The following is a 50475-nucleotide window of genomic DNA, read 5'->3' as shown; positions in this document are numbered from 1 at the left end:
ATGGCGCGTTACGGTGGACCATCGAGGACCTCCTGGTAATCGGCGTTGATCTCGCAATCCACACCGAACCCGGAGGTCCTCACCCATATCAAGATCATCCTCAGCGTGTCAGCCCATCACCAACGTCCCCGAACAGCACACCTAGGGCTTTCCCGGTTCTCAGCTTCGCGGGGGTTGAATGGGGCACGACCTCCGCGAGGCAAGAACCCGTCATCGAGCGTGGCGTCTTCGCCCGGACGAAAGCGACGCACTGCCCAGGGACTACGAGTCCATCCAGGCGATGACCCTGGGCCAGGAAGCGTTTCCCACCGCGTTCACCCCGTCGATGCTCGTCGTGTTCTACCGCGGCGACAACGCTCCGCTCACCGCGGCGGACACCCAGAAGACCGGCGAAGTGCTGGCCGGCCTGACCGCGAAACGCCTGCCGGACGTCGAGCTGATCTCGCCGCCGACGCCGGCGCCCAACAATGTCGTGTAGATCTCCGCGGTGAAGATGCCGCAGCTGTCGTCCGGCAACGCCGAGCAGCTGACCGCGTCGGCCAAGCAGTTCCGCACCGAGCTGCAGGCGTTGCTCGGCGGCGGCGACCTGAAGGCCGCCACCACCGGCACCGTCGCGCAGCAGCTCGACGTGCAGGAGGCGTCGGGCAGCGCGGACGCCGTGGTCGGCATCGCGACCGTGCTGCTGATCCTCGTGCTGCTGCTGGTGATCTTCCGCAGCCCGGTGATCGCGTTGCTGCCGATCGTGCTGATCGGCATCGTGTCGCAGATCGCGAACGGCCTCATCTCCTGGGTGGTGAAGCTGTTCGGGATTGCAGACCGACGCGTCGATCTCGTCGATCCTGATCGTGGTGCTGTTCGGCGTCGGCACCGACTACATCCTGTTCCTGATGTTCCGGTTCCGCGAACGGCTGCGCGCCGGGGACGAACCGAAACAGGCGATGGTCACCGCGGTGAGCCGCGTCGGCGAGGCGATCACATCCGCGGCGGCCGTCGTGATCATCGCGTTCCTGTCGATGGCCCTGTCGTTGTTCGGGTTCTTCCGCTCGATGGGCCCGTCGCTGGCGATCGCGGTCGCGGTGACGCTGCTGGCCGGGCTGACCCTGGTGCCCGCCGTGGTGTCCCTGCTGGGCGCCAAGGTGTTCTGGCCGTCGAAGTCGTGGCGCGCCGAGCCGAAGGGCGCGCGGTTCGCCGCGATCGGCCGGGGTCTCGGGCGCAAGCCGGCGATCTTCGCGGCCGTGTCCGGCGTGGTGATGGCCGCGCTGGCCGCCGGGCTGGTCAACTTCAACCCGACCTACGACCTGGCGTCCGGGTCGATGCCGCACACCGCCGAATCGCAGGTCGGGCTGCGGCAGCTGGAGCGCGGCCTGCCGCCGGGCACGACCTCGCCGACGAACGTCTACCTGCACAGCGACAGCGGGGCGCTGGACGTCCCGGCGCTGCCGTCGTTCGGCGAGCGGCTGCGGGCCGTGCCGGGTGTCGGGCAGGTCGGGCAGCCGCAGGTCAGCGCCGACGGCGCGACGGCCAACTTCGCGGTCACCCTGACCGACGACCCGAGTTCGGACGCCGCGATCGACACGGTGTCGGGCCCGCTCCGGACCGCCGCGCACGACGGCGCCCCGCCGGGCGCGCTGGTCGGCGGCGAGACGGCGGTGTACGTCGACATCCAGGACACGATGAACCGCGACTACCGGGTGGTGTTCCCGGTGGCGGCGGTGCTGATCATGCTGGTGCTGGCGTTGCTGCTGCGCAACGTGGTGTCGCCGTGGTACGTGATGGCGTCCGTTGGCCTCGGCTTCGCGGCGACGCTGGGCGCGACGACGCTGCTGTTCCAGAACGCGATCGGCGAAACCGGGTTGATCTTCATGATCCCGCTGATCATCTACATGTTCGTGGTCGCGCTGGGGACGGACTACAACATCCTGATGATGGCCCGGCTGCGGGAAGAGGCGAAGAACGGTCATTCCCCGCGTGAGGCGGCGGCGCTCGCGGTGCGTCACACGGGCCCGACCATCGCCGCGGCGGGCGTCATCCTGGCGGGTTCGCTGGGCGCGCTGATGCTGGCCGGCAACGCGCTGCTGGCCGAGATGGGGTTCGCGTTGTCGTTCGGGATCCTCGTCGCGGCGTTCGTCATGGCGATGTTCTTCGTGCCCAGCCTCACGGCGCTCATCGGCCGCGCCGCGTGGTGGCCGGGCCACGGCGACCGCGCGAAGCCGGAACCCGAGCCGGAGCGCGTGCGGCAGGGCTGAGGGCGCCACCCCGGGGTGGCCCCCACCACCTCGGGGCGGATCGTCCCAGCGCACCCCATATCCTGGGGTGGTGAACTGGACCGTGGACGTGCCCGTCGACACCCTTCCCGAGCTGCCGCCCCTGCCGCCGGAACTGCGTGCCCGGCTGGACGACGCCCTGTCCCGCCCCGCCGCCCAGCAGCCGGAGTGGCCCGACGCGGACGCGGTCGGCCGGGTCCGCCACCTGCTCGAGGCCGTGCCGCCCATCACCGTGCCCGCCGAGATCGACCGGCTCCAGGACCGCCTCGCCATGGTCGCCCGCGGCGAGGCCTTCCTGCTCCAGGGCGGCGACTGCGCCGAGACGTTCGAGTCCAACACCGAGCCGCACATCCGCGCCAACCTGCGCACGCTCCTGCAGATGGCCGTCGTCCTCACCTACGGCGCCAGCCTGCCCGTCGTGAAGGTCGGGCGCATCGCGGGCCAGTACGCCAAGCCGCGCTCCAACAGCACCGACGCGCTCGGCCTGCCCGTCTACCGCGGCGACATCGTCAACTCGCTCGTCGCCAAGCCCGAGCTGCGCGTCCCCGACCCGGGCCGCATGATCCGCGCCTACGCCAACTCCGGCGCGGCGATGAACCTGGTCCGAGCCCTCACCGGCGCCGGCATGGCCGACCTCGCCCAGGTGCACGACTGGAACAAGGACTTCGTCCGCACCTCGCCCGCGGGCGAGCGCTACGAGGCGCTGGCCGGCGAAATCGACCGCGGCCTGCGGTTCATGTCCGCCTGCGGCGTCAGCGACACCTCGCTGCACTCCACCGAGATCTTCGCCAGCCACGAGGCCCTGCTGCTCGACTACGAGCGCGCCATGCTGCGGATGGACAACGCCAACGCGGCCAACCCGAAGCTGTACAACCTCTCGTCCCACTTCCTGTGGATCGGCGAGCGCACCCGCCAGCTCGACGGCGCCCACATCGCCCTCGCCGAACTGCTGGCCAACCCCATCGGCGTCAAGATCGGCCCGACCACCACGCCCGAGCAGGCCGTGGAGTACGTCGAGCGCCTCGACCCGCGCAACCAGCCCGGCCGCGTCACCCTCATCTCCCGCATGGGCAACGGCAAGGTCCGCGACGTCCTGCCCGCCATCGTGGAGAAGGTCGAGGCCACCGGCCACAAGGTGATCTGGCAGTGCGACCCGATGCACGGCAACACGCACGAGTCGTCCAGCGGCTACAAGACCCGCCACTTCGACCGCATCATCGACGAGGTCCAGGGCTTCTTCGAGGTGCACCACAAGCTCGGCAGCTACCCCGGCGGCATCCACATCGAGCTCACCGGCGAGGACGTCACCGAGTGCCTCGGCGGGGCGCAGGAGATCTCCGACTCCGATCTGGCCGGGCGGTACGAGACCGCTTGTGATCCGCGGCTGAACACGCAGCAGTCGCTGGAGTTGGCGTTCCTGGTGGCGGAGATGCTGCGGGGTTGATTTCCGGCCCTCCCGAACCCGATCTTTCAGTGTTCGGTTGCCGAGGATCGGGTTGCGGGAGGGGGTTGGCTCGGGGGGTTGGTGCGTGTCGTTGCCGGGTGGCGGTTGTGAGCCGCGTTTATCAGCTCGCGAAGTAGTCTTCGGCGGCTTCCCGGGGGCGCTGTAGCGGCGCCGGCAGCTCGAAGGCCGCCACCGTGCGCCACGGGCCGTGTTCGTCCTCGCCCGCCACCAGGTGCACGCGGTCGATCCACGCCCGCACCGGGAGCGCCGCGGCCAGTTCTGCCGCCGCGCGTCGCCGGGTGTGGGCGTCGCCCGTTCGGTGGTCCACCACGGTCAGGTGGGGGACCGTGTCCGGGTGCTCGCCGCCGTAGGGTGGGTGCGCCGGGAAGCGTTCGCACACCGCCTGCGTCAGCGCCCGGAAGTGCTCGTCCGGCTCCGGCGCCAGCCACACCACCTCCGAGCCGAACCACCCCACCTGCGAAAACTCGCACTCGAACGCCTCGATGCCGACCAGCGCGGCCTCCAGATCGGCCACCGTCCCGGCGTCGATGTCCCGCGGCGCCACGAACGGGTACAGCACGGTCACGTGCGCCGGCACGGTCCGCCGGTGCCGGGTGACCAGGTGGTCCGTCTCGGGGACGGGGACGACGATGGCACTCTTCGTGGCACGGCGAAGCCACTGCGCGTCGGGGACCGGCATGGCTTCATCATGACTGAAGCCGCGCCGGATGTTTAGATCGACCGCTCGTACAGAGCAGCGGCGGACTTCAGCACGGCGTCCCGCAGCGAACCGGTGTCGGACACCGCGTCGCCGTTCATCTGCAGTCCGATGTGGACGTGGTCGGCGTACGTGGCCGCCGCGATGCCCACCGCGTGCCGCGGCGCCAGCGGCACGAACGGGTAGATCTCGCACAACCGCGCGCCGTCCAGGGTCAGGTCCAGCTTCGGCAACGGCACGTTCGTGATCACCGTGTCGAACAGCGCCCCCGCGGCCTTCCCGGCCACCTTCGTCGCCAGCCGGTGCAGCCCCGGCGGCAACCGGTCGGCCAGCACCGGCAGCGCACCCGCCCCGCGCTGCGGCCCCGCCGCCTTGTTCCGGTTCATCGACCAGCGGATCTCCCGCAACCGCCGCACCGGATCGTCCAGGTGCACCGGCAGATCGCACAGGTAACCGGACAGCTGATTGGCGCCCCAGCCGCCCTCACGCGCCCGCATGCTCACCGGGATCAGCGCCCGCAGCGTGCGGGCGTCCGGCCGCTGACCGCGGTTGATCATCCACTCCCGCAGCGCGCCGGCCAGGACGGCCAGCACGACGTCGTTGGGCGTGCCGCCGTGCGTGCCGCGGATGGTGCGGATGTCGGCGAGCGGCAACCGGACGAACCCGAGCCGCCTGCTGGCCGAATCCGGCGCCCCCAACGGGGAGAACGGGTACGGCCGCGCGGCACGCAGCACCGCCGACGCGATCGCCGCGTTCTCCCCGGCCTGGCTGAACGCCTCCGCGACCCCGTCCCGCAGCGCCTCCAGCGGCGAACGCGGATCGGCCGGCCGGTCGGCCGCGTCGATGAGCATGCGCGTGATCGGCAGCTCGTCCAGCAGCCCGGCGGCCACCGCGAACGCGCCAGCGCCGTCGGTGAACGCGTGGTGCAGCTTGAGCAGCAGCGCGAACCGGCCGTCCGCCAGGCCGGTCACCACGTGCAGGTCCCACAGCGGCCGGTCCATCGGCAGCGGCTGCTCCATCCACTCGGCCGCGTGCGTGGCGAGCGGGTCGTCGGCGTAGAACCCGGCGAGCCGGTGCACGTGGATGTGCCGGCGCGGATCGAATTGCGGGTCCTCCACCCAGGTCGCTCCGCCTGGCGGGAACAACGACGAACGGAACCGCTGGCGCAGGCGCGGGATCCGTCTCGCGCGCCGGGCGAGCAGATCGGCCAGCCGGTGCGGATCAACGGAGTCATCCGGTTGGAAGATCACCGCCGCCCCCATGTGCATGGGGGTGGATTCCCCTTCCAGGCAAAGGAAAGCCACGTCCAGCCCACTGAGCTGACGGCCAGCCATAGACGACCCCTCTACGGTCGGTGACACGGGATTGCCTGCTACTTGAGCAAACGGACGTGACGAAACGGTAGTCCATTTGTTTCCGCAGCGCTAACGGCTCCCGATTCTCACTCGAATGGGGTATCGGTCCTTTGTGGACGTGAAAATCGCGCGGATCTCCTTGTCGATCAAGGAAATACTTGCAATTTCACCTTCTTGCCGCGTTCGACCTGCTCGCCGGGCTCGGGATCCTGCCCGACGACGATGGAGAAGTTCCGCGTGCGGCCCTGCACGTCGGCCTGCAGCCCGGCGTCGGTGAGCAGCTGGATCGCGTCCTGCACCGGCCGTCCGAGCACGGACGGGACCTGGACCGCGGTGGAGGTGAACACGCCGACCCGCTTGTCGCCATGGCCGTCGATGGTGGTCCCTGCTGCCGGCGTGGTGCGGGTGACGCTGCCGCTCGGCACGTTCTCGGAGAACTCGGTGCCGGCATCGTAGGGCTCGAATCCGGCCTCCCTCAACCGCTGGAAGGCCTCATTCCGGCTCAACCCGACGACGCTGGGCACCGGTGACGGCGGCGGGCCCTGTGACAGGCCGATCCGCACCGGCGAGCCGATGGTGAGCTGCGTGCCGGGCTTCGGGTCGACCACGAGCACCTTCCCGGCAGGCACCGTGCTGCTGTAGGTGTCGATGCTCTCGTCCCGCCGCGGCGTGAGCCCGGCCGCCTTGACGGCCGCCTCCGCCTGCGCCAGCTCGGTGCCCGGGCTGATGTCGGGCACCGTCGGGCGGCCCGAGGACAGCACCAGGGTGACCGAGCTGCTCTTCTGCACCGACGTCCCGGCCTGCGGATCGCTGCCGATCGCCTTGCCGGCCGCGACGGTGTCGCTGAACTGGCGGGTCACGGTCACCGACAGGCCGGCGTCGTGCAGCGTCTTCTCCGCCGTGGCCTGGTCCAGGCCGGCCACCGGCGGGATCGAGATCGAGTCCGCGGCGTCCTCGCCGACGCTGAACCACCACACGCCGGTGCCGACCAGGGCCACCACGAGCGTGGCGATGACGGCCCACAGCACCACCGGGCGGCGCTGCACGAACGTCTTCAGGTCCTCCCGCGGCGGCGCGGGCGGGGGCGGCGGCACGGGCGCGGCCTGCGGGCGGACCATCGCGCGGGTGCCCCGCGGGCCCGCGATCGGGTCCGTGGTCGCGACCGGCGCGAACGCGGGCACGGTCTTCTCCGGGTCCACGGGCGGGGCGGGCGCGGCGGGCACCTCCTTCGGCGGCAGCACCGGGATCGGCGCGGGCGCGATGCCCAGCGCCGCCCGCACGCGGCGCAGCTCCTGCAGGAACGCGGCGGCGTCCGCGGGCCGCGCTTCCGGGTCGCGCCGCGTGGCGCGCAGCACCAGGTCGTCCAGCACCGCGGGCAGGCCGGGCTCGACCGTGCTGGGCGCCGGGACGTCGTCGTTCACGTGCCGGTAGGCGACCGAGATGGCGGTGTCGCCGGTGTAGGGCACCTGGCCGGTGAGCATCTCGTAGAGCACGATGCCGGCCGAGTAGACGTCGCCGCGCTCGCCCGCCATGCCGGTGGTGACCTGCTCGGGCGCCAGGTAGGACACGGTGCCCAGGATGATGCTCGAACTGGTCGTGCCCGCGCTCGCGACGGCACGCACGAGGCCGAAGTCGGCGACTTTCACCACCCCGGTCGGCGGGTGGCCGGTGGCGCCGATCAGCACGTTCTCCGGCTTCACGTCGCGGTGCACCAGGCCGGCCTGGTGCGCGGCCGACAACGCGGCGAGCATCTGCTCGGCCACGCTCAGCGCCAGCGGCACGTCGAGCTTGCCCCGCTGCTCCAGCAGGTCGCGCAGCGTGCCGCCGTCGACCAGCTCCATCACGAGGAACACGTGCGAGCGGTCGCCTGCCACGTCGACGCCCTGGTCGTGCACCGTGACCACGTTCGGGTGGTGCAGCTTCGCGGCCAGCCGCGCCTCGCGCTCGAAGCGCTCGACGAACGACCGGTCGTCGGCGAAGCGCGGGTCCATGACCTTGATGGCGACCGGACGGTCCAGCCTCGTGTCCGACCCCCGGTAGACGGCCGACATGCCGCCCCGCGCGAGGAGGCCGTCGACCCGGTAACGCCGCTCCAGTAGCGTCCCGGCCAGGCTGGTTTCCGTGCTCGTCACGCGCCCGATCGTACGGACTTTGCCGGAGTCCGTGGAGCCGCCCCGGGACTGCCGTGGTGGAGCTTTCGTTACGCCGTTCGCGCGACATTGCGGACAACCAGGCCTGATGTGGCACCCTGTCTTGCGTGAGTGCGATCCCAGTCGCTGATGACATCCTCGACGCCGACGTGGCCGTGCTGTCGCTGGCGCAAGTGGCGGAGCAGATCGGCCTTTCGGTGAACAAGGTCCGGCAACTGCTGCGGGACGGTCAGCTGCTCGCCGTGCGGCGCGACGGCGACCTGATGGTCCCGGCGGACTTCTTCGTCGGCGGTCAGCCGGTGAAGGGGCTGACCGGACTGCTGACGGTGCTCGCCGACGCCGGGTTCAGCCGCACGGAGATGCTGCGCTGGCTCTACGAGGCGGACGAAACGCTGCCCGGCAGCACCCCGATCAACGCCCTGCGCACCAACCACGGCACGGAGGTGAAGCGCCGCGCCCAGGCCATGGCGTTCTAGCGAAGAGGCGGGTGCGGAGTCGCACCCGCCTACGCCCGGCAGGTGTCAGCCGTTCTGCGCGTCGCGCCAGGAGATCCACTTCTTCAGCAGGCCCAGGTCGTAGTCGGGGCCGCCGACGCCGACGGTGAACAGGCTCACGCCCAGCCCCCGCAGCTTCGGGCCCAGCTCGTCCGGCTCGCCCTGCACGCCGGTGGAGATCTCGATCTCGCCTGCGTCGCGGCCGACGTCCGCGCAGTGCTGCTTCAGGATCCCGACCTTGCGCTCGACGGTCTCCGGGTCGCCGAAGCCGTGCCAGATGTCGGCGTGCTTAGCGACCAGCTTCAGCGTCTTCTTCTCGCCGCCGCCGCCGATCAGCACCGGGATCTTGCGGGTGGGCGCCGGGTTGAGCTTGCCCAGCCGCGACTCGATGCGCGGCAGCGCCTCGGCCAGGTCGTCCAGGCGGCCGCCCGCGGTGCCGAACTCGTAGCCGTACTCGTCGTAGTCCTTCTCGAACCAGCCGGAGCCGATGCCGAGGATCAGGCGGCCGTCGCTGATGTGGTCGACCGTGCGCGCCATGTCGGCGAGCAGCTCGGGGTTGCGGTAGCTGTTGCAGGTGACCAGCGCGCCGATCTCGACCCGCGACGTCGACTCCGCCCAGGCGCCGAGCATGGTCCAGCACTCGAAGTGCTTGCCGTCGGGGTCGCCGTAGAGCGGGTAGAAGTGGTCCCAGTTGAAGATGATGTCGACGCCGAGGTCTTCGGCGGCGGAGGCGGTTTCGCGGATGGTCCGGTAGTCGGCGTGCTGCGGCTGGAGCTGCAGCCCGATCCGGATCGGCCTGGTGGTGTCGGTCATACCGCCAGCCTAGCCACACTCAGGACACCCGCGCAGGGCGACGGAAGTGCTTGCCCCGCATGGACTTCCACCTGGATCGCACTCCAGGTGGAAGTCCACTGTGTACGACTCAGAAGGTGCGCTGGGTGGCGAGCTCGGCCAGCTCGGCGAGCCGGGTCGCCGCGGGTTCGGCCAGGCGGGCGCGCTCCAGCGCGGCCAGCGCGGTGCCGGTGAGCGCGGTGATCCGCTGCTCGACCGCGTCCACGGCGCCGACCTCGGTCAGCGTCCGGCGCACCGTGTCCACCTCGTCGTCGGCGAGGTCGGCGCCGATCGCGTCGGCGATGAGCTTGTGCTGCTCCGGGTCCTCGGCCAGCTGCAGGCCCAGCGCGACCAGCAGCGTGCGCTTGCCCTCGCGCAGGTCGTCGCCCGCCGGCTTGCCGGTGACCGACGGGTCGCCGAACACGCCGAGCAGGTCGTCCCGCAGCTGGAACGCCACGCCGAGGTCGTCGCCGAACTCGCGCAGCGTCGCGATGCGCTGCTCGTCCGCGCCGGCCAGCGCGGCGCCCAGGTGCAGCGGGCGCTGCACGGTGTAGGCGGCGGTCTTGAGGCGCGACACCCGCAGCGCGGCCTCCGGCGAGGTGTCGCCGGTGGCCTGCGTGCGCACGTCCAGGTACTGGCCGGCGAGCACCTCGGTGCGCATCGCGCGCCACGCCGGGCGCGCGGCGTCGAGTGTCGCGGCGGGCAGCGGGGCGCTGTTGAACATGTCGTCCGCCCAGGCCAGCGCCAGGTCGCCGATCAGCACGGACGCGGCCAGGCCGAACGTCTCGGGGGCGCCGAGCCAGCCGTTCGCCCGGTGCTCGCGGGCGTAGGAGACGTGCACGGTGGGGCGGCCGCGGCGCGAGTCGGAGGAGTCGATGAGGTCGTCGTGGATCAACGCGCACGCCTGCACCAGTTCGAGGCTGGCGACGGCCTGCAGCACGCCCTCGGCGTCGGGGCCGTCCGGGTCGCCGCCCGCGCCGCGCCAGGCCCACCACGCGAACGTCGGCCGCAGCCGCTTGCCGCCGCCGAGCACGAAGCCGGTGAGCGTGTCGACGCCGGAGCCGAACACGGGCTGGGCGGCCCGGACGGCCGCGCCCGCCTCGGTGAGGAACGCGGCCAGGTGGCGTTCCAGGTGCTGGGGCAGGTCGGCGTCGAAGTCCATGCGCCTATCGTCGACGACATGCGCCGGGCGCGCTTGGCGGGGTGGCCGCGATGTGATCGGCGCCCGTAGGCTCGGCTCGTGGCGACCTTGGTGACGTTTCACGCCCATCCCGACGACGAGTGCATCGCCTGCGGCGGGATCATGCGCAAGGCCTTCGAGGAGGGGCACCGGGTGGTGCTCGTCGTCGCGACCCGCGGCGAGCACGGCGAGGTGCCGCCCGGCTTCCTCGGCGATGACGAGCCGCTGTGGCAGCGCCGGGTCGAGGAGACCAGGGCGGCGGCCGAGATCCTCGGCGCGAAACGGCTGGAGTTCCTCGGCTACACCGACTCCGGGATGATGGGCACGCCGGAGAACGACCTGCCCGGCTCGTTCTGGCGGGCGCCGGTGGAGGAGGCGGCGGCGAAGCTCGCGGCGATCCTGCGCGAGGAGCAGGCGGACGTGCTGACCGTCTACGACGACCACGGCACCTACGGCCACCCGGACCACATCCAGGTGCACCGCGTCGGGATGCGCGCGGCCGAGCTGGCCGGCACGCCGCGGGTGTACCAGAGCACGGTCAACACCGACCACATGCGGGCCGGGCTGGCGGAGTACGCCGCACGGGCCGCCGAGTCCGGCATCACGATCCCCGGTGTCGACGGCCTCGGCGAGCTGGGCAAGCCGGCCGCGGAGATCACCGCCGCGGTGGACGTGCGGCCGTGGCTGGAGGCCAAGCGCGCGGCGATGCGCGCGCACGCCAGCCAGATCAGCGAGCAGTCCCTGTTCCTGGCGATGCCCGACGACGCGTTCACCCACGCCTTCGGCACCGAGTGGTTCATCCGCGCGGGCCAGGGGCCGGGCATCACCGAGACCGACCTGATGGCGGGGCTCTAGACGAGTAATGCGGAAGTCTGGGTGGTGTCTGGAGACGGACGAAGGGTGTTCAAGATCCGTTTGTGATCGACGAGCGGCAGGTACTCATGGCGATCTGCGACCACGAACCCCACCTGCTTACCGAACGCCCCGGACTGCTGATCATCGCCGACAAGGGCTACGTCTCCCGCGAACTCGACCACTACCTCACCCAGCGCGGCGTCCGGCTGATCCGGTCGTCCTACCGCAACCGCAAGCCCCATCCCGGTGAGCCGCTGCTCAAGTCCATCCGCCAGCTCATCGAATCGGTCAACGACACCCTCACAGGCCAACTGAACCTGGAACAGCACGGCGGACGCACCATCGAAGGCGTCGGCATCCGCATCGCCCAACGACTCCTGGCCCTCACCGCCGCCATCTGGCACCACCGCGCCACCGGCCAACCCGTCACCCGATCCCTGACCGCCTACGACCACTGACCGAGTTACGCATTACTCGTCTAGGCGTCGATGAGACCGATCCGCACCGTGCCGTCGGGGTCCACGGCCCAGCCCGAGTTGTGCGCGATCTCCCAGATGAGGCCGATCGGGTCGCGGAAGTGGCCGTGGTAGCCGCCGAACGCGGCCCGCTGGCCGGGTTTCAGGATCTCCGCACCGGCCCGCTCCGCGGCCTCCAGGCAGCGGTCCACCGCGTCCGGGCCGGGCAGGTTGTGGGACAGGGTCAGCCCGGCCGGGCCGGTGACGTCGGTGGTGTTCAGGTCCTCGGCGAACTTCACGGCGTCGAACAGGCCGAGCGCGACCCCGTGGGCGACCTGGAAGAACAGGATCTCGCCGGGCACGTCCAGCAGGGGCTTCCAGCCGAGCCCGTCCACGTAGAACGCCCTCGCGGCGTCGAGGTCCCGGGTGGACACCGTGATGATCTGCAGGCTTTGTTCCATACTCGGAGCATGGCAGCCGAGCCCGGGGAGGGCTTGAACGAAACGGACACCTACCGCGAACGGGTGGGTTCCGGTGTCGTGCGCTGCTGGTGGGCGCAGCGGGTGCCGGGCGAGTTCGTGCAGCGGGTGGTGCCGGACGCGGCGGCGGACGTGATCGTCGCGTCGACCGGCGCGGCCTACCTGGTGGGGCCCACGCTGGCGCCCGCGCTGCACCTGCTGCCGCCCGGCGCGGAGCTGCGCGGGCTGCGGCTGCGCACCGAGGCGACCGCGGCGGTGCTGGGCCTGCCGGGCGACGAGGTGCGGGACGCGGTGGTGCCGTTGAGCGCGGTGCTGCCGGACGCGGCCGCCCGCACGGTTGCGGAATCGGTGTGGCGCGGTGTTTTCCCGTCGGAGCTGCGGCCCCGGCCGGGTGATTCGCGGGTGCGGCACGCGGTGAGCCGGATCTGGCGGGGCGCGCCGCTGGACGCGGTGGCGGACGAGGTTTCGCTGACGGGCCGCCAGTTGCGCCGGCTGTTCACCGAGCAGGTCGGCCTCGGGCCCAAGGCGCTGCAGCGGATCGTGCGGTTCCAGCGTTTCCTGCGCAGCGCGGACGCTGCGCGCCCGTCTTCGCTGGCCGACTCCGCGGTGGCCGCCGGGTACGCCGACCAGGCCCACCTGACGCGCGAGACGCGTGACCTGGCCGGGGTCACGCCCGCGGTGCTGGTCCGGGAACGACACGGCCTGGCGGCGCCGGACGCCGCGGGCGCGGTGGCCGTCTTCTAACGCGCCGGGAGGAGCCGCGGGTCGGTGGCGCCGTCCAGCCAGGCCCGCAGAACGTCGTTGAACAGGACGGGGTCCTCGACGTTCCAGACGTGGTGCATGCCGGGCGCGAGCCGGACCTGGGCCTGTGGCGCGATCCGCGCCAGCGTCGCCAAGGAGCGCCGCACCACCGGGTCTTCCTTCTCGCCCGCGACGGCCAGCAGCGGTCCCGTGTAGTGGCCGAGTTCCACCGGCACGCCGCCCGCGTACACGTCGGCGAACATCGCGGACGCGGTCTCGCGGCGCACCGACAACCCGTGCGCCACATAGCGTTCCCGGGCGTCGGCAGGCAGCCCGAAGCTCGTGGCCAGCGCCCGCCAGAACCACGGCGCCCGCCAGAACACCAGTTGCAGCCGGGCGATCAGGCGCACCGCGGCGCCGGGCCGCGCGAGCGGCGCCCCGGTCAGGAACGCCGAGCGGACGCGGCCGGGATGCCGGGCCAGCACCCGCACCGCCGTCACCGCGCCCAGCGAGAGCCCGACCAGGTCGAAGGGGCCGTCCACGCCGCACGCGCGCACCCGGTGCACCACGTCGTCGGCCACCGCGTCCAGCCCCGGCCAGTCCTCGTAGACCCGCTCGCCGAAACCGGGCAGATCCGGCGTGAGCACGGTCCGGTCGGTCAGGGCGGGCACCTGCGGCTCCCACATCCAGTTCGCCGCGTTGCCGCCGTGCAGCATCACCAGCGGCGGGTGCGCCGCGGCCGTCCGCGCGTGGTGCACTTCGGGGAAGCCGGTCACGCGAACTCCTCCTCGACCTCGTCCAGCCAGGCGAGTTCGGCGCGCAGGTGCGCGAGGCCGTTGTCCAGCGTGGCCAGGCGGAGCCGGGCGGCGCGGTCGGGCGCGGCGGCCTCGGACCGCATGCCCTCGAACCGCTCCAGCCGCGCCTGCACCTCTTCCCGGCGCCGGGCGAGCAGCGACCGGAGGCCGTCGTCGTCGAGGCCGTCGCCGAAGAACACGCGCGCCAGGAACGGATCCCGCTCGACGTGGCGCTCCGGCTCGCCGGCGAGCCATTCGGCGAGAGCCGCCCGGCCCGCCGCGGTGATGCGGTGCTCCTGCCGGTCCGGCGCCCGTTCCCCGGGCACCTTCTCGACCTCGGCGTGGCCGTCGGCGACGAGCCGGGCCAGCGTCCGGTAGATCTGCGCCCGGTCGGCCGACCAGAAGTGCCCGACGGTCGAGTCGAAGTGGCGTTTGAGGTCGTAACCGGTCATGGGCGCGATGGCGAGCAGGCCCAGGATGATGCGGGAGAGAACCACTCGCCTAGTAGACAACTCACCTATTCGACTTGTCAACTAGGGCGTGTCTGGCGGTCGTTCTCCGACGCCCGGGCGATGGTGGAGGGAATCATTTACCGCTACCGGTCGGCCGGAGACTCGCCGATGTTCGAACCGCTCATGGCCCGCACCGCAAACGCCGCGGTTCTCGCGGCTGACGCCCACCCACCTTCAGCGCCCACGACTACCGCGGCCGCAACGTCATCGAACGCTTCGACGAACTCGCCACCCGCTACCGCGCCGCCTAGGTGTGCTCGGAGATCAGCACCGCGCGGGTGCCCGGCTCCAGGGCCTGGAAGATGTGCTCCACGTCGCCCGGGTACGCGATGTAGTCGCCGGGGGCGAGTTCCACCGGCTCGTCGGTCAGGCCCACCAAGGCGCGGCCCGCGCTGAGCACCACATGCTCCACCACGCCGGGCATGTGCGGGTCCGAGCGGCGCGGCGGGCCCGGCTCGGCGGAGATGCGGAAGATGTCGCGGCGCGCGTTCGGCGGACAGGACGCCACGAGCGTCGCCACGTAGTCCGAGCGCTCCGAGTAGAACGTCGGCCCCTCGTCGGCGCGGATGACCTGCACCTGCGGCCGCACCGGTTCGACCAGTCGCGCGAAGGGCACGTCCAGCACCACGCTGAGCGCCCACAACGTTTCCACGCTCGGGTTGCCGCTACCGGATTCCAGCTGGGACAACGTCGACTTGGCGATACCCGCCCGCTTGGCGACCTCGCTGAGGGACAGCCCGGTGCGGGCGCGTTCCCGTCGCAGGGAAGCCGCGATGACGTCCAGTGGTGCGCCGCGCTCAGCCATGCGTGTTCGCTCCAGAAGTCCGGTTGTTCGCCTTGACGAACGCTTTGTCGGTGTTCAGTATGGAAGGTGATGCGTACGATATACCGAACACTCGACCGTCGCCTGCTGCGCGACGTCGCCCTGGTGGCGCTCGCCGACGGGGTCGTCGGCGTCTCCTACGGCGCCATCAGCACCGGGTCTGGCTTCGGCGCCTGGCTGCCGGTGGTGATGTCGTTGCTGGTGTTCGCCGGCGCGGCCCAGTTCCTGTTCGTCGGGCTGGTGGCCGCGGGCGGCAGCCCGTTCGCGGCGGCGGTCGCCGGGCTGCTGGTCAACAGCAGGCACCTGCCGTTCGGCATGGCGGTCAGCGACGTGCTCGGCCGCCGCGGGCGCATCCTGGGCAGCCACCTGATGACGGACGAAAACGTGGCGTTCGCGCTGGCGCAGGAGGACGCCGCGCGCCGTCGCACCGCCTACTGGGCCTGCGGGGTCGCCATCTTCGTGGCCTGGAACCTTGGCGTGGTCGCGGGCGCCTTCGCGGGCACGGTCATCGGCGACACCGACGCGTTCGGGCTGGACGCCGCTTTCCCGGCCGTGCTGCTCGCGCTGGTGCTGCCGTCGCTGAAGGACCGCGGCACCCGGCACGCGGCGCTGGCCGGCGCGGTGGTCGCGCTCGCGGCCACCCCGTTCCTGCCCGCGGGCCTGCCGGTGCTGCTCGCGCTGGCCGGGGTGCTGGTCCTGGTGGTGCGGCGATGACCCTGCTGATCGCGATCGCGGTGCTCGCCGCGGGCACTTTCGCGTTCCGGTTCGCCGGGCCGTTGCTGCAGTCGAGGATCCAGCTCTCGCCCAGGGTGCAGAACCTGATGGCGGTCTCGGCGACGGTCCTGCTGGTCGCCGTGGTGGCGACGAGCGCGCTCGCGGAGGGCCACGGTTTCGCCGGGTTCGCCCGCCCGATCGGGGTTGCCGTCGGCGGCGTGCTCGCCTGGCGGAAGGCGCCGTTCCTGGTGGTGGTCGTCGCCGCCGCGGCGGTCACCGCGCTGCTGCGGCTGGCCGGCGTGCCCTAGCCCTGCCAGGGGCGCACGGAACCCCAGCCCCACACCGGCATCGGCTCATCGACGGCGGGGCGCGCGCCGGGACGCGAGAAGAACACCGCCAGCCGCGTGCCCCACTCCAGGTAGGCGACGAACGCCGAGCGGAACTCCGGGTCCGACGGCAGGCCCACCTCGTCCGCGGTCTCCAGCAGGAGGTCGACCCAGCGGCGGCGCTGCGCTTCGGTGATCGCCTTGCCGAGGTGCTTCGACACCATGTGGCGGTGACCGCCGCGGCGCGTGCTGTAGTCCTTCGGACCGCCGAACACCTCGCCGACCCACTGCGCGACGTGCTGCGCGTGCTCGGCGTCCATGCCGGCGAACAGCGGCGCGAGCAGGTCGTCCGCGGGCACTTTCTGGTAGAAGGCGGTGAACAGCTTCTCGAACGCCTCGGCGCCGCCCGCCCACTCGTACAGGCTCGGCAGCGGACTGCCGATGTCGACGGGTTCGTAGTGGCGCATTTCCTCGATGGCGTCGACGAAACCGCGGACCTCGGCGAAGAAGGGCGGGAAGTGCGGGCCATTCCGGAAGCCGGTCAGGTGCGCGTCGGCGGAGGTCCAGGTCAGCCGGACGACGTAGCACTGCGGTTCGTCCACGCAGCGGGTCATCTCGAAGTCGTGGCACTCGGGAGCGGCGGCCAGGTGCGCGGACGCGCGCCGGTAGGCGTCCTCGAATTCCGCGCCCTGCCCGGCGGGAATCCGGTACCGGATGTATTCGGTGAGCATCGGTCAAGTCGAGCACCTGTGCGCTGGCCCGGCAAGTACGTACTTTGTGGTGCGTGGACACGACTCGCACGCGCTACCACTGCCCGGTCGAACTCGCCGTCGACGTCATCGGCGGCAAGTGGGCCGTGGTGGTGCTGGCGTACCTGAAGGAGCGCGACCACCGGTACGGCGAGCTGCGCAGGCGGATGCCGGGGATCAGCGAGAAGGTGCTGACTACGCGGTTGCGGGAACTGGAAGCGGCCGGGCTGGTGGAGAGGTCCGTGCACGACGGCGCGGTCCGTTCGGTCACCTACCGGCTGTCCGTGGAGGGCGCGGAGCTGGCCCCGGCGCTGCAGATCCTGCACGACTGGGGACAGCGCCGGGCCGAACGGGAGGGGGTGCGCATCGAACCGGCCGGGTAGCGGCGGTTCCGGTCAACCGTGCAGCCGGTTGGCCTCCGCGCGGATCGCTTCCGACAGCGCCGCCGTGGGGCCGCGTGGGGTGGTCGAGCGGGTGGTCAGCAGGAACTGCACCTCGCCCGGGTCGGGCAGTCCGTGGCCGGCCGGCAGCTCCACCAGCCCGGCCGGGATCAGGCTCCGCGCGAACACCACGACACCGAGACCGGCGAGCGCCGCGGCGCGGAGGCCGTTCAGGCTGCCGCTCGTGCAGACGATTCGCCACGGCTTTCCGTTGTCCTGCAACGACTCCAGCGCTCTGGCGCGGGTGATGCTCGGCGGCGGGTACGCGATCAGCGGCACCGGCGCGCCGGGCTCCAGCTCGAACCCCTCGCGCCCCACCCACACCAGCGGATCCGTCCACAACGGACTTCCGGCCTCGTCGCCCGCGCGGCGCTTGCCCAGCACCAGGTCCAGCTCGCCCGCGCGCAGCTTTTCGTAGAGCACACCGGACAGATCCACCGTCAGTTCGAGGTCGACCAGCGGGTGCAGCCGCCGGAACTCCCGCAGGATCTCCGGCAGCGGCCCGACCACGAAGTCCTCCGAGGCGCCGAACCGCACCCGCCCGCGCAACTCCGGCCCGGCGAAGTAGGCCAGCGCCCGCTCGATGTCCTCCAGGATCGTCCCGGCGAACCCGATCATCGCCTCACCGTCCGGCGTCAGCGACACCGAATGGGTGTCGCGCAGCAGGAGTTGCTGCGAGGTCGCCTCTTCGAGCTTGCGCACGTGCTGGCTCACCGTCGACTGCCGCAGCCCGAGCCGCTGCCCGGCGCGCGTGAAGCTGCGCGTCTCGGCCACCGTCAGGAACGTCCGCAGCCACACGGGATCGAGCACACCGGCCTCCATCGCGAATCGCGATAGCAGTTATGCCCTTCATCATACTTCACAATCGGCCCAGTCCGGCGGACCATCGGGAGCGTGAAAAGCCCCGCCGCGCTCCTCGCCAAGCTCCGCATCGACCCGTTCATCATCGGCATCCTCGCCGCGGTCGGAGTCGCCTGCCTGGTGCCGGCGCGCGGCCAGGGCGCGGAGATCGCCTCCTGGGTCACCTCGATCGGCGTCGGCGCGCTGTTCTTCCTCTACGGCGCGCGCCTGTCCACCGCCGAGGCCGTGGCCGGCTTCAAGCACTGGCGGCTGCACCTGGTGATCCTGGCCACGACGTTCGTGCTGTTCCCGCTGCTCGGCCTGACCACCAAGCTGCTCGTGCCGTCCGTGCTGACCCCCGCGCTGGCCGCCGGCGTGATCTTCCTGTGCACGCTGCCCTCGACGGTCAACTCCTCGATCGCGTTCACCTCGATCGCCAAGGGCAACGTGGCCGCCGCCATCTGCGCCGCGTCGTTCTCCAGCCTGCTGGGCATCGTCATCACCCCGCTGCTGGTCGGCCTGCTGCTGCACAGCACCGGCAACGGCTTCTCGCTCGACGCGGTCACCTCGATCGTGCTGCAGCTGCTCGTGCCGTTCGTCGCCGGGCAGATCGCGCGGCGCTGGATCGGCGGGTTCATCACGCGCCACAAGAAGGTCCTCGGCCGCGCCGACCGCACCGTCATCCTGATGGTCGTCTACGCGGCGTTCAGCGAGGGCGTCGTGGCCGGGATCTGGCACCAGCTGACGCCGCTCGCGCTCGGCGGGCTGGTGGTCGTCAACCTCGCGTTGTTCTACATCGTGTTCTGGACCCTCAAGCTGGTCACGCCGAAGCTGGGCTTCGGCCGCGCGGACCGCGTGGCGATCATCTTCGCCGGGTCGAAGAAGAGCCTCGCCAGCGGACTGCCGATGGCCGCGGTCCTGTTCCCCGCGCAGACGGTCGGCCTGATCGTGCTGCCGCTGATGCTGTTCCACCAGGCCCAGCTCATGATCTGCGCGGCGCTCGCCAGGCGGTGGGGCGCCAAGGCGGGCGCGGACCAACCCGCTGCGGCCGCGGTGCGTTAGCCCTTCCCAGGTGGCGGACCTCATTTCCCACCTTTCGGACACCGGTTACCATTGCCCGCATGACGTCGGTGATCGAGCGCCTGCGAGGGGAGTCCCCGGCGTTCTCCATTGAGTTCTTCCCGCCGCGCGACGCGGCCGACGAAGCCGTGCTGTGGCGGTCGATCCGCGAGCTGGAGCCGCTGGACCCCGCCTACATGTCGATCACCTACGGCGCGGGCGGGTCGAGCCGGGACGGCACCATCCGCAGCATCGCGCGGGTGGCGACCGAGACCACGCTGGTGCCGATGGCGCACCTGACCGCGGTGGACCACTCCGTCGCCGAGCTGCGCAACGTCATCGGCTGGTACGCCGCAGTCGGCGTGCGCAACATCCTCGCGCTGCGCGGCGACCCGCCGGGCGACCCGTACGGCGAGTGGGTGCCGCACCCGCAGGGCCTGAGCTACGCCGAGGAGCTGGTCGCGCTCGTCCGCTCGCTCGGCGACTTCTGCGTCGGCGTCTCCGCGTTCCCCTACGGCCACCCGCGCTCGCTCGACCTGGACACCGACACGAAGTACCTGGTGCGCAAGTTCCGCGCAGGCGCCGACTTCGGCATCGCCCAGCTGTTCTTCGAGGCCGAGGACTTCCTGCGGCTGCGCGACCGGGTCGCCGCCGCGGGCTGCGACGCGCTGGTCATCCCCGGCGTGATGCCGCTGACCACGCCGCGCACCCTGCACACCACGATCCGGCTGTCCGGCGCGCCCGCGCCGCAGCGGCTGCTGGACCGGCTCGAACCGCTGGCCGGCGACCCGAAGGCGTTCCGCGCCGAGGGCCTGGACGTGGTCACCGAGCTGTGCGAGCGGCTCATCGCCGAAGGCGTGCCGGACCTGCACTTCTACACCTTCAACCGGTCCAAGGCGACCCGCGAGGTGGTCCACCGGCTCGGCCTGGTGCCCGCTCGCGCGTAAACCCGGTTGCCGCGCCAGGTAGGTTGCATCCATGGGCGTGCACCAGATCTGTGACCAGTTCGTCGAGGACTTCGCCGCCGCGCACCCCGTCGCGGCGACCGAGATGGGCATCCCGGGCTACGACGACCAGCTCACCGACTACTCGCCGGAGGGCTACGCCGCCCGCGCCGCGCTGGAGCGGCGGGCGCTGGAGGCCGTCACCGCCGCCGAGCCCGCCGACGCGGGGGAGCGTGCGGCCAAGGCCGTGTTCACCGAGCGGATCGGGCTGGACCTGGAGATCCACGACGCCGGCCTGGACGTCGCGTCGCTGAACGTCATCGCGAGCCCGGTGCAGGACCTGCGCATGGTGTTCGACCTCATGCCCACCGACACGCCCGAGCAGTGGGCGACCATCGCCAAGCGCCTGGCGAAGGTCCCGGACGCGGTCGACGGCATCCGCGCGTCCCTGCTCGCCGCCGCCGAAGCCGGCAACGCGCCCGCGCTGCGCCAGGTCACCAAGGTCGCCGAGCAGGCCGAGACGTGGGCCGGGCTGTCCGGGGAGACCGGCTTCTTCCAGAACATGATCGCCGGCGCGCCCGACGGTGCGCCGCGCGCGGACCTCGACCGCGGTGCCCGCGCCGCCCAGGAGGCCTACGCCGAGCTCGCCGGGTTCCTGCGGGCCGAACTGGCGCCGAAGGCCCGCGCGAAGGACGCCGTCGGCGAGGACGCCTACCGGCTCTGGTCGCGGTACTTCATCGGCGCGAAGCTCGACCCGCGCGAGTCCTACGAGTGGGGCTGGGCCGAGTTCCTGCGGCTGGAAGCCGAGATGAAGGCCGTCGCCGAGCGCATCGCGCCGGGCGGCACGCTCGCCGACGCCGCCGCGGCGCTGGACGCGAACCCGCGCTACCAGGTGCGGGGCCGGGACGCGTTCCAGCGGTGGATGCAGGAACTGTCCGACACCGCGCTGGCCGACCTGCGCGGCAAGCACTTCGACATCCCGGACCCGCTGATGGCCCTGGACTGCCGCATCGCCCCGCCCGGCGGCGGCGCCGGCGCGTACTACACGGGCCCGAACGAGGACTTCACCCGTCCCGGCACCATGTGGTGGTCGCTGCCGCCGGGCCGCGACGAGTTCACCACCTGGCGCGAGGTCAGCACCGTCTACCACGAGGGCGTGCCGGGTCACCACCTGCAGATCGCCACCGCCGTGCACGAGCAGTCGCTCAACCGGTTCCAGCGGCTGCTGGCGTTCACGTCCGGGCACGGCGAGGGCTGGGCGCTCTACGCCGAGCGGCTGATGCAGGACCTCGGCTACCTCGCCGACGACGGCGACCTGCTCGGCATGCTGTCCGAGCAGCTGTTCCGCGCCGCGCGGGTGATCGTCGACTTCGGCATGCACCTGGAGCTGGAGATCCCGTCCGGCACCGGCTTCCACGAGGGCGAGCGGTGGACGCCCGACCTCGGCCTGGAGTTCATGCTGACCCGCACGATCACCGACGAGCCGCTGGTGCGCGACGAGATCAACCGCTACCTCGGCTGGCCCGGCCAGGCCCCGGCGTACAAGCTGGGGGAGCGCCTGTGGATCGAGGCGCGTGAGGACGCGCGCAAGCGCCAGGGCGACGCGTTCGACCTCAAGGACTTCCACACGAAGGCCCTCCGCCTGGGCGGCATGGGCCTCGACACCCTCCGCGAACAGCTCGCCGAACTCGACTAGGGGAGTTTCAACCATGGCTTGCGTGGCGGTGCGGGTAGCGGCCCCTCCCGCCAGCCCACCACCACCCTCAACGGACGCGCTCCGCGCGACTGGCTCGATTCCAGGCGGCCCCTGGCTGTGGGATCGCCTCCTCATGAATGCCGATTCACCACGTCGGCGCTGTCCTCGCCAGGAACCACCTCAGAACCCGCGGCGGTGCCGGCTGACGGCCCCACCGCAAGCGGCTCCGCCGCTTAGGAACAACGACTGAAGGATGTGCTGATGCACCGGGTCTTCCTCGTCACCCCGCCGCCCCCGGCCTAGCGGGGCGGTCGCTTCTCGCCGCACTTCTGCGGCGCCACAAGGCATCACGGGTTTCGTGATGTCGCATCGCCCCGCGTCCACGGCATTGTCCACATCAGACGCAGGAGCGAATTTCCCATGTCCGTTTCCGTCGAGGCGCCCGCGCGCGCCCGATCGTCGTTGACCCTGCTCGTCGCCGGGGTGCTGTGGGGCACCGGCGGCCTGTCCGGGTCGCTGCTCGCCACCCGCGGTGGTCTTTCCGCGATTTCCGTTGCCACGTACCGGTTGCTGCTCGGCGGCGCCGCGCTCGTGGTCTTCCTGTGGCTCTCCCGCGGCCTCCGCGGGATGGTCTGGACCAAGCCGGTGGTTCGCCGGATCGCGCTGGCCGGCGGGCTACTCGGCTCGTTCCAGGCGGCGTACTTCGCGGCGGTCACGCTGACCTCGGTCGGCACCGCGACGATGGTCACCATCGGCAGCGTGCCGGTCTTCGTCACCGCCGCCACGGCCGTCCGCGCCCGCCGCCTGCCCGGCCCGCTGACCCTGGTCTCGGTCGCGCTCGGGCTGGCCGGGCTCGCGCTGCTGTCCGCCACCCCCGGCCAGGGCGGCTGGCGGCTGCTCGGCGGCGTGGCGTTCGCACTGGCCGCCGGCGCCGGCTTCAGCGTGCTGACGCTGGCGCTGCGCCGTCCCGTCGAAGGCCTGGACTACCAGCGCACCACCGCGTTCGGGCTGCTCACCGGCGGGCTCCTGCTGCTGCCAGCCGGGCTGGTCCTCGGCATGGCGCTGCCGCTGCGGCTGGACGTCCTCGCGGTCGCGCTGTACTTCGGCGTCGTGCCGACCGGCCTGGGGTACGTGCTGTACTTCCGCGTCCTCGGCGCCGCGCGGCCCGTCGTGGCGGCGCTCGCGACCCTGCTGGAACCCCTCACCGCGGCGATCCTGTCCGCCGTCGTCCTGCACGAGGACCTCGGCGTCCAGGGCTGGTGCGGCGCCGCACTGCTCGGCGCCGGACTGCTGGTGGGCTACCTGCGGTCCTGAGGCTCCAGCGGCAGGGTGCGGCCGAGGATGGCGAACGGGCGTGGATCACCGGCGAAGTGGTAGTCGCGCAGCGCGTCGACGAAACCCAGGCGCCGGTACAGCTTCCACGCCCGGCTCGGCCCCTCCGGCGTGGACAGCAGGACGTGCCGGTTGGGCACGCCGTCGAGCAGGCGGCGCAGCAGGTCCTCGCCGATCCCGCGGGCCTGGCTCGCCGGGCGGACGTGGATCTCGGTCAGTTCGAAGTAGTCGGCCAGCCACTGCTGGGCTAGCTGCTCGCCGCCCGCGGAGGTCAGCCCGCGCCGCACCTGCTCGTGCCACCACTGGCCGGGCGCGCCCCGGTAGCCGTAGGCGATGCCGAGCATCGTGCCCTCGGCGTCGAACGCGGCGATGCAGCGCCAGCCCTCGCGCAGGGCGTGGGTGAGCCACATCGGGGCGCGCTGCTCGGCCGTGCCCGGCGGGTAGCGCATCGCCTCGACGTAGATGGCGAGCGCTTCCCGCAGCCGGGTGCGGAAGTCGTCGGCGGACAGCTGGGTGTAGTGCAGGGACGTGGTCATGACGCGACGTCCGCGGGCTGTCCGCCGGTGACGGCGACGAGGTCGGCGAAGGTGGTCGGGAAGACCGACTTGGCGTGCCCGGCCGCCGCCCACACCGTGTCGTAGGCCTGCAGCGCGGTGTCGACGAGAGTGAGCACCGGGGCCGGGTGCCCGACCGGGGCGACGCCGCCGATGGCCTGCCCGGTGTGCTCGCGCACGAACGCCGGGTCGGCCTTCTCCACCGACTCGGCGCCGACCAGCGCGGCGAGGGTGTCCGTGTTGGCCCGGTGGGCGCCCGAGGTCAGCGACAGCAGCGGGACGGTGCGGTCGGCGAACACCGCGCGGAAGACGAGGCTGTTGGCGATCGCGCCGGTCTCGACCCCGAGGGCCTCGGCGGCCTGCGCGGCCGTGCGCACCTCGGCCGGCAGGATGCGGATGCCGGCAGCGGCGTCGTGCTTGCCCGCCTCGGCGAGCGCGGCAGCGACCTTGGCCACCGCCGGATGGTCCAGGCTGCTCATACCGATATGAGATCACGGGCCGCGGCCGGTGGCGACGCGTATCCCCGCCCAGTCGTCCGGAGCGGCCCGGGAGTTCCCGGCCGTGGGACTTTTCACGCCCGCCCGTCGGGCGTGTTTTTCCTTGTCCGCCAACGATATCGTGAGCCGATCCGTGCGAAAGGTGGCCCCGCATGTTCTCCTCCCCGGCATGGCTCGGCTGGTCGCTGGCCGGCCTGTTCACGGTGCTCGCGGTCTTCTCCCTGATCCAGGTCCTCGCCCCGGCGGCCCGGTCGTGGGCGGCGTGCTGCGACGGGGTGACCGGCGACCGCGAGTCCGCGCTCGCGCACTCGGTGATGGCCGTGGCGATGGCGCTGATGTTCGTGCCGTGGGGCAACTCCGTCCCGGCGATCGCCTGGAACGTCGTGTTCGTGGCGATGGCCGCCTGGTTCGCGGCCACGCTGTTCCGCGCCGCGCCCGGCCTGCCGCGGTGGCGCTCCGCGGCGACGCACCACCTGCTGGGCGCGGTGGCGATGCTCGCGATGGTCAGCGCCATGGGCGGCGCGCCCGCGGCGAGCGGTGACCACGGCGGCCACTCCAGCGCGTCCGCCGGGTTCCTGCTGCCCGCCGTGATGGCCGGTCTGGTCGTGTACTTCGCCGCCGACACCGCCCTGTCCGGGTGGCGCGCGGTGCGGGGCGGGCCCGGCGGCCGTGGCACGGGCGCCGCGCGGGCCGTGATGGGCGCCGGCATGGCCGCGATGCTCGTGCCGATGCTCTAAACGGGTTGAGTCTCCCCTAGCTGGAGGCTTTAGCGTCGCGCCCATGACGATCACGGTTCTGGACACCTACCCCGCCATGCGGCGGATCCTGCGCGCCCCGCTGGAGGAGCGGGCCGCGCTGCTCGAAGCGATGCTACGGCCCGCCGCAGGCATGTACCGCTACTTCCCCGGCGAGGTGGACCTCGTCGCGATGCACCGCATGGGCTCGGGTTTCCCGCTCGACCGCGACGAGGACAAGTGCCTGGAGGCGCTGGAGGCGCTGCACGACGCGGATGCGTGGGGCCGGATCGAGCGCGCGCTGCGCGACGCCGTCGCCGTGCAGCTGGAGGCGACCCCGGAGCTCGCGGTGCCCGGCATCACCGTCCTGATCGTCCTCGGCGACCCCGGTGACGAGCACTTCATGGGCACGAGCCTGGGCATGACGGCCAACGGCAGCGTGTCCGGCTACCTGTTCCTCAACTTCTGGCCGTTCCCGGAGAACCTGGCGCGGCTGGAGGCGACCGCGGTCCACGAGCTGAACCACAACCTCCGCTACTCCAGCGGCGGCGTGGTCTGGGACCCGGCGACGGTCACGGTGGGGGAGCAGGTGGTGTCCGAGGGCCTGGCGGACGCGTTCGCCCGCCAGTTGTACGGCGACGAGCTCGGCTACGCCCGCGTCGGCGTGCCGCACCTGCACGACGACGCGGTGTTCGCCAAGGTCGTCTCCGGCTTGGAGGTGACCGGCATGCAGAACTTCACCGCGTGGGTGCACGGCGACGCGCACGCGATCCGGTACGGCGCCACGCCGGTCGGACTGCCCACCGGCGCCGGTTACGCCGTGGGCAACCGGCTGGTCGACGCGTACCTGGCCGCGACGGGGCGCACCGCGGCGCAGGCGCTGCTGGTGGACAGCCGGGAGGTCATCGACACCGCCCTCAGCTCGATGAACGCCGCCCCCGGACGATGACCGCCGCGACGGCGGCGACCACGACCACGGCGAGGACGATCCACGCCCAGGCCGGGAAGCCGCCGTCGTCCGGCGTCTCGGCCGCCTGCTGCGTCGCGGGAGCCGGCGCGGGCGACGAGGGCACGGCTGACGACGGTGTGGAGGCGGGCGCCGTGAGCGAGAAGTTGATCCGGCCGCTGATCGGGTCGCCGTCGGCCGCGACGATCGACCAGGTGAGCACGTAGGCCCCGGCGGGACCGGACGGCTGGACCGGCGCGGTGAGGGTCCGCTCGGTCACCGTCGCCGGGCCGACCTGCCACTGCGCGCCGTCCGGGCCGGTGATCCGGATCGGGTCGGCCGGGAGCGTGAACGCGCCGCCGAACTTGAGGCTCACCTGCCGCGGCGCGGTGGACAGCGCCGCGCCTTCGGCCGGGTCGCTGCTCTGCAGCGTGGTGTGGGCCGATGCGGCGGGCGCGGCGGCCAGCAGCGCCGTGCCGGCCAGTGCGAGCGCGACGGACAGACGCCGGACGAGCATGGGCGCACCTTCCTGGGGGAGTCGGGTGTGGGAGGCCCGTGATCCACGTCGTCCGCGAACGCGGGAAAGTTCCCGCGGCATTGAACCACTTTTCCGCGCGTTGTGCGGGGGGTGTGTGACACCGGGCAGGTGGGCTGGGCGGCGGACCGGCCCGGCGTGACGTCGTGCAGGTCGCCGGGTCCCCGGGGCGAGTTCCGCGGAACTTCCTTTCTGACCCGATCGTGTGATCGAACGCGCTGGAGTGCGGCACACCACGTCATTCCAGGACTTGAACGAACAGGTGTTCGAAGCTACGCTGGAACTCGCTCGAACAAGAGTTCGACATCCGGTGAGCGCTCGCCGGTCAGGCCACCCGGTGCCGGAACGGGGGAAGCGTTTCGGCACCGGGGGCCGCCACCAGCACGTTGTTCCGAGGGAGGGGCAATGTCCATTGCCGTCGCATCCCACGCCGAGGAGAGGCAGCCGGCGCTGCCGCTACCGGTCCGTCCTCCGGCGGCACCCGCCGCCACGGCCCTGCTCGCCGACGCCCGGCGGGGCCTCGCCGAGGCCCGGCACGCCGCCCAGCCGGCGCCCAGGTTCATCGCGGCGTACCTGGCCGCGCTCCGCGCGGGCGCCGCGGTGCTCGCGGCGAGCGGCCGTCCGCACCGCGGCCGGGCCCGCCCGGCCAGCGTCTGGGTGCTGCTCGAGACGGCGGCGCCCGAGCTGACCGACTGGACGGCGTACTTCGCCGCGCACTCGGCGGCCCGCGCCGCCGCGCAGGCGGGCAACACCCGCCGGATCACCCCCGAACGGGCCGACGAGCTGCTGCGCCAGTCCGCGTTGTTCGTCGAGCTGGCCCGCGACCTCGTCCACGGGCGGACGCCCGTGACCCCGAGCCGGGTGCGGCAGTGCGACGCGCCGCCGACCCTGAGGAAGGCGTCCCGAAGGCGATGACCGGGCAAGCACTCGTCGACCACGGCCGCCTGCTGGACGTGCTGGGCGCCGAGGTCGACCGGCTCACCGCGACGGCGCGGGAGGCGGCGCCGGACACACCGGTCCCCACCACACCCGGTCTCACGATCGGCGAGGTGGTCCGGCACGTCGGCGGCGTCTACCGCGTCGCCACGGGCTGGATGACCGAGGGCAGGCGCCCCTCGGACTGGCAGCGGGACCCGGCGGACGGCCAGAGCGGTGAGGAGTACCTGCGGGAGGGGTTCGCGGCGCTGTACCGCGAGCTGACCTCGCACGACCCCGCCGAGCACGCGGCCAGTTGGTGGCCCGCCGACCGCACCTACGGGTTCTGGTGCCGCCGCATGGCGCACGAGACCACGGTGCACCGGATCGACCTCCAGAACGCCGCGAACCGGATCGTCACCGAGGTCGACGAAGACGTGGCGATCGACGGCATCGACGAGATCCTGGCGCTGTGGTTCGGGCAGCGGCTGCCGATGCTCGGGCTGTCCGGCACGTTCACCGGATCGGTCGGGATCCGCAGCGGTGGCCACGACTGGATCGCCCGCGCGGGGCCCGGTGAGACGGTCGCCTGGCGCTGTTCGGCCGCCGACACCGACCGGGCGAACGGACTGGTCACCGGTCCGCCGATGGCGGTCTACCAGTGGCTGTGGGGCAGGCTCGGGCACGGGTCGGTCACCTGGGAGCGGAGCGACGATTCGATCGGGCAGTTCTGGGCGCTGCTGCGCCTGGCGACGAAGTGAAAATTCCAGGACGTGGGGAAGCGTTGCTGGATATCGTCCCGGGCATGGCGACACGACTGGACAGCCTCGTGATCGACGCGAACCGGACCCGGGAGCTGGCGGAGTTCTGGGCGCAGCTGCTCGGCTGGACGATCACCTTCGCCGACGACGAGGAGATCGACGTCGAGGCGCCCGGGGACGACGGCCTCCTGCTGGTCTTCGGCACCGTGCCGGAGGCCAAGGACCCGGCCGTGAAGAACCGGGTGCACCTCGACCTCGCCAGCACGTCGCCGTCGGACCAGGCGGCCAAGGTGGACCGGGCCCTGGCCCTGGGCGCGCGCAAGCGCGACATCGGCCAGGACGCGGTCCCCTGGGAGGTGCTGGCCGACCCGGAGGGCAACGAATTCTGCGTGCTCGAACCCCGGCCCGGCTACACCACGACGGAGGCCATCGCGGCGGTCGTCGTGGACGCCCGCGATCCCTTGGCGCTGGCCGGTTTCTGGGCCGAGGCCGCGGGGTGGCGGATCGGCAACCAGGAGCCGGTGATCGTCGGGCTGCGCGCGCCGACCGGGCGCGGGCCGTGGCTGGAGTTCCTGCGCAGCGACGAGGCGAAGGCCGGCAAGAACCGGCTGCACCTGGACGTCGCGCCGTTCGCGGACGGCGACACCGCGGCCGAGGCGGACCGGTTGTGCGGGCTCGGCGCGCGGCGGATCGACATCGGTCAGGGCGACGTCCCGTGGGACGTGCTGGCCGATCCGGAGGGCAACGAGTTCTGCGTGCTGTCGCCGCGCTGAGTGTTTCGGCGCCGTTGCGGCGGCGGCCGGAGCCTGACACGGGCGAAACACACGCGTCCACGCTCGGCAACAACCGTGGGCGATCGTTATGGGATGTTGATTCGCACGCGAAGAGCGGTGCCGCAGCCGGTCGTCGAGGACGAGGTCTCGTCGGCCGTCTGGCGGGTCCGCATCCGGATGGACGACCACCCCGGCATGCTGGCGCGCATCGCGATCCGGATGGCCGACCTGGAGTGCAACATCCTGGGGCTGAACGTGCTCCCGGTGCCGGGCGGGGTGCTCGACGAGGTGGTGATCCGGCCCGCGACCGGGCTCACCAAGGAGCAGCTCGTCGCGGCGATCCAGGCCGAGGGGTGCGAGTGCTCGTGCATCACCGACGCCGACGTGCGCGAGCTGGTGGACGCCTCCGCCGCGACGCTCACCGCGGCCGCGCGGGCGGTCGACGACCCGTCGCGCCGGGCCGAGGTGCTGCGTGAGGTGCTGACCGCGGATCTCGTCACGGTCGTGCCGCTGGCCGAGGCCAACCCGGCGCGCGTCGAGGGCGGCCACCGGGTGGTGTTCGCGGTGGACGGAAAGACCGCGCTGGTGGCCCGGCGGCGGTGGGCGCCGTTCGTGCAGCTGGAACTGACCCGCGCGGAGGCGCTGCTGGGACTGCTGGACGGCGCGCGGCGCAACGTGTCCAGCCCGCTGGCCCTGACCTGCGCCGACGGCGCGGCGGTCGTGCTGCGCGAAGGCAAGCCGGCCGACGCCGAGGCGGTGTCCGCGATGCACGCGCGGTGCTCGATGACGACGCTCTTCGCGCGCTACCACACGGGGATGCGCACCATGCCGCGCCGCTGGCTGCACCGGCTGCTGGTGCCGCCGCGGGGGATGAGCCTGCTCGCGGTGTGCGGGCGCGAGGTGATCGGCGTCGGGCAGCTCATCCCCGGCCCGACGGGCGAGATCGCCGAGGTGTCGCTGCTCGTCGAGGACGGCTGGCAGCGCAACGGCGTGGGCACCGCGCTGATGGGCCGCCTGGCGGAGATCGCCGCGGCGCGCGGCTGCCGCAGGCTGGTGGCGGTGTCACTGCCCGGGCGGGACGGCATCTACCGGACCGCGCGGCGGGCGGGACTGGCGCCGGAGCCGCCGGAGGAGGAGGGGCTGATGCGGATCGACCTGGAGGCCGCGGGTGCTCGCGTGCTGAGCGAGCTGTAGCCCGCGGCGACGGTCGCCGCAGTGATGGCTTCCGCGCGCTGTCGGCGCGGAAGCCGCGGACGCGCCGCCGCGAGATCGCTTTCCCACAACGTGTGGGGTCGCCCAAGATCGCCGCGCGCGGCGCTCGGGGCCGCGCTCGTCGCGGCCCTCACGACGCCCGGGGAGTGCCCGCCGAGGCGGTCGTGTCGTTGGCGGAGCTCCGCAGCCTTCCGGCGATGCCCAGGGCAGCGCCCACCGCGGCTCGCGGGCCACGCTCACCGGGCTCGCGGCCGCCTCTTGGCGGGGGTCAGCGGTTCCAGAACCAGTCCTTGTCACGCGCCTGCTTGAGCGCCTGCCGCTTCCGGTCCTTCTCCAGCCGGTCGAGGTAGAGCACGCCGTCGAGGTGGTCGGTCTCGTGCTGGAGGCACTGCGCCAGCACGTCCTCGCCCTCCACGGTGACCGGCTCGTTCCGCAGGTCGACGCCACGCACCACCGCGCGCTTCGCCCGGCGGGTCGGGAACCACAGCTCGGGCACGGACAGGCAGCCCTCGTTGATCTCGTGCGTCTCCTCGGACAGCTCGACGATCTCCGGGTTGATCACGTACCCGAACAGGTTGTCCACCTCGTAGCTGAACACCCGCAGGCTCACCCCGATCTGCGGCGCCGCCAGCCCGGCCCGCCCGTCCGGCCGCACGCTGTCCAGCAGGTCGGTCACCAGCTGTTCGAGCTTCTTGTCGAACGTGGTCACGGGATCGCAGACCGTCTTGAGCACCGGGTCGCCGAAGTACCGCAGCTCCCGCAACGCCATCAGGGTTGTCCTCTCACTCGTTCGGGTCACGAAAAGTAAATCGTGCTCGCCCGGAGTGAGCCAACGGAGGGTGACGTGATCTCAAGCTCGTAGCCGGAGCCCCTTCGGGGTGGCGCGGAAGCCCGCGTCCCGGAGGACGTCGGCCAGGGCGGAGGTCAGGGCCTGCTCGCCGTCCGCCCGCTGGACCGCCAGCTGCCCCAGCCAGCCCTCGCGGACGGCGCGGGACAGTGCGTGCGCGGCCGCCTTGAGCGTCGGCTCGTCCTCGGTGAACGACAGCAGCGACCGGCCGCCCCGTTCGACGTACAGCGCGGGCACGCCGTTGACCAGCACCACCAGCGCGCCTGCCTTGCGCGCCGGGCGGTGCTTGGTGTCGCCCAGCGCCGCAGGCCACGACAGCGCCGCACCGTACGGCTGGGCCGGGTCCGTCGCCGCCAGCACGACAGCGTCGGTCATCGCGTCCGGCCGCCGCGTGCCGCTCGGATCGGACATCGCCCGCAGCCGGTCGACCGCGCCACGCGCCGCGAACTGCGCCGCGCCCAGGCCCTCCACGACGTAGCCGCGGATCACCTGGCCCGAGTCCTCCATCGCCCGCAGCACCTTGTAGATCCCGGAAAACCCGCCGGTGACCCGCTCGGTCTCCAGCGCGCCCCGCGTCAGCACCCCGTGCCGCTCCAGGAACGCCTCCGTCCGCGCGTGCGTGCGCCGCGTCGGGTCGGACTCGCGGATCGGCGTGAGCGCCCACCGCCCGGCCACCGTCGGCGGCCCGGTGCGCGACGGCATCGCAGGCCGCCCCGCGCGCATCCGCCCGTACCGGCTGCGTGGCGTCGCCTGGCGGGGTTTGTGCGCCGCGCCCTTGCCCGACACCAGCGCCCGCAGGGGCGAGAGCGTGTCGCCGGTGACCGTGCCCGCCCACACCAGGTCCCACAGCGCGCCCACCACGTCGGCGTCGTTCGGCGCGCTGTCCAGCAGCGGCGTCACCCGGTCGACGAGCTGGCGGAAGAACAACGCGCCGCCGTCCAGCGCGGCGAGGATCGCCTCGTGCAGCGGGCTGGTTGACGCCTCCTCGTCCGCCTCCGGCAGCAGCAGGTCGGCCACGTCGGCGGGCGCCAGCGACACCCACCCGTCGCCACCGGCCAGTGCCCCGGCGCCGCACCACACGACCTCGCCCGCGGTCATCAGCTCGTCCATCAGCGCCGGGTAGTACCCGGGCAGGCGGCTCGGCAGGATCAGCGACTCCAGCGCGCTGGCCGGCAGCGGCGCCCCCGCCAGCTGCTCGACCACCGACAGCACGTCGTCGACGCTCGGCGCGGCCCGCATCCGCGCCCCGATGCCGTGCCAGGACGGCAGGAACCGGCCCAGCGCCGCGGGTTCCACGGGCTCGACCTCGGCCCGCAGCCGCGCCAGCGATGCCCGCCGCAACCGCCGCAGCACCGCCGCGTCGCAGTACTCGGTGCCCGCGCCGTGCGTTTCCGGATGCCCGACCGGCCGCAGCTCGCCGCGCACCAGGCGGCCTTCGGCGGTGAGCCGGTCGAGCACACCCGTCACCACCGCGGGCCCGAGCCCGAACCGCTCCGCGGCCTGGTGCGCGGAGAACGGCCCGCGGGACCGCGCGTACCGGGCCAGCAGATCGCCGAGCGGATCGGCGACCGGTTCGGTGAACGCCTCCGGCACCCCGATCGGCAGCGCCACGCCCAGCGCGTCCCGCACCCGGCCCGCGTCCTCGATCGACAGGTTGCGGTCCACGCCCGCGATGCGCACCCGGATGACCCGCCGCTGCGCGACCAGCTCGTCTAGCCACTCCCGCCGGACGCCGCGCGCCGCGGCCTCCTCGTCGGACAGATCACCCAGGAACCGCAAGAGGTCCGCGGTCTCCTCGGCGTTGCGCGCGTGCCGGTCCGGCTCCAGCCGCTGCAACGAGCGCTCGACCTCGTCGACCACTTCGGCGTCGAGCAGCTCCCGGATCGCCTCGGTGCCCAGCAGTTCGGCCAGCAGCGTCGAGTCCAGCGACAGCGCCGCCGCCCGCCGCTCGGCCAGCGGCGCGTCCGTCTCGTACAGGAACATCCCGACGTAGCCGAACATCAGGCTGCGTGCGAACGGCGACGGCGACGGCGTCTCCACCTCGGCGACCTTCACGCGCCGCGCCCGCACGTCGGCCATCAGCTCACGCAAGCCACCGACGTCGTAGACGTCCTGCAGGCACTCCCGCATCGCCTCCAGCACCACCGGGAACCGCTCGTACTTCGCGGCCACCGACAGCAGTTGCGAGGCCCGCTGGCGTTGCTGCCACAACGGGGTGCGTCGCCGCGGATCGCGCCGGGGCAGCAGCAACGACCGCGCCGCGCACTCCCGGAACCGCGCGGCGAACAGGGCCGAGCCGCCGACCTCGGCGACGATGATCTGCTCGACCTCCTCCGGGTCGATCAGCACGTCGTCGGTGCCGATCGTGACCTCCGCGCCGTCGCTGTCCAGCGCTTCCGGCAGGCGCAGCACGATGCCGTCGTCGGAGTGCATGACCTGGGCGTCCACCCCGCGCTGCTCCCGCAGCCGGGCCGCGATCGCCAGCGCCCACGGCGCGTTGACCTGCGCGCCGAACGGCGAGTGCAGCACCACCCGCCAGTCGCCCAGCTCGTCGCGGAAGCGTTCGAGCAGGATCGTGCGGTCGTTGGGCACGTGCCGCGTCGCCGCCTTCTGCTCGGTCAGGTAGGTCAGGAGGTTGTCGCACGCCAGCTCGTCCAGACCCGCCTGCCGGGCCCGCTCGCGAGCCTTCTCGTCGTCCGAACTGGACAGTTCGCGGACGAACGCGCCCAGCGCGCGGCCGAGTTCGAGCGGCCGTCCCGGCGCGTCGCCCTTCCAGAACGGCATCCGCGCCGGCTCACCCGGCGCGGGCACCACGATGACCCGGTCGTGCGTGATGTCGGTGATCCGCCACGACGACGTGCCCAGCAGGATCGTGTCGCCCACCCGCGACTCGTAGACCATCTCCTCGTCGAGCTCGCCGACCCGCGAGCCGGGGCTGCCGTCGCCGCCCGGCGTCATCACGGTGAACAGCCCGCGGTCGGGGATCGTGCCGCCGGAGGTGACCGCGAGCCGCTGCGACCCCGGCCGCCCGCGCAGCTCACCCGACACCCGGTCCCACGTGATGCGCGGGCGCAGCTCGCCGAACTCCTCGCTGGGGTAGCGCCCGGCCAGCATGTCCAGCACCGCCAGCAGCGCGTCGTCCGGCAGCGCGGTGAACGGCGCGGCCCGCCGCACCGTCGCCGCGAGGTCCTCGACCGACCACGGCTCCAGCGCCACCATCGACACGATGTGCTGCGCCAGCACGTCCAGCGGGTTGCGCGGGTAGCGCACCGCCTCGATCGCGCCCGCCGTCATCCGCTCCGACACCACCGCGCAGGACACCAGGTCGCCCCGGAACTTCGGGAACATCACGCCGGTGGACACCGCGCCCACGTGGTGGCCGGCGCGGCCGACGCGCTGCAGCCCGGACGCGACCGTCGGCGGCGCCTCGATCTGCACCACCAGGTCGACCGCGCCCATGTCGATGCCGAGTTCCAGCGACGACGTGGCGACCACGCACGGCAGCAGCCCGGACTTCAGCTCCTCCTCGACCCGGGTGCGCTGCTCGCGCGACATCGAGCCGTGGTGCGCCTTCGCGACCGTCGCCGCCGCGCCCGTGGTGAGCCCGGACTCGCCGATCGCCTCGGCGGGGAACCGCTGGTCGGCGGCCAGTTCCGTCTGCTCGGCGGCCAGCTCGTTAAGCCGCGCCGTCATCCGCTCCGCCAGCCGCCGCGAGTTGGCGAACACGATGGTCGACCGGTGCTGCCGGATCAGCTCCAGGACCCGCTGCTCCACCGACGGCCAGATCGACGGCCTGCGCACCGCCGCCGGCTCGTCCGGCGGGCCGTCGTCCGGCAGCATCGCGTCCAGCCGCTCCAGCGGGCTCGGCGCGGGCGCGTCCAGGTTCGCCATGTCCTCGACCGGGACCTCGACCCGCACCTCGATGGTCTTCGCCGTCTTCGGCTGCACCACCCGCACCGGACGGCCGCCGGTGAGGAACGAGCCGACCTCGTCGATCGGGCGCACGGTCGCGGACAGGCCGATGCGCTGCGCCGGCTTCGGCAGCAGCGCGTCCAGCCGCTCCAGCGACAGCGCCAGGTGCGCGCCGCGCTTGCCGCCGGCCACCGCGTGCACCTCGTCCAGGATCACCGTCTCGACGCCGCGCAGCGACTCGCGCGCCGACGAGGTGAGGATGAGGAACAGCGACTCCGGCGTGGTGACCAGGATGTCCGGCGGGGTCTTGAGGAACGTGCGGCGCTCGGCCGCGGACGTGTCGCCGGTGCGCATGCCCACCGTGATCTCCGGCGGCGTCTGCCCCAGCCGGTGGCTGGCCTGCCGGATGCCCGCCAGCGGCGCCCGCAGGTTGCGCTGCACGTCGACCGCCAGCGCCTTCAGCGGCGAGACGTAGAGCACCCGGCAGCGGCGCTGGGCGTCCGCCGCCGGTGGTCCGGCCGCCAGCCGGTCCAGCGCCCAGAGGAACGCCGCCAGCGTCTTGCCCGAACCGGTCGGCGCCACGACCAGCGCGTGCTCACCCGCCTGCGCCGCGCGCCACGCACCCGCCTGCGCCTCGGTGGGCGCGGCGAAGGCACCCGCGAACCAGCCGCGGGTGGCGGGCGAGAACAGGTCGAGCACGTCGGTCACGCATCCATCATGACCGGGGGGTACGACAATTTCTCGCGGGTGCCGCACGCGCGGTCCCGGGCAGCGTGGCAGCATCACGTCCTGGCCTGGGTGGATCGTGAGGGGAAGAGCTGTGCGCATCCTGTCGGTGGATCTCGGTACGTCCAACACCGTGGCGGTGCTGTCCGCGCACGGACGGCCGCCGCGCGTGGTCGAGGTGGACGGCTCCGCCACCATGCCCTCGGCGGTGTTCGCCGAGGAGGGCGGCACCCTCGTGGTCGGCCGCGACGCCGAGCGCCGGGCCCGCCTGGACCCCACCCGCTTCGAGCCCAACCCCAAGCGCCGCGTGGACGAGCAGACGCTGCTGCTCGGCCAGGACGTCGTGCCGGTCAACGAGGCGCTGGCCGCGGTGCTGCGCCGCGTGCTCGACGAGACCACCCGCCAGCTCGGCGGCGACCTGCCCGACGAGGTCCGCCTCACCCACCCGGCGCAGTGGGGACCGACCCGGCGCAACGTGCTGCTGTCCGCGGCGCGGCTGGCCGGCCTGACTGGCCCGCTGCTGCTCGTGCCCGAGCCGGTCGCCGCGGCCGCGCACTTCGCCTCCTTCCCCGGCCGCTCGCCCGCGCCCGGCCAGGCGCTCGCGGTGTACGACCTGGGCGCGGGCACGTTCGACGTCGCGGTCGTCGGCGCCACCCAGAACGGGTTCACCGTGCTGGCCGAGGACGGGCTGCCCGACCTCGGCGGGCTCGACGTCGACCAGGCGCTGATGGTGCACGTCGGCCGCGAGGTCTCGCACTCGGACCCGCAGCGCTGGCAGCGGCTGCTGCGCCCGGAGTCCACCGCGGACCGGCGCACCCGGCGCGCGCTGCAGGAGGACGTCAAGGCCGCCAAGGAGGCGCTGTCCCGGCTGCCGCAGACCGAGGTGCCGATGCCCGAGCCGTTCAACGACGTCCTGGTGACGCGTGGCGAGCTGGAGGCGCTGGTGCGCCCGGCCCTGCTGCGCAGCGTCGAGCTGCTGGGCCGCACGGTCGCCGCCGCCGGGCTGTCCCCGGACCGGCTGGCCGGCATCTACCTCGTCGGCGGGTCGAGCAGGCTGCCGCTGGTCGGGTCGATGATCGCGGAGAAGCTCGGCATCGTGCCCACCAGCCTGGACCAGCCGGAGACCGCGGTCGCGCTGGGCGCGCACCACGTGGCCCGCGACGGCATCAGCATGCGCACGCAGAACGTCGAGGGGCAGGTCGCCGCCACCGGGACGCCCCCGGGGTTCCCGCCGCCCCCGGTCGCGACCGTGCCGGGCACCCCGCCGGGCGGCTACCCTGGCGCGTCGCCGTACCCGCAGGCCGGGTACCAGCCGGCGCCGTCGAACTTCCCCAGCATGCCCCCGGCCGCGCCGCCGAAGAAGGACCGGAAGAAGCTGGTCGCCGGCGTCGCCGCGGTCGTCGTGGTGGTGCTGGCCGCCGTCGCCACCTACCTGTTCTGGCCGTCGTCCAGCTCGTCGGCGACCACGTTCAGCGCCGCCGAGTGCCAGCAGCCCGGCGCCGCCGACCCGTCCGGCTTCACCGGCTGCCTGCGCCAGCTGGCCGGGACGATCGCCGACGGCCAGTGCGCGCCGGGCGCGGGCACCGGCGACATCGCCCCGCCGGAGAACGAGAACATCGGCGTGCTGACCACCTGCTCGGCGCCCGCGCTGGCCGGGGCGCAGGTGACCTACCTGCACGGGGTGTCCGCGGCGAAGGTGAAGGAGTACACCGACCGGCTGCTCGGCGCGGTCGGCGGCAACCAGGTGCGGGCCGGGTGGAGGGGCAACGGCCTGGACGGCAGCTACTCGTCGGCGTCCGCGCGGAGCTCGGCGGTGCTGGTGTTCACGGTCGCCGACCGGCCGCTGGCCGGGGTGGTCTACCAGAAGGCGGGCACCGGGCAGGCGCCGCTCTCGGCCGGCGACCTGGCCACCTACTTCGAGCAGCACGTGCAGCCCGGGGAGTAGCTACTTCCGGTTGCGCATGTTCCACAGCGCCCGCAGCGCCACCACGAGGGCGGCGACCAGGACGGCCGCCGAGGCAACGGTCATCGCGGTGGGGCCCCAGGACGGCATCTCCTGCGTGGAGGTCATGCGGACACGGTACCCGGCGCGCCGGTCGCTACCCTGGGTTCGATGCGCATCACCGTGTTCCGCCAGCTGATGGCCGACGAGTTCGGGCCCGGCAGGGCGGAGATCCTGGCGAAGGACCACGTCTTCAGCGGCCTCGGCGGCCGCACCGTCGAGCAGGCGCTGGCCGAGGGCACCCCGGCGAAGGAGATCTGGCGGGCGGTGTGCGCGGAGTTCGACGTCCCGCCGGAGCGCCGGTGACCGATTCCCGGAAAATCCGCGCTCGCGGGTGTGTCGCTCTTGCCTCGAACACGTGTTCGGCTATTGTGTTGTCCACATCGGGGTCAACGATCCACAGCCTCGTCTCGGCGCCCGGAATTGTCGGACCCCGCCCGTAGTCTCGGGCCACAGCGAAAACAAACTCGAACACCAGCCCCACAGGCTCTGACGACGAGGTGGATTTCCATGCCAGCAGCACCCGACAAGGACAAGGCGCTCGAGCTCGCCCTGGCCCAGATCGACAAGCAGTACGGCAAGGGCTCCGTCATGCGGCTGGGCGAGGAGACCCGCCCGCCCATCGGCGTGATCCCGACCGGCGCCATCGCGCTCGACATCGCACTCGGCATCGGCGGCCTGCCGCGCGGCCGGGTCATCGAGATCTACGGCCCGGAGTCCTCCGGTAAGACGACGGTCGCCCTGCACGCGGTCGCCAACGCCCAGAAGGCGGGCGGGATCGCCGCGTTCATCGACGCCGAGCACGCGCTCGACCCGGAGTACGCCAAGGCGCTCGGGGTGGACACCGACGCGCTGCTGGTGTCCCAGCCGGACACCGGTGAGCAGGCGCTGGAGATCGCGGACATGCTGATCCGCTCCGGCGCGCTCGACATCCTGGTCATCGACTCGGTGGCCGCGCTCGTGCCGCGCGCCGAGATCGAGGGCGAGATGGGTGACTCGCACGTCGGTCTGCAGGCCCGGCTGATGAGCCAGGCGCTGCGGAAGATCACCGGTGCGCTGTCCAACTCCGGCACCACGGCGATCTTCATCAACCAGCTGCGTGAGAAGGTCGGCGTCATGTTCGGCTCGCCGGAGACCACCACCGGTGGCAAGGCGCTGAAGTTCTACGCCTCCGTCCGGCTCGACGTGCGCCGCATCGAGACGCTCAAGGACAGCGGCGAGGCGGTCGGCAACCGCACCCGCGTGAAGGTCGTGAAGAACAAGGTCGCGCCGCCGTTCAAGCAGGCCGAGTTCGACATCCTGTACGGCGTCGGCGTGTCCCGCGAGGGCTCGCTGATCGACATGGGTGTCGACCAGGGCATCCTGCGCAAGTCCGGCGCCTGGTACACGTACGAGGGCGACCAGCTCGGCCAGGGCAAGGAGAACGCGCGGAAGTTCCTGCGCGACAACCCGGACATCGCCAACGAGATCGAGAAGCGCATCAAGGAGAAGCTCGGCATCGGGCCGCAGGTCGACGCCGAGGCGGCCGAGCCCGCCCCGGTCGACTTCTGATCGATGCCCAGGTTCGACCCGAAGGAGCTGTCCCGGGACGAGGCGTGGAAGAAGGCCAAGGAGGTCTGCTTCGACCTCCTGGCCATCCGCGCCCGCACCAAGGACGAGCTGCGGCAGGCGTTGCGGCGCAAGGGTTTCGACGACGAGATCCGTGAGCAGCTGCTCGGCAAGCTGGACGACGCCGGCCTGATCGACGACGCCGCGTTCGCCGAGCAGTGGGTGCGTTCGCGCCACGCCTACCAGGGCCTGGCGCGCACCGCGCTGGTCGCCGAGCTGAAGCGCAAGGGCGTGGACGCGGAGGTGGCGGCCCAGGCGGCGGGCGAGATCGACCGCGAGTCGGAGGAGCAGCGGGCGCGCGAGCTGGTGCGCAAGCGCCTCCGCACGATGACGACGCTGGACGAGCAGACCGCGACGCGCAGGCTGCTCGGCACGCTCGCCCGGAAGGGCTACCCGCAGGGCCTGGCGTACACCGTGGTGCGCGACGAGCTCCGCAACGCCGGCGCGGACGCCACCCCCCTGGACGACGCGACACTGGACTGAGCCCGCTCTTCCCGGACCCAAGACTGAGCCCACCGCAGATTCCCGCGGTGGGCTTTGTCGTGGGTGCGCTGTGTGTGGGACGGCAGCGGCCGGCTGCGATGCGGCTGGCGTGTGCTGGTCACTGCCGCGGCCGTCGGTCGAGCCCTGCCGCCCACTGCTCAGGAGTACGGGTAGGCGAGGCCCAGGGCGGTCGAGTGACTGATCGACCGGGCCTCGCCCTCTTCACAATCCGGGGCAACCAGCGAACAGCGGTCCCACGGCCCGCCGCATGGCTGGCTGTTCTCCGCGAGAATGACTTTTCGTGCGGTCGCTGTGGACAATTCACGCCACGAAATGCGTTCCTGACAGCCGTACGAAATGGCGACTTCGCGCGCTCACCGTTGGTTCTCTCGCCCACCCGCGACACGGATCAGCGCCTCGCCGAGGGGCGTGATCACGTACAGGACACTGCGACCGGACCGCTCCCGCGTCACGAGACCGTTCTCACGCAGGATGCGGAGGTGCTGGGACACCGCACTGGGCGTCACGGCGAGCGCGCGGGCCAGATCGGTGGTCGTCGCGGGGGAGTGGAGTGCCGTCAGCAGTTCGGCGCGGGCGCGGCCGAGCAACCGCACCGCGCTGGCCGACGGTGGCCGCGCCGCCCAGAGAATGTCGGCCTCACGTGCCGACCCGCGAACGCCTGCTACCCCCGATGCTGCGCCCCCGGCCGGCTGTGGCTCGGAGCGGTGTGTCGACCCGCGAACGCCCGCCACCCGCGACGCGGCTTGCCTCCCGGGCTGTCGCGCGGACAGGTCCGCCGGCCCGCGGTCGTTCCCTGCCTGCGGCGCGGCTTGGCTGGCCGGTTGGGATGTGGGCTGATCTGCCGTGCTGCGGCCAGTCACCGCTTGCGGTGCAGTGTGGGGCTGATCTGCCGGGGCATGGATAGTCGCCGCCGGTGGTGCGGCTCGCTTGGCGGGCTGGGGTGTGGGTTGGTCTGGCGCGTTGGGGGCCGTCGCCGGTGGTGGTGCGGAGTGGCGGGCCGGCTGGGGTGCGGGCTGGTCTGCCGAACCGCGGACAGTCGTTGCCGGTGGTGCGGTGCCTCCCGCCGGCTGCGGCGCGGCTCGCTCCGCTGAACCAGTCGCCTCCGGCGCGGCATGGTCGGCCGGTCGGAGCGCGGATCGGCCAGCCGCACCGCGCCCGGGAGCAGCCAGCGGCCCGGCTCCCCTCTGCGCGGACCGGCGAGCCGGGGCGCGAACAGGGGGCACCGGCGCCATCGCCGCGGACCAGAGGGCCCCCACTCCACGCGCCGGGTAGCGGATCGTCGTCTGGGTTGTCGTGTGGCGCTTGATCATCACGTGCGCCGGGGCGAGTGCGACGGGCATCAGCACCAGCCCGCCCGGCCCCAGCTCGACCGCCCGGTCCGCACCAGCCAGCACCAGCCGGCCCGCGCGCCAGCTCAAGTCCGGGTGCAGGCCGCCGAACAGCCGTGCCGCCCCGCCCGTTGCGAGCTGCCGCGCGCGGTACGCCACGTCCGCCTCGAGGACCGCGCGAATCCGCGGCCAGTGCGGCTCGATCAGCCGCGCATACGCCTTCCGCAGCTCGTCCGTGATCGCTTCCATGCCCGCACTCGGGTGGGCAGCCAAAGCGGCCACACCGTGCGGAAGATCAGCACCGAAAACGCGGCCCAGGCTCGCGCGCACCTGGCCGGCCGTGGTCCGCCGCACCACCGCCAGATCGTCCTCGAGCGACGGACCCGCTCCGCGCGGCGCCGGGATCAGGAACGACGGCCAGCTCGCCCGGTCACCGGCGATCAACGGCCACAACCCCGGCAGGTCCAGCGCCTCCCGCGCGAGTTCGGCCTCCGCCCACCGCACCCACGGCAAGTGCACCGCCCGCCGCACGTGCCCCGCCAGCTGCTGCAACCCCGCGACCGTCTCCGACAGCGGCGAGATCGCGAACCGCGTCGCCGCCAGCTCGGACACGTCCAGTTCGACCGTCAGGGGCATGATCCGAGTATGTAGCCCACCGCTCAACGGTGCCGCACTGCGACCCGGGCCCGACACCCTCACCGCATGACCGGTACCTACTGGCGGCTGTGGTGGGCATCGGCCGTCGACGCCCTCGGCGACGGCGCGTTCACGGCGGCGATCCCCCTGCTGGCCACCACCCTGACACCCGACTCGCGGCTGATCGCGGTCCTGTCCGCCGTGACCTATCTGCCGTGGCTGCTGCTGTCCCTCCCGGCCGGCGCGCTCGTCGACCGCTGTGACCGGGCCACCCTGATGTGGCGCACCCAGACGGTGCAGGCGCTGCTGACCGGCACCGCAGCTGTCCTCGCCGCACTGCACGCACTGACCCTGCCCGCACTGGCGACGATCGCCTTCGGCCTGGGCGCGTGCGAGGTCCTCTTCGGCAACGCGGCACAGGCGATCCTGCCCGACCTCGTCGCGAAACCGTTGCTGCCCAAGGCGAACGGCTACCAGCAGGCGATCACGACCACCGGGCAGCAGTTCGCCGGGCCACCCCTGGGCAGTCTCCTCTTCGCCGTCTCCGCCGCGCTGCCCCTCACCCTCGACGCCGTGACCTTCGCCCTCTCCGCCGCGCTCCTCGCCACGCTGCCCCGCCACCGGCCCAGGCAGGCCGGCTCGACGGCCACCGGAGGTCTGCGCTGGCTGCTCCGGCACAAGCTGCTGCGCACCCTCGCCGCGCTGCTGGCCGTCAACACCTTCTGCGCGCAACTCGGCAACGCCACCCTCGTCCTGCTCGCCACGCAGACGTTGCACCTGAGCACCGGCGGCTACGGCCTGCTCCTCACCGGCGCCGCCGTCGGCAGCCTCCTCGCCGGGGTACTCGACGTCCCCGCCCGCCTCGGCGCCCGGCGCACCCTGCGCCTCGCGCTGGTGGCGAACGCCGTGATCTTCATAGCCATCGGCCTCAGCCCGACCGCACTGGTGCTGGCTCTCCTGCTGGCCGCCAACGGGTTCGTCACCACCCTCTGGAACATCGTCACCGTCAGCCTCCGGCAGCAGCTCGTCCCGGCCGGGATCCTCGGCCGGGTCAACAGCGTCTACCGGTTGCTCGGCTGGGGGCTCATGCCGTTCGGCGCGCTCACCGGCGGGCTCGTCGCGCACCTCTTCGGTCTCCGCGCGCCCTATCCGATCGCGGGGCTGCTGCGAGGCCTCGGCCTGCTGGCCTTCTGGTCAGGGCTGTAGCGCCTGGCTCATCAGCTCCAGCGCTTCGCGCAGGCGCTCGACCGGTTCGTGGGCGAAGCCGAGCCGGAAGACGGCCGGGTCGTCGCCGAACCAGTCGCCTGGGGAGACTGCCACCCCGGCCGTCGCCAGGTGTTCGTAGAACTCGGGTGCGCCGGAATCCACGCGCAGGCAACAGAAAGCTCCCGCGTCGGGGCGGAGCCAGGTCACCCGGCCGTTCTGCCGCGGCACCCAGGCGGCCACCTCGGCGAGCCCGGCGCGCATCCGTGCCCGCTTCCCGGCCAGCACCTCGTCCGCGCGCCGCAACAGTTCCAGCGCCAGGAACTCGTCCAGCGTGCCGCAGGACACCGCGCTCGTGAACTTCGCCCGGCGCAGCTCCTCGTACCACGCGGGGTCCCGCGCGGTGAGCCAGCCGATCCGCAGCCCCGGCGCGCCGTGCGCCTTCGAGAACGACCCGCACGTCAGCACCCGCGGCGAAACCGAGGCGAACGACTCGATTTCCGCATACGCCGCCTCCCGGTACGTCTCGTCGACCAGCATCACCGCCTCCGGGCACACCTCGGCCGTCGCGCACAACACCGCGTCGATCTCGTCCCTGGTGAACGCCACCCCGGCCGGGTTCTGTGGCGTCGCCAGCATCACCAGCCGCGTCCGCGCGGTCAGCGCCGTCCGCAGCGCCGCCACATCCAGGCGGTACCCGGTCTCGAACCGCAGCCGCACCGTCCGCACCCGCTCCGCGAGCCCCCGCGCCAGCCCGAGCATCGGCGGGTACCCGGGCTGCACCACCACGACCTCCCCGTCGGCGACCAGCCCGACGAGAAACAGCGCGGCTCCGGCGCCCGCCGTGATCAGCACCTCGTCCGCGGACACCCCGAGCCGCGCGCCCAGCAGCGCCCGCAACTCCTCGTCACCGGCGGAAGTGCCGTACCCGAGCGGGAACTTCGCCAGCCTGCCGACATCGACCAGCTCGGCGACCGTCAGGTCACCGCAGGTGCTCTCGGCCAGGTCGTACCGGGGACTCTCGTCCAGCAGACTCGTCATCGCGCTCGGCGGGAAACGTCGCATGCCGATCACCCTCGCCGGTCGCGGCCGCGCCGGACAGGGCCAATCCCGCGTCATTGGCGCCCGGATAGTCGTCCCACGCCTTCCGCAACCGCCGCACCGCCTCGGACAACGCCTCCGGCGACAGCGTGAACGGCACCCGGATGTGCTCGCCGCTGGACTCGTGCGCGGCCAGCGACGTGCCCTCCAGCAACGCCACGCCGTACCGCAACGCGAACTGCGCGAACCGCCGCGAATCGGCCCCAGGCAACCGGATCCACAGCGTCTGGCCACCCGGTGGCGTCCGGAACTCCCACGACGGCAACGCCGCCCGCAAGTCCCGCACCACCTGGTCCCGCCGCTCCCGCAGTTCCGCCTGCCGCTCCGCCCGCAACCGTCCCAACCGCGCGAACAATGCGACCCCGATCGCCTGCGCGACGACGTCCGTCCCGAGGTCGGCGACCGCCTTGAGCCGCGCCAGGTCGGCCGCGGTCCGCGGATCGGCCCGGACCCAGCCGATCCGCACCCCGCCCCAGATCAGCTTGCTCAGCGACCCCACGCTGATCACCCCGCTCCCGTGCCGGGCGAGCGGCGCCGGCCGTGGACCGTCGAGCGTGAGGTCGGCGAGCACGTGGTCGTCGACCAGCGGCACCCCGTGCGACTCGCACAGCGCCACCACCCGCCGCGCCGCGTGCGGCGGCAGCACCGAGCCGGTCGGGTTCTGGAACGCCGGCACCAGGTACACCAGTTTCGCCCCGCCGACGACCTCCGCGAGGTGCGGCACCGACACCCCGTCGGCGGTCAGCGGCACCCCGAGGATGCGCGCCCCGCCGCCGCGGAACGCGTCCAGCGCGCCCGGGTACGTCAGCTCCTCGACGGCCACCGCGTCGCCGGGCCGCAGGAACAGCTGCGCCAACAACGAAATCGCCTGCTGCGCGCCCGAGGTGACGACGATCTGCGCGGGATCGGTGGGCACACCCTGCGCGGCGTAGTGGTCCGCGATCGCCTGCCGCAACGCCGGGATGCCGGACGGGTGGTAGCCGATGCCGAAGTCGCCCACCGCGGCCTCGGCGACGACCTCGGCGAGGTACGCGGGCGGCGGCGGCGCCGCGCAGGTGAGGTCGATCAGATCCGGCACCGGGTCGAGCAGGTGCAGGAACATCGGGTTGAACTCGGCGACCACCCCGCGCCCGGGCCGCGGCGGCCGTCGCACGAACGTGCCGCTGCCGCGGCGGCGCTCGACCAGCCCGCGGTCACGCAGCACGTCATAGGCGGCGACCGCGGTGTTGCGGCTGACCGCCAGCTCCGCGGCCAGCGCGCGCTCGGTCGGCAGGCGCCCGTCGGCCGGGATCTCACCCCGCTCGACCAGGCCCTCCAGGCGCGCGGCCAGCTTCAGGTAGAGCGGCTCGCTGCCGCTGGACCACCGGCCGAGCAGCTCCGCGAGCCGGCCAGCGTGCATCCCGTCCTCCTCAGTCGACGGCGACCACCGCGCCGTGCGGCCCGAGCTTCGTGGTCGGCAGCACCGGGCCCCGCGGTTCACGCACCCACCACGCCCCAGTCTCCCTGCGCTCGCGCGGGGTGGTGAAGCGGTACCGGTAGAGCCGCGCCCGCAGGTAGGCCGGCCGCCTGCCGTCGAACGGGTCGCGCCGCAACAGCTTCAGCGTGCCCGGATCCGCCGACAGCAGCTTCTCCGCCAGACCGGGCAGCCACGATTCGGCGTACCGGGTGGACAGCGCGGCGAACCACATCAGCCAGTCCAGCCGCAGGTGGTAGGGCGCGAACTGCGGTGGCCGCCGCCGCGGGTCGCCGGGCTTGCCCTTGAACTCGTACTCGCGCCACACCGTGTTCTCGTCGGGCGCGGGATCGTCGGTCGCCTCGATGACGATCTCGTGCCGCACCTTGGTGACGCTGCCGAACGCGCCGTAGGTGTTGACCAGGTGCAGCCGGTCGAAGCTGGTGTTCATCACCTGCTCGCGCGACACGAGGTTGCGCGCCGGACGATAGCTGAGCACCGCGACGAGCACGGTCAGCCCGATCACGAGAACGTGCTGCCACACCGGCGGTCGGGCCAGTTCCGGCACCGGCGCCGGGATGATGTCCACAACGGACAGCGCGATGGCGATGGTGAGGAAGTTCAGCCAGGAGAAGTTCCCGCTGGCGACCAGCCACAGCTGAGTGAGGATCATCAGCAGCGCGGCCGCGCTCGCGGCGGGTTGCGGGGCGAAGAGCGCGAACGGCACCACGAGCTGGGTGAAGTGGCTGGCCGCGGCCTCGACCTTGTGCAGCGGCTTGGGCAGGTGGTGGAAGTGCCAGCTCAGCGGCCCGGGCATCGGCTGGGTTTCGTGGTGGTGGTAGAGGCAGGTCAGGTCGCGCCAGCACGCGTCGCCGCGCATCTTGATCAGCCCGGCGCCGAATTCGAGCCGGAACAGCACCCAGCGCAGCAGCCACAGCACGAGCACGGGCGGCGCGGTGTCGGCCGGGCCGAGGAAGATCGCCAGGAACCCGGCCTCGAGCAGCAGCGACTCCCAGCCGAACGAGTACCAGATCTGGCCCACGTTGACGATCGACTGGTACAGCAGCCACGGCACCAGCCACGCCAGCATGGTCGCCCACACGGGGGTGTGGTCGAACAGGCCGAGGACGAGCGCGGCCGAGATGACGACGCCGGTCCACGCGACGCCCGCGAACAGCCGGTCCGAGTAGCGCCAGTGGAACAGGCTGGGCGCGCGGCGGAACGGCACGCGGCGGGTGAACCGGGGCACCGGCAGCAGGCCCCGCTCGCCGATCAACGGCCGGAACTGGAGGGCGGCGCCCAGGAACGCGACGAGGTAGATCGCGGCGAGCGCCCGCTGGAACAGCAGCCGGGGCGCCCAGTCACCCGGATCGGCGAGCCACTCCCATCCCACGGCGATCTCCCCTCGCCAGACGAGTGCCGTGAGGCTAGTACCCGGGCGGCCCGGCCCCCAATCGGGAGCTGAATTCGCGACCGCCGCCCGCGCCCCCCACGGGCGGCGGTCGCGAAACCGTTCAGCGCAGCGCCGCGGCCTCGCGCGCCAGCTGCTCGATCCGCCCGAAATCGCCGGCCCGCACAGCGTCCTTCGGGGTCAGCCAGGTTCCGCCGACACAGCCCACTGTGGACAGTGCGAAGTAGGACGGCGCGTTCTGCACCGTGACACCGCCCGTCGGGCAGAACCGCAGCTGCGGCAACGGCCCACCGAGCGCCTTGAGGTAGGCGACCCCTCCGCTGGCCTCCGCCGGGAAGAACTTCAGCGCGGTGATGCCGTGTTCGGCGACGCGCATCGCCTCCGAGACCGTGCTCACGCCGGGCAGGAACGGCAACCCCGTCCCGGACACGGCCTCCAGCAACCGGTCCGTGCAGCCCGGCGTCACCAGGAACGCCGAACCCGCGTCCGCCGCCTGGCGAGCCTGCTCCGGCGTCACCACGGTGCCCGCGCCGACCACGATCTCCGGCACCTCGGCCGCGACCCGCTCGATCGCGGCCAGCCCGGCCGGCGTCCGCAGCGTCAGCTCGATCGCCCGGATCCCGCCCGCGACCAGCGCCTTCGCCAGCGGCACGGCGTCCGCGGCGTCGTCCACCACGACCACCGGCAGCACCGGCGACAACTCGAGCACGTCATGCCCTGTCTTCACGTCTCTCCTCACACTCGCGCGGGCGCACCGAAGTGCCCCGGGGTCATCGGCCCGAACACGCCGGCTCCCTGATCGGCCGGCCCGACCGCGCGGCGCAGCGCGGTGAACAACTCCCGGCCGGTGCCGACCCAGGATGCCTCATCCGGCGGCGCGTCCCGCAGCGGCCGGGCCGCCAGCGTGACCTCGTCCACCAGCACGTCCAGCCGCCCGGCGACCGCGTCGACCACGACCTCGTCACCATCGGCGACCCGCGCCAGCGGACCACCCGCCGCGGCCTCCGGCGTCACCTGGATCGCGGCCGGGATCTTGCCCGACGCGCCCGACATCCGGCCGTCGGTGACCAGCGCGACCCGGTGCCCGCGGTCCATCAGCACACCGAGCGCGGGCGTCAGGCCGTGCAACTCCGGCATGCCGTTCGCCTGCGGCCCCTGGTTGCGGATCACCACGACCACGTCCCGGTCCAGCTCACCGGCCCGGAACGCCTCGGTGAAACCCTCCTGCGAGGTGAACACCCGCGCGGGCGCCCGCACCACGCGGTGCTCCGGCGCGACCGCCGACACCTTCATCACCGCGCGCCCGAGGCTGCCGGACAGCATCCGCAGCCCGCCGTCGGGCGCGAACGGGTTGTCCACCGGTCGCAGCACGTCCTCGTCCAGGCTGCGCGCCGGCACCTCGCGCCAGGTCAGCGAGCCGTCGTCCAGCACCGGCTCCGACCGGTACCGCGACAGCCCGTCCCCGGCCACCGTGCGGACGTCCTCGTGCAGCAGCCCGGCGTCCAGCAGCGAGCCGATGAGGACCTGCACCCCGCCCGCGGCGTGGAAGTGGTTGATGTCCGCGCTGCCGTTCGGGTAGACGCTGGCCAGCAGCGGCACCACCGACGACAGGTCAGCGAAGTCGTCCCAGGTCAGCTCGATCCCGGCCGCCGCGGCGATGGCGACCAGGTGCATCGTGTGGTTGGTCGACCCGCCGGTGGCCAGCAGCGACACCACACCGTTGACCACCGAACGCTCGCTGATCACCTCGGCCAGCGGCGTGTACCCGGCCTCCCGCGACAACGCGACCACCCGCCGCGCGGCCTCTTCGGTCAGCGCGCGGCGCAGCGGCGTGCCCGGGTGCACGAAGCTCGCGCCGGGCAGGTGCAGGCCCATCACCTCGACGACCAGCTGGTTGGAGTTCGCGGTGCCGTAGAACGTGCAGGTGCCCGCCGAGTGGTACGACGCCGACTCGGCCGCCAGCAGGTCCTCCCGGGTCGCGCGGCCCTCGGCGTAGAGCTGCCGCACGCGCGCCTTCTCCTTGTTCGGCAGCCCCGACGTCATCGGCCCGGCCGGGACCAGGATCGCGGGCAGGTGCCCGAAGGCCAGCGCGCCGATCAGCAGGCCGGGCACGATCTTGTCGCACACGCCGAGCAGCAGCGCGCCGTCGAACATCTCGTGCGACAGGGCGATGCCGGTGGCCATCGCGATGACCTCGCGGCTGAACAGGGACAGCTCCATCCCGGCGCGGCCCTGGGTGATGCCGTCGCACATGGCGGGCACGCCGCCGGCGAACTGGGCGACCCCGCCGGCCTCGCGCGCGGCGTCCTTGATCCACGCCGGGAACTCGTCCAGCGGCTGGTGCGCGGAGAGCAGGTCGTTGTAGGCGGACACGATCGCGATGCCGGGCTTGCGCAGCCCGCGCAGGGCGATGCGGTCTTCGCCGCCGCACGCGGCGAAGCCGTGGGCGAGGTTGCTGCACGCGAGGCCGGCCCTGGCGGGCCCCTCGGCGCGGGCGGCGGCCATGCGCGCCAGGTAGGCGCTGCGGGTGGCGGCACTGCGCGCGGCGATGCGCTCGGTGACTTCCTCGACGACGGGGTGGACGGGTGTTCGGGCTTTTCGCACGGGAGAACCACCTGGAACTCGTCGGCTGGTCCGGCTGACGACTTCGCTGGCGTCGCACGGTCGTGACAGTGGACACAGTAGCTGCCGGATCGGCCGGATCAAAATCGATAAAGAAGATCGTTTCAGGTGACCCCGATCACAACATCCACCTACTGTGTGCTACTTGTCACATTGCACGCCGAACGGCAGAGTCGGTACCAGCCCCGGCTCGCCGCCGAACTGACCGGAGGTAGTCATGACCACCACCGAACTCGCCGAACTCCGCCGCACGATCAGGCAGCTCAAGCAGTGCGTCGGCGCCCTGCGATCGCGCTACGGTGACGCCTCCGCGGTCCGCCGCCTCGCCAACGACGTCGACCGCCTGGACATCGACGCGAGCGACCTGGAGCAGCCCAGCGTCCCGGTCCAGCCCAAGCCGCTGGACCCCTCGGCCGTCGTGAAGATCCCCGACGGCCCGTACGACCCGGCCCTGTGGCAGGGGGCCGACGACGAAGGGGTCGGCGGATACCACCGTGACCAGCGGTGAGCGCGCCCGCTACCAACGCCGCTAGCGGGCGCGCCCGGATCACCGCACGCACCCTGCGCACCGACCGGTGGTGGGTGCCGCCGCTGTTCACCACGCTCGGCCTGGCCACGTTCGTCATCTACGCGGGCATCCGCTCATTCGTCCGCACCGCCTACTACGTGCCGGAATACGGCTACCTGACGCCGTTCTACTCGCCGTGCCTGAGCGACTCCTGCGTGCCGGGGTCGGCCCACTTCGGCACGCCGTTCGGGGAGCTGCCGGGCTGGATCCCGCTGGCGTTCCTGTCGCTGCCGTTCCTGCTCGGCTTCCGGCTGACCTGCTACTACTACCGCAAGGCCTACTACCGGTCGGTGTGGTTCTCGCCGCCTGCGTGCGCGGTCGCCGAACCGCACGGCAAGTACACGGGCGAGACCCGGCTGCCGCTGATCCTGCAGAACGCCCACCGCTACTTCTTCTACGTGGCGGTGCTGATCTCGGTGATCAACACCTACG

Annotated in this window: 49 protein-coding genes and 1 pseudogene (1 of these 50 running past the window's edge); 27 read left to right on the top strand and 23 right to left on the bottom strand. The window is 72.6% G+C overall.

The genetic code is table 11. From position 1 onward, the window contains the following. Positions 1 to 493: 493 nt before the first annotated feature. From ABZ215_RS05550 to ABZ215_RS05540, 3 genes and pseudogenes are all read left to right on the top strand, one after another. Positions 494 to 754 (top strand): annotated as a pseudogene (locus ABZ215_RS05550) (MMPL family transporter); the annotation flags it as partial. 55 nt (positions 755 to 809) lie between these two features. Continuing rightward, positions 810 to 2246, top strand: coding sequence for an MMPL family transporter (locus tag ABZ215_RS05545; RefSeq protein WP_354947933.1), 1437 nt, complete (start codon positions 810 to 812; stop codon positions 2244 to 2246). Positions 2247 to 2316: 70 nt separating this feature from the next. After that, positions 2317 to 3708 carry a class II 3-deoxy-7-phosphoheptulonate synthase gene (locus ABZ215_RS05540; RefSeq protein WP_026153352.1) on the top strand — a complete coding sequence of 464 codons (1392 nt, stop codon included), beginning with the start codon at positions 2317 to 2319 and terminating at the stop codon, positions 3706 to 3708. Positions 3709 to 3829: 121 nt separating this feature from the next. Here the strand turns inward: ABZ215_RS05540 and ABZ215_RS05535 are convergent, their stop codons facing one another. The 3 genes from ABZ215_RS05535 to pknB form a co-directional block, all read right to left on the bottom strand. After that, complete coding sequence (locus tag ABZ215_RS05535) at positions 3830 to 4408, bottom strand: 2'-5' RNA ligase family protein (protein WP_020419661.1); 579 nt, start codon at positions 4406 to 4408, stop codon at positions 3830 to 3832. A 32-nt stretch (positions 4409 to 4440) separates the two neighbouring features. Further along, the gene (locus ABZ215_RS05530; protein WP_354947931.1) at positions 4441 to 5760 is read right to left on the bottom strand and encodes a wax ester/triacylglycerol synthase family O-acyltransferase; all 1320 of its coding nucleotides are present in this window, start codon (positions 5758 to 5760) and stop codon (positions 4441 to 4443) included. A gap of 167 nt (positions 5761 to 5927) precedes the next feature. Continuing rightward, complete coding sequence (gene pknB / locus ABZ215_RS05525) at positions 5928 to 7913, bottom strand: Stk1 family PASTA domain-containing Ser/Thr kinase (RefSeq protein WP_020419659.1); 1986 nt, start codon at positions 7911 to 7913, stop codon at positions 5928 to 5930. A gap of 125 nt (positions 7914 to 8038) precedes the next feature. Between pknB and ABZ215_RS05520 the strand changes: the two genes are divergently transcribed. After that, positions 8039 to 8407 (top strand): Rv2175c family DNA-binding protein, encoded by a 369-nt coding sequence (locus tag ABZ215_RS05520; protein ID WP_017983985.1) that lies wholly within the window; start codon positions 8039 to 8041, stop codon positions 8405 to 8407. Positions 8408 to 8452: 45 nt separating this feature from the next. Here the strand turns inward: ABZ215_RS05520 and ABZ215_RS05515 are convergent, their stop codons facing one another. Beyond that, on the bottom strand, positions 8453 to 9238 hold the full coding sequence (locus ABZ215_RS05515) for an LLM class F420-dependent oxidoreductase (RefSeq protein ID WP_017983984.1): 786 nt from the start codon (positions 9236 to 9238) through the stop codon (positions 8453 to 8455). 109 nt (positions 9239 to 9347) lie between these two features. Beyond that, positions 9348 to 10418 carry a polyprenyl synthetase family protein gene (locus ABZ215_RS05510; protein WP_237340195.1) on the bottom strand — a complete coding sequence of 357 codons (1071 nt, stop codon included), beginning with the start codon at positions 10416 to 10418 and terminating at the stop codon, positions 9348 to 9350. A gap of 78 nt (positions 10419 to 10496) precedes the next feature. Between ABZ215_RS05510 and ABZ215_RS05505 the strand changes: the two genes are divergently transcribed. Next, the gene (locus ABZ215_RS05505; protein WP_354947929.1) at positions 10497 to 11291 is read left to right on the top strand and encodes a PIG-L family deacetylase; all 795 of its coding nucleotides are present in this window, start codon (positions 10497 to 10499) and stop codon (positions 11289 to 11291) included. Positions 11292 to 11353: 62 nt separating this feature from the next. After that, positions 11354 to 11749: a transposase gene (locus ABZ215_RS05500; protein ID WP_354947927.1), complete on the top strand. Its 396-nt coding sequence runs from the start codon at positions 11354 to 11356 to the stop codon at positions 11747 to 11749. 20 nt (positions 11750 to 11769) lie between these two features. Here the strand turns inward: ABZ215_RS05500 and ABZ215_RS05495 are convergent, their stop codons facing one another. Next, positions 11770 to 12207 carry a VOC family protein gene (locus ABZ215_RS05495; RefSeq protein WP_020419655.1) on the bottom strand — a complete coding sequence of 146 codons (438 nt, stop codon included), beginning with the start codon at positions 12205 to 12207 and terminating at the stop codon, positions 11770 to 11772. A 9-nt stretch (positions 12208 to 12216) separates the two neighbouring features. Here ABZ215_RS05495 and ABZ215_RS05490 point away from each other — a divergent pair, with 9 nt between their 5' ends. After that, positions 12217 to 12969 carry a helix-turn-helix domain-containing protein gene (locus tag ABZ215_RS05490; protein WP_354947924.1) on the top strand — a complete coding sequence of 251 codons (753 nt, stop codon included), beginning with the start codon at positions 12217 to 12219 and terminating at the stop codon, positions 12967 to 12969. Here ABZ215_RS05490 and ABZ215_RS05485 read toward each other — a convergent pair. The 3 genes from ABZ215_RS05485 to ABZ215_RS05475 all read right to left on the bottom strand — a co-directional run bounded on the left by ABZ215_RS05485 (position 12966) and on the right by ABZ215_RS05475 (position 15077). Beyond that, positions 12966 to 13742 carry an alpha/beta fold hydrolase gene (locus ABZ215_RS05485; RefSeq protein WP_354947922.1) on the bottom strand — a complete coding sequence of 259 codons (777 nt, stop codon included), beginning with the start codon at positions 13740 to 13742 and terminating at the stop codon, positions 12966 to 12968. The two genes, ABZ215_RS05490 and ABZ215_RS05485, sit on opposite strands and share 4 nt — an antisense overlap. Next, positions 13739 to 14257, bottom strand: a complete 519-nt coding sequence (locus ABZ215_RS05480; RefSeq protein WP_354711548.1) for a PadR family transcriptional regulator — start codon at positions 14255 to 14257, stop codon at positions 13739 to 13741. The genes ABZ215_RS05485 and ABZ215_RS05480 overlap by 4 nt, the downstream gene beginning before the upstream one ends. A gap of 262 nt (positions 14258 to 14519) precedes the next feature. Then, the gene (locus tag ABZ215_RS05475) at positions 14520 to 15077 is read right to left on the bottom strand and encodes an XRE family transcriptional regulator (RefSeq protein WP_354947920.1); all 558 of its coding nucleotides are present in this window, start codon (positions 15075 to 15077) and stop codon (positions 14520 to 14522) included. Positions 15078 to 15146: 69 nt separating this feature from the next. Here ABZ215_RS05475 and ABZ215_RS05470 point away from each other — a divergent pair, with 69 nt between their 5' ends. Together ABZ215_RS05470 and ABZ215_RS05465 are read left to right on the top strand one after the other, a co-directional pair. Then, complete coding sequence (locus ABZ215_RS05470) at positions 15147 to 15809, top strand: AzlC family ABC transporter permease (RefSeq protein ID WP_354947918.1); 663 nt, start codon at positions 15147 to 15149, stop codon at positions 15807 to 15809. Beyond that, positions 15806 to 16117: an AzlD domain-containing protein gene (locus ABZ215_RS05465; protein ID WP_237337207.1), complete on the top strand. Its 312-nt coding sequence runs from the start codon at positions 15806 to 15808 to the stop codon at positions 16115 to 16117. Before ABZ215_RS05470 ends, ABZ215_RS05465 begins: the two co-directional genes overlap by 4 nt. Here ABZ215_RS05465 and ABZ215_RS05460 read toward each other — a convergent pair. Beyond that, on the bottom strand, positions 16114 to 16866 hold the full coding sequence (locus ABZ215_RS05460; RefSeq protein WP_354947916.1) for an antibiotic biosynthesis monooxygenase: 753 nt from the start codon (positions 16864 to 16866) through the stop codon (positions 16114 to 16116). The genes ABZ215_RS05465 and ABZ215_RS05460 overlap by 4 nt on opposite strands. Before the next feature lie 53 nt (positions 16867 to 16919). Here ABZ215_RS05460 and ABZ215_RS05455 point away from each other — a divergent pair, with 53 nt between their 5' ends. Then, positions 16920 to 17267 (top strand): helix-turn-helix domain-containing protein, encoded by a 348-nt coding sequence (locus tag ABZ215_RS05455; RefSeq protein ID WP_354947914.1) that lies wholly within the window; start codon positions 16920 to 16922, stop codon positions 17265 to 17267. Between the two features lie 12 nt (positions 17268 to 17279). Here ABZ215_RS05455 and ABZ215_RS05450 read toward each other — a convergent pair whose 3' ends face one another. Continuing rightward, complete coding sequence (locus tag ABZ215_RS05450; RefSeq protein ID WP_237337210.1) at positions 17280 to 18134, bottom strand: LysR family transcriptional regulator; 855 nt, start codon at positions 18132 to 18134, stop codon at positions 17280 to 17282. Positions 18135 to 18218: 84 nt separating this feature from the next. On the opposite strand from ABZ215_RS05450, the gene ABZ215_RS05445 reads away from it, so the two are divergent. From ABZ215_RS05445 to ABZ215_RS05430, 4 genes are all read left to right on the top strand, one after another. Continuing rightward, positions 18219 to 19226, top strand: a complete 1008-nt coding sequence (locus ABZ215_RS05445; RefSeq protein WP_354947912.1) for a bile acid:sodium symporter family protein — start codon at positions 18219 to 18221, stop codon at positions 19224 to 19226. 59 nt (positions 19227 to 19285) lie between these two features. Continuing rightward, the gene (locus ABZ215_RS05440) at positions 19286 to 20170 is read left to right on the top strand and encodes a methylenetetrahydrofolate reductase (protein WP_020419644.1); all 885 of its coding nucleotides are present in this window, start codon (positions 19286 to 19288) and stop codon (positions 20168 to 20170) included. A 31-nt stretch (positions 20171 to 20201) separates the two neighbouring features. Beyond that, on the top strand, positions 20202 to 21863 hold the full coding sequence (locus tag ABZ215_RS05435) for a DUF885 domain-containing protein (RefSeq protein WP_237337212.1): 1662 nt from the start codon (positions 20202 to 20204) through the stop codon (positions 21861 to 21863). 420 nt (positions 21864 to 22283) lie between these two features. Beyond that, positions 22284 to 23177, top strand: a complete 894-nt coding sequence (locus tag ABZ215_RS05430; protein ID WP_354947910.1) for an EamA family transporter — start codon at positions 22284 to 22286, stop codon at positions 23175 to 23177. Here ABZ215_RS05430 and ABZ215_RS05425 read toward each other — a convergent pair. Then, complete coding sequence (locus ABZ215_RS05425) at positions 23162 to 23731, bottom strand: GNAT family N-acetyltransferase (RefSeq protein ID WP_237337214.1); 570 nt, start codon at positions 23729 to 23731, stop codon at positions 23162 to 23164. The two genes, ABZ215_RS05430 and ABZ215_RS05425, sit on opposite strands and share 16 nt — an antisense overlap. Further along, positions 23728 to 24228 carry a YbaK/EbsC family protein gene (locus ABZ215_RS05420; protein WP_020419640.1) on the bottom strand — a complete coding sequence of 167 codons (501 nt, stop codon included), beginning with the start codon at positions 24226 to 24228 and terminating at the stop codon, positions 23728 to 23730. The genes ABZ215_RS05425 and ABZ215_RS05420 overlap by 4 nt, the downstream gene beginning before the upstream one ends. A gap of 170 nt (positions 24229 to 24398) precedes the next feature. On the opposite strand from ABZ215_RS05420, the gene ABZ215_RS05415 reads away from it, so the two are divergent. Together ABZ215_RS05415 and ABZ215_RS05410 are read left to right on the top strand one after the other, a co-directional pair. Continuing rightward, positions 24399 to 24983 (top strand): DUF5134 domain-containing protein, encoded by a 585-nt coding sequence (locus ABZ215_RS05415; protein ID WP_020419639.1) that lies wholly within the window; start codon positions 24399 to 24401, stop codon positions 24981 to 24983. Between the two features lie 43 nt (positions 24984 to 25026). Next, positions 25027 to 25929 carry a DUF2268 domain-containing putative Zn-dependent protease gene (locus ABZ215_RS05410; protein ID WP_354947907.1) on the top strand — a complete coding sequence of 301 codons (903 nt, stop codon included), beginning with the start codon at positions 25027 to 25029 and terminating at the stop codon, positions 25927 to 25929. Here ABZ215_RS05410 and ABZ215_RS05405 read toward each other — a convergent pair. Continuing rightward, positions 25898 to 26443 carry a copper resistance CopC family protein gene (locus tag ABZ215_RS05405; protein ID WP_354947905.1) on the bottom strand — a complete coding sequence of 182 codons (546 nt, stop codon included), beginning with the start codon at positions 26441 to 26443 and terminating at the stop codon, positions 25898 to 25900. The two genes, ABZ215_RS05410 and ABZ215_RS05405, sit on opposite strands and share 32 nt — an antisense overlap. 423 nt (positions 26444 to 26866) lie before the next feature. On the opposite strand from ABZ215_RS05405, the gene ABZ215_RS05400 reads away from it, so the two are divergent. The 4 genes from ABZ215_RS05400 to ABZ215_RS05385 all read left to right on the top strand — a co-directional run bounded on the left by ABZ215_RS05400 (position 26867) and on the right by ABZ215_RS05385 (position 30104). Beyond that, complete coding sequence (locus ABZ215_RS05400; RefSeq protein WP_237337217.1) at positions 26867 to 27376, top strand: SAV_6107 family HEPN domain-containing protein; 510 nt, start codon at positions 26867 to 26869, stop codon at positions 27374 to 27376. Then, positions 27373 to 28137 carry a maleylpyruvate isomerase family mycothiol-dependent enzyme gene (locus ABZ215_RS05395; RefSeq protein ID WP_354947903.1) on the top strand — a complete coding sequence of 255 codons (765 nt, stop codon included), beginning with the start codon at positions 27373 to 27375 and terminating at the stop codon, positions 28135 to 28137. Before ABZ215_RS05400 ends, ABZ215_RS05395 begins: the two co-directional genes overlap by 4 nt. Before the next feature lie 44 nt (positions 28138 to 28181). Next, entirely contained in the window at positions 28182 to 28910 is a 729-nt protein-coding gene (locus ABZ215_RS05390) for a VOC family protein (RefSeq protein ID WP_354947901.1), read from the top strand. A 93-nt stretch (positions 28911 to 29003) separates the two neighbouring features. Then, positions 29004 to 30104 (top strand): GNAT family N-acetyltransferase, encoded by a 1101-nt coding sequence (locus ABZ215_RS05385; RefSeq protein WP_354947899.1) that lies wholly within the window; start codon positions 29004 to 29006, stop codon positions 30102 to 30104. 286 nt (positions 30105 to 30390) lie between these two features. Here the strand turns inward: ABZ215_RS05385 and def are convergent, their stop codons facing one another. Both def and ABZ215_RS05375 read right to left on the bottom strand, forming a co-directional pair. Beyond that, positions 30391 to 30891, bottom strand: coding sequence for a peptide deformylase (gene def / locus ABZ215_RS05380; RefSeq protein ID WP_020419632.1), 501 nt, complete (start codon positions 30889 to 30891; stop codon positions 30391 to 30393). A gap of 81 nt (positions 30892 to 30972) precedes the next feature. Then, positions 30973 to 35589: an ATP-dependent helicase gene (locus tag ABZ215_RS05375; protein WP_354947897.1), complete on the bottom strand. Its 4617-nt coding sequence runs from the start codon at positions 35587 to 35589 to the stop codon at positions 30973 to 30975. Between the two features lie 112 nt (positions 35590 to 35701). Between ABZ215_RS05375 and ABZ215_RS05370 the strand changes: the two genes are divergently transcribed. Continuing rightward, complete coding sequence (locus tag ABZ215_RS05370; RefSeq protein ID WP_354947895.1) at positions 35702 to 37552, top strand: Hsp70 family protein; 1851 nt, start codon at positions 35702 to 35704, stop codon at positions 37550 to 37552. Here the strand turns inward: ABZ215_RS05370 and ABZ215_RS05365 are convergent, their stop codons facing one another. Further along, positions 37553 to 37678 (bottom strand): hypothetical protein, encoded by a 126-nt coding sequence (locus ABZ215_RS05365; protein ID WP_354947893.1) that lies wholly within the window; start codon positions 37676 to 37678, stop codon positions 37553 to 37555. It abuts the gene before it with no gap. A gap of 42 nt (positions 37679 to 37720) precedes the next feature. Between ABZ215_RS05365 and ABZ215_RS05360 the strand changes: the two genes are divergently transcribed. From ABZ215_RS05360 to ABZ215_RS05350, 3 genes are all read left to right on the top strand, one after another. After that, entirely contained in the window at positions 37721 to 37915 is a 195-nt protein-coding gene (locus tag ABZ215_RS05360) for a DUF3046 domain-containing protein (protein WP_017983957.1), read from the top strand. A 204-nt stretch (positions 37916 to 38119) separates the two neighbouring features. Next, the gene (gene recA / locus ABZ215_RS05355; protein WP_017983956.1) at positions 38120 to 39160 is read left to right on the top strand and encodes a recombinase RecA; all 1041 of its coding nucleotides are present in this window, start codon (positions 38120 to 38122) and stop codon (positions 39158 to 39160) included. 3 nt (positions 39161 to 39163) lie between these two features. After that, positions 39164 to 39700 (top strand): regulatory protein RecX, encoded by a 537-nt coding sequence (locus tag ABZ215_RS05350; RefSeq protein WP_020419628.1) that lies wholly within the window; start codon positions 39164 to 39166, stop codon positions 39698 to 39700. A 374-nt stretch (positions 39701 to 40074) separates the two neighbouring features. Here the strand turns inward: ABZ215_RS05350 and ABZ215_RS05345 are convergent, their stop codons facing one another. After that, entirely contained in the window at positions 40075 to 41685 is a 1611-nt protein-coding gene (locus ABZ215_RS05345) for an ArsR family transcriptional regulator (protein ID WP_354947891.1), read from the bottom strand. Between the two features lie 66 nt (positions 41686 to 41751). Between ABZ215_RS05345 and ABZ215_RS05340 the strand changes: the two genes are divergently transcribed. Continuing rightward, positions 41752 to 42891 (top strand): MFS transporter, encoded by a 1140-nt coding sequence (locus ABZ215_RS05340; protein WP_354947889.1) that lies wholly within the window; start codon positions 41752 to 41754, stop codon positions 42889 to 42891. On the opposite strand, the gene ABZ215_RS05335 is transcribed toward ABZ215_RS05340, so the two are convergent. The 5 genes from ABZ215_RS05335 to edd form a co-directional block, all read right to left on the bottom strand. After that, on the bottom strand, positions 42880 to 43953 hold the full coding sequence (locus ABZ215_RS05335; RefSeq protein WP_354947887.1) for a pyridoxal phosphate-dependent aminotransferase: 1074 nt from the start codon (positions 43951 to 43953) through the stop codon (positions 42880 to 42882). The genes ABZ215_RS05340 and ABZ215_RS05335 overlap by 12 nt on opposite strands. Continuing rightward, the gene (locus ABZ215_RS05330) at positions 43871 to 45388 is read right to left on the bottom strand and encodes a PLP-dependent aminotransferase family protein (protein ID WP_354947886.1); all 1518 of its coding nucleotides are present in this window, start codon (positions 45386 to 45388) and stop codon (positions 43871 to 43873) included. The genes ABZ215_RS05335 and ABZ215_RS05330 overlap by 83 nt, the downstream gene beginning before the upstream one ends. 10 nt (positions 45389 to 45398) lie before the next feature. Then, positions 45399 to 46835, bottom strand: coding sequence for a lipase maturation factor family protein (locus ABZ215_RS05325; protein ID WP_354947884.1), 1437 nt, complete (start codon positions 46833 to 46835; stop codon positions 45399 to 45401). A 121-nt stretch (positions 46836 to 46956) separates the two neighbouring features. Next, a complete protein-coding gene (gene eda / locus ABZ215_RS05320) occupies positions 46957 to 47580 on the bottom strand; it encodes a bifunctional 4-hydroxy-2-oxoglutarate aldolase/2-dehydro-3-deoxy-phosphogluconate aldolase (protein WP_027936108.1) in 624 nt (207 codons plus the stop codon). Positions 47581 to 47588: 8 nt separating this feature from the next. After that, positions 47589 to 49457, bottom strand: a complete 1869-nt coding sequence (gene edd, locus ABZ215_RS05315) for a phosphogluconate dehydratase (protein WP_354711528.1) — start codon at positions 49455 to 49457, stop codon at positions 47589 to 47591. A gap of 235 nt (positions 49458 to 49692) precedes the next feature. Between edd and ABZ215_RS05310 the strand changes: the two genes are divergently transcribed. After that, on the top strand, positions 49693 to 49983 hold the full coding sequence (locus ABZ215_RS05310) for a hypothetical protein (protein ID WP_354947881.1): 291 nt from the start codon (positions 49693 to 49695) through the stop codon (positions 49981 to 49983). Further along, on the top strand, positions 49980 to 50475 hold the 5' portion of the coding sequence (locus ABZ215_RS05305; RefSeq protein WP_020419620.1) for a hypothetical protein. The gene runs 311 nt beyond the window's last position; only the first 496 of its 807 coding nucleotides appear in the window; its start codon is at positions 49980 to 49982; the stop codon falls past the right edge of the window. Before ABZ215_RS05310 ends, ABZ215_RS05305 begins: the two co-directional genes overlap by 4 nt.

Source organism: Amycolatopsis sp. NPDC006131 (assembly GCF_040614175.1).
Lineage (GTDB): Bacteria > Actinomycetota > Actinomycetes > Mycobacteriales > Pseudonocardiaceae > Amycolatopsis_E > Amycolatopsis_E tucumanensis.
Note: the sequence above shows the minus strand (reverse complement) of the source record. Positions and strands in the feature narration are given on the sequence as shown.

What these genes read in the sequence shown, in the direction of transcription:
- ABZ215_RS05535 (WP_020419661.1), bottom strand. Translation starts at nt 4,408, where the DNA reads ATGCCGGTCCCCGACGCGCAGTGGCTTCGCCGTGCCACGAAGAGTGCC.
- ABZ215_RS05530 (WP_354947931.1), bottom strand. Translation starts at nt 5,760, where the DNA reads ATGGCTGGCCGTCAGCTCAGTGGGCTGGACGTGGCTTTCCTTTGCCTG.
- ABZ215_RS05515 (WP_017983984.1), bottom strand. Translation starts at nt 9,238, where the DNA reads ATGACCGACACCACCAGGCCGATCCGGATCGGGCTGCAGCTCCAGCCG.
- ABZ215_RS05510 (WP_237340195.1), bottom strand. Translation starts at nt 10,418, where the DNA reads ATGGACTTCGACGCCGACCTGCCCCAGCACCTGGAACGCCACCTGGCC.
- ABZ215_RS05495 (WP_020419655.1), bottom strand. Translation starts at nt 12,207, where the DNA reads ATGGAACAAAGCCTGCAGATCATCACGGTGTCCACCCGGGACCTCGAC.
- ABZ215_RS05490 (WP_354947924.1), top strand. Translation starts at nt 12,217, where the DNA reads ATGGCAGCCGAGCCCGGGGAGGGCTTGAACGAAACGGACACCTACCGC.
- ABZ215_RS05475 (WP_354947920.1), bottom strand. Translation starts at nt 15,077, where the DNA reads ATGGCTGAGCGCGGCGCACCACTGGACGTCATCGCGGCTTCCCTGCGA.
- ABZ215_RS05470 (WP_354947918.1), top strand. Translation starts at nt 15,147, where the DNA reads ATGCGTACGATATACCGAACACTCGACCGTCGCCTGCTGCGCGACGTC.
- ABZ215_RS05465 (WP_237337207.1), top strand. Translation starts at nt 15,806, where the DNA reads ATGACCCTGCTGATCGCGATCGCGGTGCTCGCCGCGGGCACTTTCGCG.
- ABZ215_RS05460 (WP_354947916.1), bottom strand. Translation starts at nt 16,866, where the DNA reads ATGCTCACCGAATACATCCGGTACCGGATTCCCGCCGGGCAGGGCGCG.
- ABZ215_RS05440 (WP_020419644.1), top strand. Translation starts at nt 19,286, where the DNA reads ATGACGTCGGTGATCGAGCGCCTGCGAGGGGAGTCCCCGGCGTTCTCC.
- ABZ215_RS05435 (WP_237337212.1), top strand. Translation starts at nt 20,202, where the DNA reads ATGGGCGTGCACCAGATCTGTGACCAGTTCGTCGAGGACTTCGCCGCC.
- ABZ215_RS05430 (WP_354947910.1), top strand. Translation starts at nt 22,284, where the DNA reads ATGTCCGTTTCCGTCGAGGCGCCCGCGCGCGCCCGATCGTCGTTGACC.
- ABZ215_RS05425 (WP_237337214.1), bottom strand. Translation starts at nt 23,731, where the DNA reads ATGACCACGTCCCTGCACTACACCCAGCTGTCCGCCGACGACTTCCGC.
- ABZ215_RS05420 (WP_020419640.1), bottom strand. Translation starts at nt 24,228, where the DNA reads ATGAGCAGCCTGGACCATCCGGCGGTGGCCAAGGTCGCTGCCGCGCTC.
- ABZ215_RS05415 (WP_020419639.1), top strand. Translation starts at nt 24,399, where the DNA reads ATGTTCTCCTCCCCGGCATGGCTCGGCTGGTCGCTGGCCGGCCTGTTC.
- ABZ215_RS05410 (WP_354947907.1), top strand. Translation starts at nt 25,027, where the DNA reads ATGACGATCACGGTTCTGGACACCTACCCCGCCATGCGGCGGATCCTG.
- ABZ215_RS05405 (WP_354947905.1), bottom strand. Translation starts at nt 26,443, where the DNA reads ATGCTCGTCCGGCGTCTGTCCGTCGCGCTCGCACTGGCCGGCACGGCG.
- ABZ215_RS05400 (WP_237337217.1), top strand. Translation starts at nt 26,867, where the DNA reads ATGTCCATTGCCGTCGCATCCCACGCCGAGGAGAGGCAGCCGGCGCTG.
- ABZ215_RS05395 (WP_354947903.1), top strand. Translation starts at nt 27,373, where the DNA reads ATGACCGGGCAAGCACTCGTCGACCACGGCCGCCTGCTGGACGTGCTG.
- ABZ215_RS05390 (WP_354947901.1), top strand. Translation starts at nt 28,182, where the DNA reads ATGGCGACACGACTGGACAGCCTCGTGATCGACGCGAACCGGACCCGG.
- ABZ215_RS05385 (WP_354947899.1), top strand. Translation starts at nt 29,004, where the DNA reads ATGTTGATTCGCACGCGAAGAGCGGTGCCGCAGCCGGTCGTCGAGGAC.
- def (WP_020419632.1), bottom strand. Translation starts at nt 30,891, where the DNA reads ATGGCGTTGCGGGAGCTGCGGTACTTCGGCGACCCGGTGCTCAAGACG.
- ABZ215_RS05365 (WP_354947893.1), bottom strand. Translation starts at nt 37,678, where the DNA reads ATGACCTCCACGCAGGAGATGCCGTCCTGGGGCCCCACCGCGATGACC.
- ABZ215_RS05360 (WP_017983957.1), top strand. Translation starts at nt 37,721, where the DNA reads ATGCGCATCACCGTGTTCCGCCAGCTGATGGCCGACGAGTTCGGGCCC.
- recA (WP_017983956.1), top strand. Translation starts at nt 38,120, where the DNA reads ATGCCAGCAGCACCCGACAAGGACAAGGCGCTCGAGCTCGCCCTGGCC.
- ABZ215_RS05350 (WP_020419628.1), top strand. Translation starts at nt 39,164, where the DNA reads ATGCCCAGGTTCGACCCGAAGGAGCTGTCCCGGGACGAGGCGTGGAAG.
- ABZ215_RS05345 (WP_354947891.1), bottom strand. Translation starts at nt 41,685, where the DNA reads ATGCCCCTGACGGTCGAACTGGACGTGTCCGAGCTGGCGGCGACGCGG.
- ABZ215_RS05340 (WP_354947889.1), top strand. Translation starts at nt 41,752, where the DNA reads ATGACCGGTACCTACTGGCGGCTGTGGTGGGCATCGGCCGTCGACGCC.
- ABZ215_RS05335 (WP_354947887.1), bottom strand. Translation starts at nt 43,953, where the DNA reads ATGCGACGTTTCCCGCCGAGCGCGATGACGAGTCTGCTGGACGAGAGT.
- ABZ215_RS05330 (WP_354947886.1), bottom strand. Translation starts at nt 45,388, where the DNA reads ATGCACGCTGGCCGGCTCGCGGAGCTGCTCGGCCGGTGGTCCAGCGGC.
- ABZ215_RS05310 (WP_354947881.1), top strand. Translation starts at nt 49,693, where the DNA reads ATGACCACCACCGAACTCGCCGAACTCCGCCGCACGATCAGGCAGCTC.